Annotated in this window: 52 protein-coding genes (1 of these 52 only partly in view); 20 read left to right on the top strand and 32 right to left on the bottom strand. The window is 68.1% G+C overall.

Annotated elements, in window-relative coordinates; translation table 11 throughout:
- The first annotated feature begins 64 nt into the window (after positions 1-64).
- Positions 65-469, top strand: a complete 405-nt coding sequence (locus tag AC1MBE_RS01250; protein ID WP_479780273.1) for a nuclear transport factor 2 family protein — start codon at positions 65-67, stop codon at positions 467-469.
- Between the two features lie 27 nt (positions 470-496).
- On the opposite strand, the gene AC1MBE_RS01255 is transcribed toward AC1MBE_RS01250, so the two are convergent.
- From AC1MBE_RS01255 to AC1MBE_RS01265, 3 genes are read right to left on the bottom strand one after another with little or no spacing between them, the layout of a single operon-like run.
- Positions 497-1657, bottom strand: a complete 1161-nt coding sequence (locus AC1MBE_RS01255) for an FAD-dependent oxidoreductase (protein WP_479780275.1) — start codon at positions 1655-1657, stop codon at positions 497-499.
- Complete coding sequence (locus AC1MBE_RS01260; protein ID WP_479780277.1) at positions 1654-2370, bottom strand: class I SAM-dependent methyltransferase; 717 nt, start codon at positions 2368-2370, stop codon at positions 1654-1656. The genes AC1MBE_RS01255 and AC1MBE_RS01260 overlap by 4 nt, the downstream gene beginning before the upstream one ends.
- A gap of 12 nt (positions 2371-2382) precedes the next feature.
- Positions 2383-3612, bottom strand: a complete 1230-nt coding sequence (locus AC1MBE_RS01265; protein WP_479780278.1) for a type III polyketide synthase — start codon at positions 3610-3612, stop codon at positions 2383-2385.
- Between the two features lie 171 nt (positions 3613-3783).
- Here AC1MBE_RS01265 and AC1MBE_RS01270 point away from each other — a divergent pair, with 171 nt between their 5' ends.
- Positions 3784-6189, top strand: a complete 2406-nt coding sequence (locus AC1MBE_RS01270) for an ATP-binding cassette domain-containing protein (protein WP_479780280.1) — start codon at positions 3784-3786, stop codon at positions 6187-6189.
- Positions 6190-7085: 896 nt separating this feature from the next.
- Here AC1MBE_RS01270 and AC1MBE_RS01275 read toward each other — a convergent pair.
- A complete protein-coding gene (locus AC1MBE_RS01275; protein ID WP_479780282.1) occupies positions 7086-7268 on the bottom strand; it encodes a hypothetical protein in 183 nt (60 codons plus the stop codon).
- 535 nt (positions 7269-7803) lie between these two features.
- Between AC1MBE_RS01275 and AC1MBE_RS01280 the strand changes: the two genes are divergently transcribed.
- Complete coding sequence (locus AC1MBE_RS01280) at positions 7804-8385, top strand: hypothetical protein (protein ID WP_479780283.1); 582 nt, start codon at positions 7804-7806, stop codon at positions 8383-8385.
- A 148-nt stretch (positions 8386-8533) separates the two neighbouring features.
- Here AC1MBE_RS01280 and AC1MBE_RS01285 read toward each other — a convergent pair whose 3' ends face one another.
- Together AC1MBE_RS01285 and AC1MBE_RS01290 are read right to left on the bottom strand one after the other, a co-directional pair.
- On the bottom strand, positions 8534-9256 hold the full coding sequence (locus AC1MBE_RS01285) for a hypothetical protein (protein ID WP_479780285.1): 723 nt from the start codon (positions 9254-9256) through the stop codon (positions 8534-8536).
- A 97-nt stretch (positions 9257-9353) separates the two neighbouring features.
- On the bottom strand, positions 9354-9926 hold the full coding sequence (locus tag AC1MBE_RS01290) for a cysteine hydrolase family protein (protein ID WP_479780286.1): 573 nt from the start codon (positions 9924-9926) through the stop codon (positions 9354-9356).
- A gap of 98 nt (positions 9927-10024) precedes the next feature.
- Between AC1MBE_RS01290 and AC1MBE_RS01295 the strand changes: the two genes are divergently transcribed.
- Positions 10025-10441 carry a DUF3054 domain-containing protein gene (locus AC1MBE_RS01295; RefSeq protein ID WP_479780288.1) on the top strand — a complete coding sequence of 139 codons (417 nt, stop codon included), beginning with the start codon at positions 10025-10027 and terminating at the stop codon, positions 10439-10441.
- A gap of 87 nt (positions 10442-10528) precedes the next feature.
- Complete coding sequence (locus AC1MBE_RS01300; RefSeq protein ID WP_138769293.1) at positions 10529-10810, top strand: Lrp/AsnC family transcriptional regulator; 282 nt, start codon at positions 10529-10531, stop codon at positions 10808-10810.
- A gap of 24 nt (positions 10811-10834) precedes the next feature.
- On the opposite strand, the gene trpD is transcribed toward AC1MBE_RS01300, so the two are convergent.
- Positions 10835-11893 carry an anthranilate phosphoribosyltransferase gene (gene trpD / locus AC1MBE_RS01305; protein ID WP_479780290.1) on the bottom strand — a complete coding sequence of 353 codons (1059 nt, stop codon included), beginning with the start codon at positions 11891-11893 and terminating at the stop codon, positions 10835-10837.
- Between the two features lie 112 nt (positions 11894-12005).
- Here trpD and ctaE point away from each other — a divergent pair, with 112 nt between their 5' ends.
- From ctaE to qcrB, 4 genes are all read left to right on the top strand, one after another.
- Positions 12006-12680 carry an aa3-type cytochrome oxidase subunit III gene (ctaE, locus tag AC1MBE_RS01310; RefSeq protein WP_479780292.1) on the top strand — a complete coding sequence of 225 codons (675 nt, stop codon included), beginning with the start codon at positions 12006-12008 and terminating at the stop codon, positions 12678-12680.
- 87 nt (positions 12681-12767) lie between these two features.
- Positions 12768-13556: a cytochrome bc1 complex diheme cytochrome c subunit gene (gene qcrC / locus AC1MBE_RS01315; protein WP_138769290.1), complete on the top strand. Its 789-nt coding sequence runs from the start codon at positions 12768-12770 to the stop codon at positions 13554-13556.
- 101 nt (positions 13557-13657) lie between these two features.
- Positions 13658-14728, top strand: coding sequence for a cytochrome bc1 complex Rieske iron-sulfur subunit (gene qcrA / locus AC1MBE_RS01320; RefSeq protein ID WP_479780294.1), 1071 nt, complete (start codon positions 13658-13660; stop codon positions 14726-14728).
- On the top strand, positions 14706-16385 hold the full coding sequence (gene qcrB, locus AC1MBE_RS01325) for a cytochrome bc1 complex cytochrome b subunit (RefSeq protein ID WP_479780296.1): 1680 nt from the start codon (positions 14706-14708) through the stop codon (positions 16383-16385). The genes qcrA and qcrB overlap by 23 nt, the downstream gene beginning before the upstream one ends.
- Before the next feature lie 138 nt (positions 16386-16523).
- Here the strand turns inward: qcrB and AC1MBE_RS01330 are convergent, their stop codons facing one another.
- Positions 16524-17291, bottom strand: coding sequence for a GntR family transcriptional regulator (locus tag AC1MBE_RS01330; protein ID WP_479782720.1), 768 nt, complete (start codon positions 17289-17291; stop codon positions 16524-16526).
- 219 nt (positions 17292-17510) lie between these two features.
- Between AC1MBE_RS01330 and AC1MBE_RS01335 the strand changes: the two genes are divergently transcribed.
- Complete coding sequence (locus AC1MBE_RS01335) at positions 17511-17801, top strand: HPr family phosphocarrier protein (protein ID WP_479780297.1); 291 nt, start codon at positions 17511-17513, stop codon at positions 17799-17801.
- A 111-nt stretch (positions 17802-17912) separates the two neighbouring features.
- On the opposite strand, the gene AC1MBE_RS01340 is transcribed toward AC1MBE_RS01335, so the two are convergent.
- From AC1MBE_RS01340 to AC1MBE_RS01360, 5 genes are all read right to left on the bottom strand, one after another.
- Entirely contained in the window at positions 17913-18314 is a 402-nt protein-coding gene (locus AC1MBE_RS01340; protein ID WP_479780299.1) for a cytochrome c oxidase subunit 4, read from the bottom strand.
- Complete coding sequence (gene ctaD, locus AC1MBE_RS01345) at positions 18311-20035, bottom strand: aa3-type cytochrome oxidase subunit I (protein ID WP_479780301.1); 1725 nt, start codon at positions 20033-20035, stop codon at positions 18311-18313. The genes AC1MBE_RS01340 and ctaD overlap by 4 nt, the downstream gene beginning before the upstream one ends.
- A gap of 12 nt (positions 20036-20047) precedes the next feature.
- Entirely contained in the window at positions 20048-20920 is an 873-nt protein-coding gene (gene ctaC, locus AC1MBE_RS01350; protein WP_479780303.1) for an aa3-type cytochrome oxidase subunit II, read from the bottom strand.
- 205 nt (positions 20921-21125) lie between these two features.
- Positions 21126-21515 carry a HesB/IscA family protein gene (locus AC1MBE_RS01355; protein WP_138769282.1) on the bottom strand — a complete coding sequence of 130 codons (390 nt, stop codon included), beginning with the start codon at positions 21513-21515 and terminating at the stop codon, positions 21126-21128.
- Between the two features lie 171 nt (positions 21516-21686).
- Complete coding sequence (locus AC1MBE_RS01360) at positions 21687-23111, bottom strand: M20/M25/M40 family metallo-hydrolase (protein ID WP_479780304.1); 1425 nt, start codon at positions 23109-23111, stop codon at positions 21687-21689.
- 109 nt (positions 23112-23220) lie between these two features.
- Between AC1MBE_RS01360 and AC1MBE_RS01365 the strand changes: the two genes are divergently transcribed.
- A complete protein-coding gene (locus tag AC1MBE_RS01365; RefSeq protein ID WP_479780306.1) occupies positions 23221-23820 on the top strand; it encodes a DUF3043 domain-containing protein in 600 nt (199 codons plus the stop codon).
- A 112-nt stretch (positions 23821-23932) separates the two neighbouring features.
- On the opposite strand, the gene AC1MBE_RS01370 is transcribed toward AC1MBE_RS01365, so the two are convergent.
- On the bottom strand, positions 23933-25006 hold the full coding sequence (locus tag AC1MBE_RS01370) for a quinone-dependent dihydroorotate dehydrogenase (RefSeq protein ID WP_479780308.1): 1074 nt from the start codon (positions 25004-25006) through the stop codon (positions 23933-23935).
- A gap of 90 nt (positions 25007-25096) precedes the next feature.
- On the opposite strand from AC1MBE_RS01370, the gene AC1MBE_RS01375 reads away from it, so the two are divergent.
- The 3 genes from AC1MBE_RS01375 to AC1MBE_RS01385 all read left to right on the top strand — a co-directional run bounded on the left by AC1MBE_RS01375 (position 25097) and on the right by AC1MBE_RS01385 (position 28909).
- Complete coding sequence (locus AC1MBE_RS01375) at positions 25097-26806, top strand: FAD-binding dehydrogenase (RefSeq protein ID WP_479780309.1); 1710 nt, start codon at positions 25097-25099, stop codon at positions 26804-26806.
- A gap of 70 nt (positions 26807-26876) precedes the next feature.
- The gene (locus AC1MBE_RS01380; RefSeq protein ID WP_479782722.1) at positions 26877-27863 is read left to right on the top strand and encodes an alpha/beta hydrolase; all 987 of its coding nucleotides are present in this window, start codon (positions 26877-26879) and stop codon (positions 27861-27863) included.
- Positions 27860-28909, top strand: a complete 1050-nt coding sequence (locus AC1MBE_RS01385) for an alpha/beta hydrolase (RefSeq protein WP_479780311.1) — start codon at positions 27860-27862, stop codon at positions 28907-28909. The genes AC1MBE_RS01380 and AC1MBE_RS01385 overlap by 4 nt, the downstream gene beginning before the upstream one ends.
- 37 nt (positions 28910-28946) lie before the next feature.
- On the opposite strand, the gene AC1MBE_RS01390 is transcribed toward AC1MBE_RS01385, so the two are convergent.
- From AC1MBE_RS01390 to leuA, 3 genes are all read right to left on the bottom strand, one after another.
- A complete protein-coding gene (locus AC1MBE_RS01390; RefSeq protein ID WP_479780313.1) occupies positions 28947-29786 on the bottom strand; it encodes an isoprenyl transferase in 840 nt (279 codons plus the stop codon).
- A gap of 2 nt (positions 29787-29788) precedes the next feature.
- Complete coding sequence (gene recO / locus AC1MBE_RS01395; RefSeq protein WP_479780315.1) at positions 29789-30544, bottom strand: DNA repair protein RecO; 756 nt, start codon at positions 30542-30544, stop codon at positions 29789-29791.
- Positions 30545-30661: 117 nt separating this feature from the next.
- The gene (leuA, locus tag AC1MBE_RS01400) at positions 30662-32401 is read right to left on the bottom strand and encodes a 2-isopropylmalate synthase (protein WP_479780317.1); all 1740 of its coding nucleotides are present in this window, start codon (positions 32399-32401) and stop codon (positions 30662-30664) included.
- Between the two features lie 253 nt (positions 32402-32654).
- Here leuA and AC1MBE_RS01405 point away from each other — a divergent pair, with 253 nt between their 5' ends.
- On the top strand, positions 32655-34607 hold the full coding sequence (locus tag AC1MBE_RS01405) for a M13 family metallopeptidase (RefSeq protein ID WP_479780319.1): 1953 nt from the start codon (positions 32655-32657) through the stop codon (positions 34605-34607).
- Between the two features lie 111 nt (positions 34608-34718).
- Here the strand turns inward: AC1MBE_RS01405 and AC1MBE_RS01410 are convergent, their stop codons facing one another.
- From AC1MBE_RS01410 to AC1MBE_RS01435, 6 genes are all read right to left on the bottom strand, one after another.
- Positions 34719-36131 carry an MBL fold metallo-hydrolase gene (locus AC1MBE_RS01410; RefSeq protein WP_479780320.1) on the bottom strand — a complete coding sequence of 471 codons (1413 nt, stop codon included), beginning with the start codon at positions 36129-36131 and terminating at the stop codon, positions 34719-34721.
- Between the two features lie 166 nt (positions 36132-36297).
- On the bottom strand, positions 36298-37884 hold the full coding sequence (locus AC1MBE_RS01415; protein WP_479780321.1) for an LCP family protein: 1587 nt from the start codon (positions 37882-37884) through the stop codon (positions 36298-36300).
- A 140-nt stretch (positions 37885-38024) separates the two neighbouring features.
- The gene (era, locus tag AC1MBE_RS01420; protein WP_479780323.1) at positions 38025-38984 is read right to left on the bottom strand and encodes a GTPase Era; all 960 of its coding nucleotides are present in this window, start codon (positions 38982-38984) and stop codon (positions 38025-38027) included.
- Entirely contained in the window at positions 38968-40299 is a 1332-nt protein-coding gene (locus AC1MBE_RS01425; protein ID WP_479780324.1) for a hemolysin family protein, read from the bottom strand. The genes era and AC1MBE_RS01425 overlap by 17 nt, the downstream gene beginning before the upstream one ends.
- Complete coding sequence (gene ybeY / locus AC1MBE_RS01430; RefSeq protein WP_175321062.1) at positions 40296-40769, bottom strand: rRNA maturation RNase YbeY; 474 nt, start codon at positions 40767-40769, stop codon at positions 40296-40298. The genes AC1MBE_RS01425 and ybeY overlap by 4 nt, the downstream gene beginning before the upstream one ends.
- Entirely contained in the window at positions 40766-41854 is a 1089-nt protein-coding gene (locus tag AC1MBE_RS01435; protein ID WP_479780326.1) for a PhoH family protein, read from the bottom strand. The genes ybeY and AC1MBE_RS01435 overlap by 4 nt, the downstream gene beginning before the upstream one ends.
- Positions 41855-42213: 359 nt before the next feature.
- On the opposite strand from AC1MBE_RS01435, the gene AC1MBE_RS01440 reads away from it, so the two are divergent.
- Positions 42214-43122 carry a GerMN domain-containing protein gene (locus AC1MBE_RS01440; protein WP_479782723.1) on the top strand — a complete coding sequence of 303 codons (909 nt, stop codon included), beginning with the start codon at positions 42214-42216 and terminating at the stop codon, positions 43120-43122.
- A 79-nt stretch (positions 43123-43201) separates the two neighbouring features.
- Here AC1MBE_RS01440 and AC1MBE_RS01445 read toward each other — a convergent pair whose 3' ends face one another.
- The 3 genes from AC1MBE_RS01445 to hrcA all read right to left on the bottom strand — a co-directional run bounded on the left by AC1MBE_RS01445 (position 43202) and on the right by hrcA (position 46196).
- Positions 43202-43972 carry a 16S rRNA (uracil(1498)-N(3))-methyltransferase gene (locus AC1MBE_RS01445; protein ID WP_479780328.1) on the bottom strand — a complete coding sequence of 257 codons (771 nt, stop codon included), beginning with the start codon at positions 43970-43972 and terminating at the stop codon, positions 43202-43204.
- A 2-nt stretch (positions 43973-43974) separates the two neighbouring features.
- Entirely contained in the window at positions 43975-45102 is a 1128-nt protein-coding gene (gene dnaJ, locus AC1MBE_RS01450) for a molecular chaperone DnaJ (protein ID WP_346960200.1), read from the bottom strand.
- 80 nt (positions 45103-45182) lie between these two features.
- Positions 45183-46196, bottom strand: coding sequence for a heat-inducible transcriptional repressor HrcA (gene hrcA, locus AC1MBE_RS01455; RefSeq protein WP_479780330.1), 1014 nt, complete (start codon positions 46194-46196; stop codon positions 45183-45185).
- A 241-nt stretch (positions 46197-46437) separates the two neighbouring features.
- Here hrcA and AC1MBE_RS01460 point away from each other — a divergent pair, with 241 nt between their 5' ends.
- Together AC1MBE_RS01460 and AC1MBE_RS01465 are read left to right on the top strand one after the other, a co-directional pair.
- Entirely contained in the window at positions 46438-47292 is an 855-nt protein-coding gene (locus AC1MBE_RS01460; RefSeq protein WP_479780331.1) for a DUF3097 domain-containing protein, read from the top strand.
- Between the two features lie 121 nt (positions 47293-47413).
- Positions 47414-47833 (top strand): DUF4870 domain-containing protein, encoded by a 420-nt coding sequence (locus AC1MBE_RS01465; RefSeq protein WP_479780332.1) that lies wholly within the window; start codon positions 47414-47416, stop codon positions 47831-47833.
- A gap of 28 nt (positions 47834-47861) precedes the next feature.
- Here AC1MBE_RS01465 and hemW read toward each other — a convergent pair whose 3' ends face one another.
- Together hemW and lepA are read right to left on the bottom strand one after the other, a co-directional pair.
- The gene (gene hemW, locus AC1MBE_RS01470; protein WP_479780334.1) at positions 47862-49100 is read right to left on the bottom strand and encodes a radical SAM family heme chaperone HemW; all 1239 of its coding nucleotides are present in this window, start codon (positions 49098-49100) and stop codon (positions 47862-47864) included.
- A 2-nt stretch (positions 49101-49102) separates the two neighbouring features.
- Positions 49103-50956, bottom strand: a complete 1854-nt coding sequence (gene lepA, locus AC1MBE_RS01475; protein WP_346960195.1) for a translation elongation factor 4 — start codon at positions 50954-50956, stop codon at positions 49103-49105.
- 279 nt (positions 50957-51235) lie between these two features.
- Between lepA and AC1MBE_RS01480 the strand changes: the two genes are divergently transcribed.
- Both AC1MBE_RS01480 and rpsT read left to right on the top strand, forming a co-directional pair.
- The gene (locus AC1MBE_RS01480) at positions 51236-51823 is read left to right on the top strand and encodes a type II toxin-antitoxin system PemK/MazF family toxin (RefSeq protein WP_479780337.1); all 588 of its coding nucleotides are present in this window, start codon (positions 51236-51238) and stop codon (positions 51821-51823) included.
- Positions 51824-51996: 173 nt separating this feature from the next.
- Positions 51997-52257: a 30S ribosomal protein S20 gene (rpsT, locus tag AC1MBE_RS01485; protein ID WP_056739236.1), complete on the top strand. Its 261-nt coding sequence runs from the start codon at positions 51997-51999 to the stop codon at positions 52255-52257.
- 185 nt (positions 52258-52442) lie between these two features.
- Here the strand turns inward: rpsT and holA are convergent, their stop codons facing one another.
- The 4 genes in view from holA to AC1MBE_RS01505 are tightly spaced (at most 49 nt apart) and all read right to left on the bottom strand, a layout consistent with a single transcriptional unit that may run on beyond the window.
- Complete coding sequence (holA, locus tag AC1MBE_RS01490) at positions 52443-53456, bottom strand: DNA polymerase III subunit delta (protein WP_479780338.1); 1014 nt, start codon at positions 53454-53456, stop codon at positions 52443-52445.
- Complete coding sequence (locus AC1MBE_RS01495) at positions 53390-55348, bottom strand: ComEC/Rec2 family competence protein (RefSeq protein WP_479780340.1); 1959 nt, start codon at positions 55346-55348, stop codon at positions 53390-53392. Before AC1MBE_RS01495 ends, holA begins: the two co-directional genes overlap by 67 nt.
- Before the next feature lies 1 nt (position 55349).
- Positions 55350-56249 (bottom strand): ComEA family DNA-binding protein, encoded by a 900-nt coding sequence (locus AC1MBE_RS01500; protein ID WP_479780341.1) that lies wholly within the window; start codon positions 56247-56249, stop codon positions 55350-55352.
- Between the two features lie 49 nt (positions 56250-56298).
- A protein-coding gene (locus AC1MBE_RS01505; protein ID WP_479780343.1) for a DegV family protein crosses the window boundary here: on the bottom strand, positions 56299-57228 show its 3' portion. 105 nt of this gene lie beyond the right edge of the window; the window shows 930 of its 1035 coding nt (coding positions 106-1035); its start codon lies off the right edge, out of view — the gene reads right to left on this strand; the stop codon is at positions 56299-56301.

Below are 57228 nucleotides of genomic sequence, written 5' to 3' on the forward strand. Positions count from 1 at the left end.
ATGCGACGCCGTACATCACGGCGGGGGTGGGGGGCTGCCGGAAACTTCGGCTAGCCTGAGGTCCATGACTCCTGCGACACCCCTTGACAGCGTGCTGGGCCTGCTCCGGGCCCTCGAAGCCGGCGGCGGAGCCCAGGCGCTGCGCCCGTTCCTGGCCGAGGACTACGTCCTGACCGAGGCGCCGCATCTGCTCGGACCGGAGGGCTCCACCCGCACCCGGGACCAGGTCCTGGCCGGTGCAGAGCACAGCGGCGAGATCGTTTCCGGCCAGCGCTTCGAGGTGCAGCGCACCACCAGCGAGGGCGGCCGGGTGGTCGTGGAGGCCGAATGGTCCGCGACCGTGCAGATGGACCTGCCGTTCTGGGACAAGAGCGACACGATCCGGGCCCGGACCGCCTCGGTGTTTGAGGTTCGTGACGGCCGGATCGTCAGCCAGCACAGCTACGACTGCTACTACCCGCCGCGCTGACGGGTTTGGCGCCTCCGCCTGGTGCGGCTACTGCATGGTGAAGCGGCGGGCCACGAGCCTGTTTGCGGCGGGAACCGCGGCCACGGCGGCAATGGCCCCGTTGCGGACGGACAGCAGCCCTCTGCGCAGGGGCCGGCCCAGCGCCATGTTGATCTCGGACTGCCGAGCCGCGCGCACCGCCTCGCGCATCCGGTTCTGTTCGAATTCCGCCAGTCCGGCGCGGCTGCCCGCCAGGAGTGCCGGCACCAGCGGTGCCAGCGCCAGTGCGTCGAGCCAGCCCAGGCTCATGCCCTGGCCTCCGATCGGACTGATCTCGTGGGCGGCGTCGCCGATCAGGAGGCCCCGGCCGGCGGCCATCCGGTGGGCCAGGCGGTAGCGCACGCCGAAGCCGCTGAGCATACTGTTGCTGCCGGCGTCGACGTCGATGCCGGTCCGCCGCCGGACCTCCCGGGCCAGCCAGCCGGCGTCGGGGCTGTTGCCCGGGCTGGTGTCCGGCGCCCCGGCAGCGGCCCCGTCCGGGCCCAGGCGGACCACCCAGCGGCGCAGTTTCCCCGGCAGCGGGAACGACTCGACGATGCCGTCGCCGGCAAGGAACAGGGCCGCATCCGCGCCGAAGCGGGTGCCGTCGGCAAAGTCGCCCATCAGGTAGCGGTCGGGGTAATCCCGGTGCCGCACCGGCACGCCGAGGGCGGCCCGGGCGGCGGACCGGACCCCGTCCGCGGCGATCAGGAGCGGCGCCGCGAAGCTGGCCGGACGCCCGCCGTCGCACGCCTGCACCTGGACCTGCCGGCCCTCGTCCCGCAGCCCGGTCACCCGCACGCCGCGGTGCAGTGCCGCCGGGTCGAGTTCCCGCAGCCGCTGCTCCAGCACGGCTTCGGTGCAACCCTGCGGCAGGGACAGCACGAACGGGAACCGTGCGGACACCCGGGCGAAGGACATTTCGGCCAGCGTCCTGCCTCCGTTGAGGGCCAGGCCGCGCCGGATCGGGACACCGCGGCGGAGGAGTTCCTGGTCCACGCCGATCTGCCCGAGCGCGTCGAGCGCCGGCGGATGGATGCCGATGGCCCGGGAGTGCGGTTCCGGCGCTGTCCGTTGTTCGAGGACCGTCACCCTGAGCCCCTGCTGCAGCAGCAGGGCGGCCATGAACAGCCCCACCGGGCCGCCGCCGACGATGATGACGTCGGTCATGGGCCGCCGCCGGCGCTGAGGGCTGGTGCCTGATCCAGGATCAGCAGGTTGCGGAAGGGGGAGCGGGGCAGCACGGTCCAGCCCGGGGGAGCGGCGCCGCGCAGCTCCGCCGTGGTATAGCTGCGCCGGATCGAGGTCAGACCGTCCTGCCGGATGTAGGAGCCCGGGAAGACCAGGGCCCCGGCGGAGAACAGCGCGTACGCGGCCGGGCTGCGGCGGAGGTCGTTGTGGATGACCAGGCCGGTGCTCAGCGCGGCCGATTCCGCGAGGAACCCGGCCAGCTCGCCGGCGTCCAGGTGGTGCAGCACGTGGTTGGACACGACGACGTCGAAGCGCGCACCTTCGTCGAGCAGTTCCGCGGCGGCCTGCCGCCGGAACGTGACGCCGGTGCGGGTCCTGTGGCGCGCGGCGAACTCGGCCGCCCGCCGGTCGGGGTCGATTGCGGTGATCTCCAGGCGCAGCCCGTCGTGCGCCGCCCAGCGGGACAGCAGGACCGGTACGTCGCCGCCGCCGCAGCCGATGTCCAGCAACGTGGTGGCGGGCGCTGCGGAGAGCAACGGCCGCAGCTGCTGCCGGTATATGCCCCTCCAGCCGGACACGGCGCGGTTGACGAGGGCGAACTGGGCATAGGTCCGGTCCAGCCGGGACGGGTCGCAGTCAGGCCGGTCCATTTCCTCGACGGCGTCCAGGGCGCGGGTGCGCAGCGGTGCCATGGTGCCCGGCGCTCAGGCCAGCGCGGCTGCCGGCCGGGGTGCACCGCGCTGTTCCGGGTCGGCGGCGGCGGTCCCGTCGGCCTGTGGCGCGGTGATTTTGGTGAAGAGCGCGGTTTCCACTGTCAGGCCCGGGCCGAATGCCATCGAGCAGATCCGTTCGCCGTCGCCGGCCGCCGCGGCACCCGTGTCTTCCCTGCCTGCGGGGAGGTCGAGGATGTGCCGGATCACGAACAACACCGTGGCGCTGCTCATGTTGCCGTAGTTGCGCAATGTCTCTCGGGCCGGAACCAGCTGCTCGTCGCTGAGCTCCAGCCTGGACTGCACCTTGTCCAGGATGCTGCGGCCGCCGGGGTGGATGGCCCAGTGCCTGATGTCCCGGTACGGGCGGCCCAGGAGCGACCCGTCCCCGGACAGGAGCGGTTCGAGCGCGCCGATGATGTGGTCGTCGATGATGTGCGGGACATAGCTGCCGAGGACCATCTCAAAGCCCTCGTCGCCGATGTTCCAGGCCATGGCTTCCTCGCCCACCGGGGTCAGGACCGTTTCAAAACTGTCCAGGGTCAGCAGCGCCGGCTGGTCCGGGATGTCGCGGGCGCTGATGACGGCGGCCGCCGCGCCGTCGGCGAACAAGGCCGATCCCATGATGGTGTCCGGGTCGTTGGAGGTCCGGACGTGCAGGGAGCAGAGTTCTGCGCAGACCACCAGCACCACGGCTTCCGGGTCCGCGTCGCAAAACGATTTTGCGGCCCGTAGGGCCGGGAAGGCGGCATAGCAGCCCATAAAACCGAGATGGTAGCGCTGGACCGCGGGATTCAGCCCGAGCGCCCGGACGATCTTGTAGTCGGGACCGGGGTTGAAGAAGCCGGTGCAGGAGACCGTGACGAGGTGGGTGATGTCACTGCGGCCGACGCCGGCCGCGGCGGCCACGGCCTTTTCGGCCGCCTCGATGAACAGTTTGGTGGCTTCGGTGGCGAAGATGTCGTTCCTGACTTTGGTGCTGGGGCTGAGCAGCAGGCCGGTGGCGGGGTCGAAAAATTGCGGGTTCTCCGCCCGGCTGCGCGTGGTCAGCTCGGCCAGGGCGGTGTAGCGGGTGTCGATGGCGGCGGAGTCAAAGCAGGTGCTCACAAGCCGGGAGCCAAGCCGGCTAAGTCCCGGCTGCGCGGCGAACACGTCACGGGCTTCGGATTGGATCAACACGGTGGGGGGGACAGCAGTTTCCAGGGACCTCAGGTAGACCGTCATGGTTCATTCTCAGTGAGGCCCGCGGATATGACAATGGATTGTCGACGCCGGTCCGCCTGCCGGGCAGCCCGGCAGAGGACAAGACCACCGACTGTTCTAAGCTGGTCCCATGGGGCCCCGGCGACGCCGTTGGACACCGCCGGGGCGGCCCGCCTGGCAGAGGGAGACACGATGAACGCACCCACCGGGACGCGGACGCAGACGGACACCCAGCACGCCTCGCCGCACGTTGCCGACACCCACGACCTGATCCGCGTGCAGGGCGCGCGGGAGAACAACCTCAAGGACATCAGCGTTGAGATCCCGAAGCGCCGGTTGACGGTGTTTACCGGCGTCTCCGGCTCGGGCAAGAGCTCGCTGGTGTTCGCCACGATCGCCGCCGAGTCGCAGCGGATGATCAACGAAACCTACAGCGCCTTTGTGCAGGGCTTCATGCCCAACCTGGCGCGGCCCGACGTCGACCTCCTGGAGGGGCTCACGACGGCGATCATCGTGGACCAGGAACGGATGGGTGCGAACCCGCGGTCCACCGTCGGCACCGCCACCGACGCCAACGCCATGCTCCGCATCCTCTTCAGCCGGCTCGGGACACCGCATGTGGGGCCGCCCACGGCGTTCTCCTTCAACGTCCCGACCCGGAAGGCCAGCGGGGTGATGAGCACCGAAAAAGCCGGGGGCCGGGTTGAGAAGAGTGTGGTGCACGGCGCCGTCTATCTGGGCGGCATGTGCCCGCGGTGCGAGGGGATGGGCTCGGTCTCCGACTTTGACCTCACGGCGCTTTATGACGACAGCAAGTCCCTCGCCGAAGGCGCCCTGACGGTCCCCGGTTACAGCATGGACGGCTGGTACGGCCGCATCTTCAGCGGCGCCGGCTTCGACATGGACAAGCCGATCGCAGACTACAGCAAAAAGGAAATGAACGACCTGCTCTACAAGGAGCCGACGAAGATCAAAGTCGAGGGCATCAACCTCACCTATGAGGGCGTGATCCCGAAGATCCAGAAATCGATGCTTTCCAAGGATGTTGAGGCGATGCAGCCCCACATCCGGGCCTTCGTCGACCGGGCCATTACCTTCCAGGCCTGCCCCGAGTGCAACGGCACCCGGCTCAGCAAGAAGGCGCTGTCCGCGAAGATCCGGGGGAAGAACATCGCCGAACTGTGCGGGATGCAGATCAGTGACCTGGCCCTTTGGATCCGTGAACTCGACGAACCCTCGGTCGAGCCGCTCCTGAAAGGCCTGCGGCACCTGCTCGATTCGTTTGCCGACATCGGGCTGGGCTACCTTTCGCTGGACCGGCCGGCGGGGACGCTGTCCGGGGGAGAGGCGCAGCGGACCAAGATGATCCGGCATCTCGGGTCGTCCCTGACCGACATCACCTACGTCTTCGACGAGCCGACGATCGGCCTGCACCCGCATGACATCGAGCGGATGAACCAGCTGCTGCTGCAGCTCCGGGACAAGGGCAACACCGTGCTCGTCGTCGAGCACAAACCCGAGACCATCGCGATCGCTGACCACGTTGTTGACCTTGGCCCCGGCGCGGGCACCGGGGGCGGCAGTGTCTGCTTCGAGGGAAGTGTGGAGGGGCTGCGGGGCAGTAACACCATCACCGGCCACCACCTCGACGACCGGGCGGCAGTCAAGGAAACGGCGCGTACGCCGTCGGGCTCGCTTCAGGTGCGCGGCGCGTCGACAAACAACCTCTGGGACATCGACGTCGATATCCCGCTCGGGGTGCTTTGTGTACTCACCGGCGTCGCCGGGTCCGGAAAGAGTTCGCTGGTCCAGGGCTCGGTGGCCGGCCGGGACGGCGTGGTGCTGATCGACCAGGGCGCCATCAAGGGTTCCCGGCGCAGCAACCCTGCGACGTACACGGGCCTGCTTGAGCCGATCCGTAAGGCGTTCGCGAAGGCCAACGGCGTCAAACCGGCGCTGTTCAGCTCCAACTCCGAGGGCGCTTGCCCCACCTGCAACGGCGCCGGTGTCATCTTCACCGAGCTCGGCGTGATGGCCACGGTCGAGTCCACCTGCGAGGACTGCGAGGGCCGCAGGTTCCTGGCGTCAGTGCTGGAATACAAGCTGGCCGGCCGCAACATCGCCGAAGTCCTGGCGATGTCAATGACCGAGGCCAAGCTGTTCTTCGGCGACGGGGAGGGCCGCACGCCGGCGGCGCACAAGATTCTCGACCGGCTCGTGGATGTCGGCCTCGGCTACCTCAGCCTGGGGCAGCCGCTCACCACACTCTCCGGCGGCGAACGGCAGCGGCTCAAACTAGCCACCCAGATGGCGGAGAAGGGGAACGTCTACGTCCTCGACGAACCGACCACGGGCCTGCACCTGGCCGACGTCCGGAACCTGCTCGGACTGCTGGACCGGCTGGTCGATTCAGGCAAGTCCGTGATCGTCATCGAGCACCACCAGGCCGTCATGGCGCACGCCGACTGGCTCATCGACTTAGGTCCCGGCGCCGGCCACGACGGCGGCCGCATTGTTTTTGAGGGCACGCCCGCCGAGCTGGTTGCTGGACGGTCCACGCTGACCGGGCAGCATCTGGCTGCGTACGTCGGTCATTGAGACCAGGGGCTGCTCGGGCCATCAAGTGAGCGGGGGACTGAAGCAGGTTTCCTGGTTGGTTTTTAGCATGATTTATGGGAAGCCCGCAGTATGGTGGCTTTTAGTGGGGCTAAAAGCGATATATTGTATTCGTTGACAAGCAGTATTGATTTAATGTATTGAATTCGAATTTTCGAAAGATTACGCAGGGGAGTGGTCGCAGCAGGCCGGGCTCTGCTGATTGCCGGCAGCTTGACCGGCCCGCGTGGGCATGCCCGCGGCCCAGGCGAGCCCGGCAGCTGAAGGCAAAGGAAAGGCAGGATCCGGGCCAGGCCGCAGGCGCAGGCTCCGGAGGAATCGTCTGCACACGGCTGAAATCCAACGATTGCTCTCCGGGCCGCAATATTAGCCTGGAATCCACCCAAAGCCCCATGCCGCATAAACTGACACGATTTAGCCAATTCCTGGCTGGCGACTTCAAGAATTGTGCCATTTGTAGCCGGCACACCCCAAAGCCATCCAGAGCAGATTTCCGTGGCGCGCGCTGGCTCAACTCCAGACCGAGTACCGACCGCGACGCCCCGGCTGCCGCCAAGCGACAGATGTGCGCCAGCGCCTCGCGCTTGAGTTGAACAAACCGACGGCGCCTGAAGCAGCAGCAACCCGGCGCCCGGGCAGCCCCTTCCAGCACGTCAACGTAACGCCGATAATCTACATTATGTAAAGTAGAGCGAAAAGGCACTACGAGAGAGGCTCCTGATAATCCCTCCCCGGGTTCACGATCGGCGGGCCAGCAATCCACCCGGCAATTGCCGCAGGAACCGCAATGAGACCGCCAAGGTGTGGCAGCAGGCTGTCCGGCACCGCGAGGTCGGGCCAACCAACCAGCAGCGCCGGCGCGCCGACTGCCAGAGTTGTCAGCCAGCAAAGACCGCGCCCAGGAAAATCAAGGTCTGGCCGGATACCTCCCGTTCGAACGCTTCCGGGTATCCGAACAGGAAGGCCATCAGCCAGAGTCCCCACACAGTGAGTCCAATCGAGGCAAGGATCACCACGGCCCACAGGCCTGCCTCCAGGCGGCGCCGGAGCATGGGATTCATGGGCTCAGCCTACGCCGGGCGTTCCCGGAGCCCTCTCCCCCGGGCTCGGACCCCGCTTCGGCTGTAATGCTGGCATATACCCCCAGCACGACGGCGATAACGCCGGTCCAGCCGGCACTCACGACTGCTGCGGCCCGGACACCAAGGCCGCCAAGGCCGCCAAGGCCGCCAAGGCCGAGGCTACGACGAAGAAGCGAATGTCGAAGACACCGACGGCGACAGGGGGCTAGATTGCCGAGGGTCGCCTCACACGCCGTCGGCGATGCGAAAACCGCGGCCCACCAGCACGCACCGGCAAAAGCCTGGAAGGCGAAATATGCCCGTCCCCACCGAACTAAGCGCGTCACCGACTCACCCCACGCAATAGTCGTCCTTATCCTCACCTGGTTAGCATTCTTTGAGCGTCATCGGCCGGCCGCACGGACGTGCCTTGGTTCTGTCGACGACGAAGTTGGCACCAGCCTGCCTATCGATTGCCGTCGCCTCTGGCCCCGGGCCGGTGTTATTCCTGGCCCGCGCGTGTGAGGATGAGCCAGTGCCCAAGAAATCCCAGCCACAGCAACAAGTCCGCTCTCTGCTCATCGATTCCTTGAATGCTGCCCATCCCGTCCGCATCCGCCGCAAGGTGGAACGACACGAAGTCATGGACGGCGTCGTACTGGATCTAAATGACGATTGGGTCCTGATTGCTTCGATCCGCGACCGCGGGTTCCTTGACGGCTATCGGGTCTTCAAGCTGGCGGATCTGCGAAGGGTAGAGCCGGCAACAGCATTCGAAGAGTTTCTCCGTCACGGAGCCGAGTGGCCGCCGGCGTCTCCCATGCCCTCGCTGAACCTGGCAAGTCCGCGCTCCATCATCGAAACGGCAGCAAAGACGGGCACAATCGTCACCCTGTTCCGAGAAGCCAAGCGGCCGGGCACATGCCTGATCGGCGCCCCGACAGATTGGGGCAAGAAATCCGTGTGGCTGCTCACGATTGACCCTGAAGCGAATTGGGAGAGCTTCGTGACCAAGATCCCGTTGAAGGACATAACCCAGATTTCCTTTGCCGGGGACTACGAGAAGGCCCTGTTGTACGCCGCCGGCGACAGGCCGGCACGCATGGAGTCGCGATAGAAACCGCCGCCGGTCCTGCCACAGCGTGTGCAATTAGGAATGCCGGCCGGTCCTCCTCCGGCGGGCTTTCCTGCGCAATTATCGGCGTCCCCGTAAGCCGATGTCGACGCCGTCCGTCCTGCTGATTAGCTGTCAAGCACCAGTGGTATCAGCTGTAGTCCAGGCTTACCAGTAGCGCTTTGAGCTGGGCGTATTGGTCGGTTGCCATCCAGGCTCTGGCTGCTCCCCTATTCGGGAACGCGGGGTCGAAAATGACACGCGTGAACAGCCCGCCGTTGGCGGTCGACACGAGATTGCACCATGACGGGACGCCATCGCCTGGCTTCAGGGACCGGGGATCGACCAGGCCCGCGTAGTAGGCATCGCCAGCTCCGTAGGATTCCACCGCGAACCCGAAGACGGGCTCCGTGCCGTCCGGAGCGGTCATTCCCGGGACGGCCGCCTGATCGAACACTCGGCGCGACACGGGACCGCCGGCACAGCCCGCGGTGACCCCATTGGACAGAGACACCAGGTCATTGCCCGCAGCGTCCGCGACAATCGCTTCGATTCCGGGAAGTCCGGCGGGCGGAGCCACGGTCCGCACCGTCCACGTCGCCGGGTAGGCGAAGGAAATATGCCCGTCCGGGAAGGTGAAGGTCTTCAGCCCGCGTGACGCCGGCTTCCGCGACGGTGCGGGAGCAGCCGGCGCGGGAGTGGATGCCGGCGGGACGGTTAGTGTTGCCGTGCGGTCGGCCGTGGTGCTCACGGGGATGTTCGAGCCGGCGGCGGGAGCGGTCTGGGGCTGTGGGCCGCAGCCGGCAAGTAAAAGGCTGGCGGCAAGTCCGGCCGTTGTGACGGTCGTGAGAAATCCGGTGCGGTTCGAAATCATGGTGTGTAACCCCCAATATGTGTGAAGGCGGGTTGAACGTCCCGCTACACATAAGGTTTCCCGGACACCGTCAGGTCTTACAGCCCGGCCAAGAATCTTAGTGCGGCGCCGCGCCCTTCACCTCAAAAGTCACGTCGGCAGTCTGCGCGACACCCGCAGCGCGGCCCGGAGCCGATTGGTTCTGCCAGTAGAGGTTCGTGTGCGCAATCACCAGCTCCGGCGGGGGTGCTCCCCAGGCAGTGAGGTCCTCGGTACTGTGGGCGTCGGCCACGAGGGTGACGTCGTAACCGCGGACAAACGCGCCGTGGATGGTGGACCTGATGCATTCGTCCGTCTGCGCCCCGGCTACCAGCAGCTGCCCCACGCTGGCGGCGGCGAGGATCTCTTCCAGATCAGTTCCCTCGAACGAGTCGCCGTAGGACTTATGCACCAGCGGTTCCTCATCCCGCCGCGAGAGCTCGGGGACGGACTGCCAGGCCTCACTCCCCCGCTCCAGCTGGGCGTCGGAATGCTGAACCCAGACGATCGGGACCGCCGCGCCGCGGGCCTTATCCACGAGTGCTGCGATATTCGCGATTACGGCGTCGCGCTGATAGATGCCCTCGACCACGCCCTTTTGCACGTCGATCACCATCAGCGCGGCGTGGGGCCTACCGGACAGCGTTGTCATAACCATCTCCCCTGCTCGAATCTCCGGCCTCCTCTGCACCATGCTAGGCCGCGCCGCCGACATGCAATACAGCGTTCCGGCGCGGCTAGGCTGGAAGCATGCCAGCCAACACTCCCCCGCTGCCCCACCCGCCGTCGACCGCGCGCACCGCAGTACTGGCGGCCGCCGCCGACGCGGTCCTGATCCTGCTCTTCGCGGCGATCGGACGGGACGCCCACCAGCGCGGCGAGATCATCACCGGGGTGCTGGCGACGGCCTGGCCCTTCCTCGCCGGTGCGGCCGTGGCATGGCTCGCCCTGCGTCTGTGGCGGGCTCCCCTGGCGGTCTGGCCGGCCGGCGTCGCCGTCTGGCTCGGCACGGTGGCGGTCGGCATGCTGCTCCGGGCCCTCACCGGGCAAGTTGTGGTGTTGCCGTTCGTGATCGTGGCGTTGCTCAGCCTGGCCGTTTTCCTGCTCGGCTACCGCCTCCTGGCCGCGGGTGCACGGCGTTTGAAGGCACGGCGCCGGCGGGCCTGATGCACTAGGCTTGCAAGCAGATGGCACGGCCTCCTTGGGGCCATTCAACGAGCCAGCAACGGCGCACCAGATCCGAAAGGTCCCCACGTGATCACCGCTTTCGTCCTGATCAAGACAGACGCTTCCGCCATCCCGGAGACGGCTGAAAAAATCTCCGCGATTCCCGGCATCAGCGAGGTCTACTCGGTGACCGGTGAATGGGACCTGATCGCGATCGCACGCGTCGCCAAGCACGAGGATCTCGCGGATGTCATTGCGGACAAGCTCTCCAAGGTGCCCGCCGTGGTGCACACCACCACCCACATCGCGTTCCGTGCCTACTCCCAGCACGACCTGGATGCAGCGTTCGCGTTGGGGTTCGAACAGTAATCCGACCTACCTATAGGGGCGGCCTCAGCCGCGGGACAGGGCGACCCAGCGGTCCAGCACCGCGGCGGCCGCGCCGGACTCGACGGATTCCTCGGCCCGCTTCATCGCGGCGGACATCCGTTCGGCCAGCGGGCCCGAAGCATCCAGGTCGAAGGACACCAGGCCGGCCGCGGCATTAAGCAGTGTGGCGTCCCGTGCCGGGCCAGGCTTTCCGGCCAGCACGGAACGGACGACGGCGGCATTGGCGGCGGCGTCGCCCCCGCGCAGCTCCTCAACAGTTGCCTGGCGGATACCCAGGTCGCGCGGGTCGAAGACTTCCTCAGCCACTGCGCCGTCGCGGATTTCCCAGATCCGGGACGGACCCGTGGTGGTCAGTTCGTCCAGCCCGTCGTCGCCCCGGAACACCAGGCCGCGGCTGCCGCGCTTGGCGAGCACGCCCGCCACCAGGGGCGCCATCCGCTCATTCGCGACGCCGACGGCGGACGCCTGCACGTGCGCGGGGTTGGTCATCGGCCCGAGGAAATTGAAAGCTGTGGGGACGCCCAGTTCGCGGCGCGCGACGGCGGCATGCCGCATCGAGGGGTGGAAAACCTGGGCGAAGCAGAAGGTGATGCCGGCTTCCTCGGCGTTCCGGGCCACCCGCGGGATGGGCAGGTCCAGCCGGACCCCCAGGGCCTCAAGCACGTCGGCCGAACCCGACGTCGACGAGGAAGCCCGCCCGCCGTGCTTGACCACCTTGGCGCCCGCCCCTGCCGAAACAAGGGCGGCCATGGTGGAGATGTTGACAGTGTTCAGCTGGTCTCCGCCGGTACCGACGATGTCCAGCTTTTCACCCGCGATCTCGATCGGGTTGGCGGAGTCGATCATCGCCTCGACGAGGCCGGTGAGTTCTTCCACCGTCTCGCCCTTGGCGCGCAGCGCCACCAGGAAGCCGGCCACCTGGGCCGGTGTCGCCTCGCCGGACATGATGGAAGTCATAGCCCACTCAGTGTCGCCGGCGGTGAGGTGGGTGCCGTTGATGAGGGCGCCAATGAGGCGCGGCCAAGTCTTGCCTACCGCCTGTGCAGATGCCTGAGAAGTCACGATCTGATGCTATCGAGCCGGGGGGTGCAATGCCCAATGCGAAGGGGCCCCGGAACTTTTCCGCGCGATTTCGCGTCTTTGTAGAAAAAGTCCTCCCGAAACGCGGTTTGCGTTGGGCAGGACGGACTTTTACAGACATAATGTCTATGTGACATCTGCGACCCATGCCCCCAGTACCCCGGCGCACCCGACGCTGAATCGCCCGAACATGGTTTCCGTTGGAACCGTCGTCTGGCTGTCCAGTGAGTTGATGTTCTTCGCCGGTCTCTTTGCCATGTACTTCACACTCCGTTCGACGTCCGGACAGATGTGGGCCGAAGAGACAGCCAAGCTCAACTTCCCCTTTGCGCTCGTAAACACCATCGTCCTCGTGGCCAGTTCCTTCACTTGCCAGATGGGCGTCTTCGCCGCCGAACGGCTCCAGCCGCGCAGGCTCGGCGGGCCCCTGAGCTTCACCCGCTGGGGAATGAATGAGTGGTTCACGCTCACGTTCATCATGGGTGCGTTCTTCGTGGCCGGCCAGGCGACCGAGTACGCCATGCTCGTCTCCGAGCACGTCTCGCTCTCTTCCAACGCCTACGGTTCAGCGTTCTATATGACCACCGGGTTCCACGGCCTGCACGTTATCGGCGGCCTGGTTGCCTTCCTGCTCATCATCGGACGCTCGTTCGCGGCGAAGAAGTTCGGACACTTCGAGGCAACGTCCGCGATCGTCACCTCGTACTACTGGCACTTCGTTGACGTCGTGTGGATCGGCCTCTTCCTGGTCATCTACGTCCTCAAGTAGCCACGACTTGACTCTTTTTCTACAAGAGGCAGAATTTCAAGAAGCGGCTCACGGAGCCAACGCAGCATCGAATAAAGGAACCACCACGTGAAGGCACTCTCGCAGAAGCGACGTCACCCACTGGCAGCAGTTGCACTGTTGCTGATGGGCCTCCTCATCACTGGTGGGCTGTACGCCGTTGCCACCACCGTCAACCAGGCCAAGGCCGACACCACGAGCTTCAGTGCAAGCGACGCAGAAGAAGGCGGCAAGCTGTTCGCCGCCAACTGCGCCACCTGCCACGGCATGGGTGCCAGCGGCTCGCAGGCCGGACCGTCGCTTGTTGGCGTCGGCGCCGCCGCCGTTGACTTCCAGGTTGGCACCGGCCGTATGCCCATGCAGATGAACGGCCCGCAGGCTTACAAGAAGCCCGCCCAGTTCAACGAAGAGCAGACCCACCAGCTTGCGGCTTACGTTGCTTCGCTCGGCCCCGGCCCGTCCATCCCGGAGGCAGGTGTCCTCGACGAAAAGGGCGACGCGGCCAAGGGTGGCGAACTGTTCCGCACCAACTGCGCCATGTGCCACAACGCTGCTGCCGCAGGCGGCGCCCTGACCCGGGGCAAGTTCGCCCCGGCCCTCGCCGACGTCTCCGGCAAGCACATCTACGAAGCCATGGTCACCGGCCCGCAGAACATGCCGGTATTCAGCGACGCCAACGTCTCCCCCGAGGGCAAGCGTGACATCATCACCTTCCTGAAGCAGATCGAGGCCAACGGCTCCCCCGGCGGCAACGACCTGGGCGCGCTGGGTCCGGTATCCGAGGGCCTGTTTGTCTGGATTGCCGGCCTGGGCGTCATCATCGCCTTTACCATCTGGCTGACTTCGCGGACGTCCTAGGCGCCCCGCGGCACCTGTAAGAATTTTCTGCTGATCCGTCAGCAGTTTGAATTGAAAACTAACTCGACATAGGTCGAGACGAGAGAAGGATGAGGCGAATTATGGGCAACCATAGTGACGGCAGTCCGAACCACTCGGGCACCGTAGCTACGGCTGGTCAGAATGAGGTGGAGAAGTTCCAGGATCCTGGAATTCCCCCGCATCGTTTGCGCCTGGCTGACACGGACCCGAGGGCCGCCAAGCGAGCGGAACGGCAGGTGGCCATTCTGTTCGGCGCCTCGGTCGTGGGCACCCTGATATTCCTGGTGGCGTACTTCGCCATCGATCTTGGAGCTGACTCCTCGATCGCCACCATCCGGTTGCAGAACACCCTGCTGGGCATCGGCACCGCCTTTGCCATGCTGGGCATCGGCACCGGTATCGTGCACTGGGCCAAGGCCCTGATGCCGGACCACGAAGTGTCGGAAGAGCGCCACGCCATCCGCACCGAGGAGGACCGGCAGGCCGCCGTCCGGATCGTCGACGACATCGTCGAGGAAACCGGCATCAAGCGCCGCCCGCTGATCCGCAACACCCTGCTCGGCGCCGTCGCGCTCGCTCCGCTGCCGGCCCTGGCCATCTTCGGCGACCTGGGTCCGCGTCCGGACAACAAGCTGGCCCACACCATGTGGGCCCCGGTTGACGGCAAGACCAAGCGCCTCACCCGCGACCCCGATGGCACCCCCATCAAGGCTGCGGACGTCACCATCGGCTCCGCCTTCCACGTCATCCCGGAAGGCTTGAACGAGCTCCACGAAGGCAAGCTGAACGAAAAGGCCAAGGCCGTCGTCCTGCTCATGCGCCTGAACCCGGAATCCCTCAAGCCCTCCCCGGGCCGCGAGGACTGGAGCTACAACGGCATCGTTGCATACTCCAAGATCTGCACCCACGTTGGTTGCCCTGTTGCACTGTACGAGCAGCAGACCCACCACCTGCTGTGCCCGTGCCACCAGTCCACCTTCGACCTGACCCAGGAATGCAAGGTTATCTTTGGCCCGGCCAGCCGGCCGCTCCCGCAGCTGCCCATCGCCGTAGACGACGAGGGTTACCTCTACGCTACGAGCGACTTCAAAGAACCTGTTGGACCTAGCTACTGGGAGCGTGATGAGCATGAGCGCAACATCAACAGCTGACACCCCCACCTTCGTCGCCAAGACCAAGGGCGGCCGCATTACCGATTTTGTCGACCAGCGCGTGGGCGGTTCCGGAATGCTCCGGGAATTCGGCCGCAAGGTCTTCCCGGACCACTGGTCCTTTATGTTCGGCGAAGTGGCCCTGTACTCCTTCGTTATCCTGCTGCTTTCTGGCACCTTCCTGACCTTCTTCTTCGACCCGTCGATGGCGGAAACCCACTACCAGGGTTCCTACCTGCCGCTGAAGAACGTTGAAATGTCCGTGGCCTACAACTCCTCGCTGAACATCTCCTTCGATGTCCGTGGCGGTCTGTTCATGCGCCAGGTCCACCACTGGTCCGCACTGCTGTTCGTAGCCTCGGTCTCCGTGCACATGCTCCGCGTCTTCTTCACCGGCGCCTTCCGCAAGCCGCGCGAAATGAACTGGGTGGTGGGCAGCGTCCTGCTCATCCTGGCCATGGCCGCAGGCTTCACCGGCTACTCCCTCCCCGATGACCTGCTTTCCGGCAACGGCCTGCGCATCATCGACGGCGTAATCAAGTCCATCCCGGTGATCGGCACCTACATCTCGTTCTTCCTCTTCGGCGGAGAATTCCCCGGCACCGCCATCATCGGCCGCCTGTACATGCTCCACATCCTGCTGGTGCCCGCCCTCATCCTCCTGATGATCGCCGTGCACCTCTTTATGGTGGTCGTGCACAAGCACACCCAGTACCCTGGCCCGGGACGCAACGACGGCAACGTCGTCGGCTACCCCCTCGGCCCGGTCTACGCGGCGAAGGCCGGCGGCTTCTTCTTCATCGTGTTCGGCGTCGTCGCCCTGATGGCAGGGTTCTTCACCATCAACCCGATCTGGAACTACGGCCCGTACGACCCCTCCCCCGTGTCCGCCGGAACACAGCCTGACTGGTACATCGGTTTTGTTGACGGCGCACTGCGCCTGATGCCGGGCACCTTCGGCGACTGGCACGTCGAGCAGGTCTGGTTCGGCCACGTCTTCACGTTCAACGTGCTGCTGCCGGCACTGGTCCCCGCGGGCATCCTGTTCACCGTGATGTTCGCCTACCCGTGGATCGAACGGTGGATCACCAAGGACGACCGCGAGCACCACGTCCTGGACCGTCCCCGCAATGCCCCGACCCGTACGGCCATCGGCATGGCCGGCTTCGTCTGGTACTGCGTGATGTGGGCAGCCGCCGGCTCCGACCTCATCGCCACGCACTTCCACGTGGCCCTGAACGACGTCACCTACTGGCTGCGGGCCCTGTTCTTCATCGGCCCGGTCCTCGCCTTCATCGTCACGAAGCGCGTCGCCCTGGCCCTGCAGCGCAAGGACCGCGAAATCGCCCTCCACGGCCGTGAGACCGGCCGTATCGTGCGGCTGCCGCACGGTGAGTTCATCGAGGTCCACGCCCCGCTGGATGAGTACAAGCGCTACAAGCTGGTCGGCTTCGAGTCCCCGTCGCCGCTCCCGGCACAGCCGAACAGCCACGGCGTCGTGGACCGGAAGGAAAAGCGGCGTGCGCTGCTCTCCAAGTGGTTCTTCGAGGACCGGGTAGCCCCGGCCACCCCGGCAGAGCTCGCTGCGGCCCACGGCCACCACGGTGCCCACGAGTCGGTCGAAACGGCTGCTGAGCAGAAGAGCCTCAGCCACTAAGGCACGGCACCAGCTAACAGAAAGGCCCGGTCCACTTGGACCGGGCCTTTCTGCATCCCTGGAACCGACAGCAACGCGGGGTCACGTCGCGCCCATAAACGTACTCCGGATGGGCGCTGAGTGACCCCGCGTTGCAGGTCAGGGGCGGTAGCCGGAGGCATAGTTGCGGGTGGGCCGGACGCCGGGCCGCTGCAGCGGCACCCAGAGCTTGTACCGGTCCGCCCGGTAGTAGGAGACGGAGTAGTCGACCATGGCCCGCGCAACGAAGGCGTGCCGCTGGATTTTCAGCAGCGGCGTACCGACCTCCACATTGAGCAGGCGCGCCGTGGACGGAGACGCGGCGGTCGCCTCGATCATGTCCTCGCCCCACTCCATCACCAGGCCGTAGCGCTCGCTCAGCACGTTGTAGAGCGACGTCGGCGGCTCGCCGTCGAGCAGTCCCGGCACACGGTGCGCCGGGATGAAGTTCTCGTCCACGCTCATGGGCTCACTGTCGGCCAGCAGGAGCCGCCGGAACCGGACCAGCGGCGTCCCCTCCTCCAGCTGGAGCTCCCGGGCCAGGAAGGCGCTGGCGTTGATCTGCTCGAAGCTGAGCACCTTCGCCGCCGGAACCATACCGCGGCGCTGCATCTCCTCGCTGTACGAGGTTAGTTTCACCTGGAGGTCCAGCTTGGGCTTGCGGACGAAGGTGCCGAGCCCAACGACGCGTTCGATCACCTCTTCACCCACCAGCGCGTCGATGGCCTGGCGTACGGTCATCCTGGCCAGGCCGAACCGTTCCGATAGGTCCCGTTCGGAGGGTAGCGCCGATCCCGGCGGGCAGGAACTGATGATGTGGGCGCGGAGGATCTCGCGGAGCTGGACGTAGATGGGGGTGCCGCTGTTCCGGTCAATCTCGCCGGCCATCCGGGCCGCGTTAGAGCCCACGGCGGGGCCTGCTGGAATCGTTCATACTTCAAGGGTAGGGCACGTCGCCGGCAGGTCTAGACCACTGCCGGTCCCGGTTCGCCCGGGGCTTCTCCCCCGGCTACGCTGGATATGCCCGGCGGCAGTGCCTGATCCGCTGTGCCGGGCTCCCGCAGCCCGGCAGGTGCCGCCGGGCACCAGCACGTTGAAGGAGCTCCATTGCCAGCACGCAAGGCGGTCGTCCACGCCTCCATAGGGCTACATGCCCGCCCGGCGGCAACGTTCGTCCGCGCCGTAACGCAGACCGGGTTCGCCGTCACGATCAGCCGGGACGGCAGGCCCGGGGTGGATGCCCGTTCGCTCCTGGAAGTCATGACCGAGGACTTCCCCTGCGGCTGTGAGGTGGAGCTGGAGGTCCGGGCCGACGCGGTCCCGGCGGAGTCAAGCCTCACCGACGCCGAAGACGCCCTCGCCGAGCTGTGCGCCCTGCTGGAGTCGCAGGCCGGCTGACGGCGCGGCAAGCGAGGCCGGTCACCCGCCTACGACACCAGCCATAAGCAGACGACGGCGGGCCCCACCATTATGGTGGGGCCCGCCGTCGTTGTTGATCAGTGCCAGGCGCTAGTGCGCGTGGTCACCGCGGCTGTACTCGTAGACCCAGCCCACGAGCGCCACCACGGCAAGGCCGCCGGCGATGAACGTGATCCAGAAGCCCACGGCCAAGCCGAGGAAACCGCCGGCGCAGGACAGGCCGAGGACCAGCGGCCACCAGCTCCAGGGGCTGAAGTGGCCCTGCTCACCGGCACCTTCGTGGATCTCAGCATCGCTGCGGTCCTCGGGACGCATCCCGACCCGCTTGCCGGTGAAGCCCAGGTAGGCGCCGATCATGCCGGCCAGCCCGCCAAGCAGCAGGATACCGAGGATGCCGACCCACTCCGACCAGCCGGTCAGGAAGCCGTAAATCATCGAGACCGGGACGAAGAAGAAGACTCCGAGTCCAAAAATCCTTGATTCGATCTTCACTGGGCGGTGTCCTTCTGGTCGGCGTTACCGAGCGCCGCTGCTGCCGGGGCAGGAGAGTCGACGGTGTAGTTCTGGGAAAGCTCGGGGTGGTGCAGGTCCAGGGCAGGACGCTCCGAGCGGATCCGCGGCAGCGAGGTGAAGTTGTGACGCGGCGGCGGGCAGGACGTCGCCCATTCGAGCGAGGCGCCGAAGCCCCAGGGGTCATCGACCGTGACCTTCTCGTTGCTGCGCCACGTGATGTAGACGTTCCAGAAGAACGGGATCAGCGAGGCGCCGAGGAGGAAGGACGAGTACGTGGAGAACTGGTTCATCCAGGTGAAGTTGTCCTGCGGCATGTAGTCCGCGTAGCGGCGCGGCATACCCTCGACGCCGAGCCAGTGCTGGATGAGGAAGGTGCCGTGGAAGCCCAGGAAGAGCATCCAGAAGTGGATCTTGCCGAGACGCTCGTTGAGCATCTTGCCGGTCCACTTCGGCCACCAGAAGTAGAAGCCTGCGAACATCGCGAACACCACGGTGCCGAACACCACGTAGTGGAAGTGCGCCACCACGAAGTAGGAGTCGGAGACGTGGAAGTCCAGCGGCGGGGAGGCCAGGATAATGCCGGTCAGGCCCCCGAAGAGGAACGTGGCCAGGAAGCCGATGCTCCAGAGCATGGGGGTTTCGAAGGTGATGGAGCCCCGCCACATGGTGCCGATCCAGTTGAAGAACTTCACGCCGGTGGGAACCGCGATCAGCATCGTCATGAAGGAGAAGAACGGCAGCAGTACCGAGCCGGTGACGTACATGTGGTGCGCCCACACGGTCACGGACAGTGCGGCGATCGAGATCGTGGCGTAGACCAGGCCCTTGTAGCCGAAGATCGGCTTGCGGCTGAAGACCGGGAAGATCTCCGAGACAATGCCGAAGAACGGCAGCGCGATGATGTAAACCTCGGGGTGGCCAAAGAACCAGAACAGGTGCTGCCAGAGAACGGCGCCGCCGTTTTCCGGATCGAAGATGTGGGCACCGAAGCGGCGGTCCGCGCCGAGGGCGAACAGGGCGGCGGCCAGCGGCGGGAACGCCATGAGCACCAGGATCGCGGTCACCAGGGTGTTCCAGGTGAAGATCGGCATCCGCCACATGGTCATGCCCGGGGCGCGCATGCAGATGATCGTGGTGATGAAGTTGACCGCGCCGAGGATGGTGCCGAAGCCGGAGAGTGCCAGGCCGAAGACCCAGAGGTCACCGCCCACGCCGGGGCTGAAGGTCGTGTTGGACAGCGGCGCGTACGCGAACCAGCCAAAGGAGGCGGCACCCTGCGGGGTGATGAAGCCGGAGACGGCGATCGTGGAACCGAACAGGAAGAACCAGAAGGCCAGCGCGTTCAGCCGCGGGAAGGCGACGTCGGGGGCGCCGATTTGCAGCGGCATGATGACGTTGGCGAAGCCGGCGAACAGCGGGGTCGCGAACATCAGCAGCATCACGGTGCCGTGCATGGTGAAGAGCTGGTTGTACTGCTCTTTGGTCTGCAGGATCTGCATGCCCGGTTCGAACAGTTCGGCGCGGATCAGCAGCGCCATTACGCCGCCGAAGCAGAAGAACACAAAGGACGCGATCAGGTACATGTACCCGATGGTCTTGTGGTCGGTGGAGGTGATCCAGTTGACGACGATGCGTCCCTTGGATTTGGGTACTACGGGAGCCTCAAGGATCCCGGAGGGCTGAGAGTAGGTCGTTGCCACTTCGCGCTCCCCTTACTTGTTCTCGGTCTTGGCCGGGAGGCGGTCGTACTCTTCGCCGAGCAGCCCGGTGTTGCCGTCCTGGCGGAGCTGGTCCAGGTGGGACTTGAACTCCGACTCGGAGACAACCTTTACGCGGAACAGCATTTCGGAGTGGTACTCGCCACAGAGTTCGGCGCACTTGCCGTCGTAGGTTCCCTCTTTAGTGGGGGTGAACCGGATGTAGTTGGTCTTGCCCGGGATCATGTCGCGCTTCTGCAGGAAGGCGGGAACCCAGAAGGAGTGGATGACGTCGCGGGCGTTGAGCTCGAGGTCAACCGACTTGTTGACCGGCAGGTACAGGGTGGGCAGCTTTTCCTTGTCCACGTTGTTGCCGGTGAGGTGCGCCTGGACGCCTGCCTCGTGGACGTCGTCGGTGATGACGTCGCCCTTCTTGTAGTTGAAGTCCCAGGCCCACTGCTTGCCGCGGACATCGACGACGACATCGGCCGGCTGGGAGCGGTTGTCAATCGCCTGCTGGTCGCGGTCGGTGAAGTAGAAGAACACCAGGACCATAAACAGCGGGATCGTAAGGTAGAAGACCTCGAGGGGCAGGTTAAAGCTGTTCTGGCGCGGGAAACCGACGGTGCCCTTCCGCCGCCGGTACGCGACGATGACCCAGATCATCAAGCCCCAGGTAATGATGCCGACGACCAGCGCGGCAATCCATGAGTTGACCCAGAGGTCCATGATGCGGTCAGTGTGGTTGGTGGTGCCACGCTCAGTGGGCAGCCACCCTTTCTGTACCTCTGGTGAACATCCAGTCAAAGCCAACGCGCCGGCTAGTGCCAAGCCAGTGATCGTAGTGATCTGTTTGCGTCGGCTGCCGGTTCGGTTCTGCGAACTCACAGACGGCCCTTCCTACTTGTTGCTGTCGCCCGGCCGCCGATGGCGTTCCGGGCACACTAAAAGTTTTACTACTCGATGTAGAGCTTACCGCTCCCCGCGAGTTTTCGCCCACATGTCCGCGCCGTGCGTCGGTGGAGTTTTCGACGCTTCCGGCAACCGCCCCCAGGACGGCACTAAGGCCGGGCTGGTTGCCCGGCCTCAGGCCTTAGTGGAAGGAGTCTCCGCAGGCGCAGGATCCGCCCGCATTCGGGTTATCAATGGTGAAGCCCTGCTTCGAGATGGTGTCTTCGAAGTCGATGCTGGCCCCGCTCAGGTAGGGGACGCTCATCTTGTCGACGACGACTTCGACGCCGTCGTAATCGCGGACGGCGTCGCCCTCAAGGAGGCGCTCGTCGAAGTAGAGCTGGTAGATCAGTCCGGAACAACCGCCCGGCTGCACGGCAACGCGGAGCCGAAGATCAGTGCGGCCTTCCTGTTCCAGCAGGCTGCGGACCTTGCCGGCAGCGACGTCGGTCAGCTGGACCTCGTGGCTGGCCAGCTCCTGGTCCGCCTGGACGGTGGTGTCGGCGCTGTTTTCATTGGTTGTAGTGCTCATGGCCTACCTTCTTACGACGGTGGTGGCGGCTCCGCCTGCGCGGTGCCCGCCCCTACTTAAACGGTATGGGCTATAGCTACATGCTACGTCGATCAGCCCTCTAGCTCTAACTCCTGGCGTAACCGTCAGCACCGGCTGGATGTTCCCCGGGAACGCCGAAAAGTCAGGGCCTCAGGCGAGACCGTCGGCGTTCAGCCGGGCCAGCAGCAACGCCTCTGCCACGATCGCGTTCCTGAAGTCCTCCAGGTGCAGCGACTCGTTGGCGCTGTGGGCGCGGGAATCGGGATCCTCCACGCCCGTGACCAGGATCTGCACGTCCGGGTACAGCTCGGTGAGGTCGGCGATGAACGGGATGGAACCGCCGATGCCGGTTTCGACGGCCGGCACGCCCCAGGCCTCGCCGAGCGCCCACATCGCCAGGCGGGCGGCCGGCGAGGAGGTGTCCGTCAGGAAGGCGTTGCCGCTCTCCCCCGGGGTGAAGACCACCTCGGCGCCGAAGGGCGCGTGCGATTCGACGTGCCGGCGGACTGCCTCCATGGCGTCGGCCGGGTCCTGGCCGGGGGCGAGCCGCAGGCTGAACTTGGCACGGGCCCGCGGCAGCAGGGTGTTGGAGGCGACGTCCACGGCGGGCGCGTCGAAGCCGATGATGGACAGGGCGGGCTTCGTCCACATACGCGAGGCGATGGACCCGTTGCCGGCGAGCTTCACGCCGTCGAGCACCGAGGCGTCGTTGCGGTATTCCTCTTCGGTGAGGTCGACGGCGGCGTCGTCGCGGCTGACGAGGCCCTCAATCGCGACGCTGCCCTCGTCGTCGTGCAGGGTGGCGATCAGCCGCGCCAGCAGGGTCGGGGCGTCCAGCACAGGACCGCCGAACATGCCGGAGTGGACGGCGTGGTCCAGGACCTTGACCTCGATGGTGCCGTCCACGAGCCCGCGCAGGCTGGTGGTGAGGGCCGGGATGCCGACCTTCCAGTTGGAGGAGTCGGCGACGACGATCACGTCCGAGCGCAGCAGTTCCTGGTGGGTCTCCAGGAAGGACCGGAAGGTGGGTGAACCGGCTTCCTCCTCACCTTCGAAGAAGAAGGTCACGCCCAGGCCCAGCTCCTCCCCCAGCACGCGGGACACGGCGGAGTAGGCGGCGATGTGGGCCAGGATCCCGGCCTTGTCGTCTGCGGCGCCGCGGCCGTAGAGGCGGCCGTCGCGTTCGACGGCGGTGAACGGCTCGGTCTCCCAGAGCGCGAGGTCGCCGGTCGGCTGGACGTCGTGGTGGGCGTAGAGCAGGATGGTGGGCTTGCCGGCTGCGGCGGGGCGGCGCGCGACGACGGCCGGGCCGCCGGGGGTGCCGTCTTCCTTGTCGCAGCGCAGGATCCGGACGTCGTCGAAGCCGCTGGCGCGGACCAGTTCGGCGACGGCGTCGGCGCTGGCGTTCAGCGGAGCCGGATCGAAGCTGGGCCAGGCGATGCCCGGGATCGCCACGAGCTCCTTCAACTGCTGGACGGTGGCGTCGAAGGAGTCGGTAACGGCCTGGCGGAGGGCGTCGGCATCGATGGAGCCGACGGCGGAGGGCTGCGGGATCCCCGCGGGTGATGAAGTCATGGCCAAAACACTACCCGTGTCCGGCATCACTACAAACAGCGCCACAGCTGCCTGTGGGTCCCGGTGTGGGCTGGGTCTCGGGCCACCTGCCGCAAGGTATTCTGTAGGGGTGTTTGGACGTAAAAAGGAAGCGCCCTCGGCGCAGGACGTAGTTGACCAGCAGGTGGCCGAGGCAGCAGCCCGGGACGCCGCAACCGGCAAGGGCGCGCCCACGCCCAAGCGCAGCGCGCAGGTGGCGGCCCGCAAGCGGCCCCTGGTGCCGGAGGACCGCAAGGCCTCCAAGGCAGCCGAGCGCACCGCGATCGCGGACCAGCGCCTCAAGATGCGCCAGGCCATGGATACCGGTGACGAGAAGTTCCTGCCGCTGCGGGACAAGGGACCGCAGAAGCGCTTCGCCCGCGACTATGTTGACGCCCGCTTCAGCCTCGGCGAATACCTGATGTTCGGCGCCCTTGTCTTCGTCGTCATCTCCCTGCTGGTCCCGGCCAGCAGCGAACAGATGATCTATGTCCTGGGTGGTTTTTGGGTGATGTTCCTGGCCGTCTTCGTGGACGTCTTTATCCTGTCCCGGAAGCTCAAGAAGCGCCTGGCGGAGAAGTTCGGCGAGGTCGAGCGTGGCACGGTCTGGTATGGCTCGATGCGCTCCCTGCAATTCCGCCGCCTCCGCCTGCCTAAGCCGCAGGTCAAGCGCGGCGAGTTCCCCGCCTGAATCCGGCCAGCAAAAAGCCCCCGGCAGTTCATGGACTGGCGGGGGCTTTTGCGCGTCCGGGACCTGTGCGCGCCGTCCGGACCTGCCGGTCCGCCCCGCGCGGAGATCCCGGTCAGGGGCGGACGGGCCGCTTCGCCAGCTCGCGGTTGATCCGAGCCGCCCAGAAGGGGCCCTCGTAGAGGAACGCGGTGTAGCCCTGCACCAGGGTGGCGCCGGCTTGGAGCCGGTCCCGGACGTCCTGGCCGGATTCGACGCCGCCCACCGAGACCAGCGTGATCGCCCCGCCCGTGGCGGCCTTGAGCCGGGCCAGCACTTCCAGCGACCGTTGCTTCAGCGGTGCGCCGGAGAGTCCGCCGGCGCCGCACGCTTCGACCTGTTCCGGACTGGAGACCAGGCCGGTGCGGGCAATGGTGGTGTTGGTGGCGATGATGCCGTCCAGCTTGAGGTCCAGGGCCAGCCGGGCGACGTCGTCGATGTCCTCGTCGCTGAGGTCCGGGGCGATCTTGACCAGCAGCGGCACGTGCCGCCCGGCGGCGCTGTCCGCCGCCTCCCCCACCGCGGCCAGCAGCGGCCGCAGCGTGTCAACGTCCTGCAGCAGGCGCAGCCCCGGCGTGTTCGGGGAACTCACGTTCACCACCAGATAGTCCGCGGCGGGGGCCAGGCTCCGGGCGCTGACCAGGTAGTCCGCCACCGCGTCCTCGAGCTCCACGACCTTGCTCTTGCCGATATTGACGCCGATCACCGGGCGGACCCCGGGGTAGCGGCGCTGCAGCGCCGCCCGCGCGGAGCGGAGCCGCGGCGCCACCGCGGCGGCGCCGTCGTTGTTGAAGCCCATCCGGTTGATCACGGCGCGGTCCTCGATCAGGCGGAACAGCCGCGGTGCCGGGTTGCCGGGCTGGGCCCGGCCGGTGATGGTGCCCACCTCCACGTGGCCGAAGCCGAGGTCGGTCAGCGCTTCGATGCCGTGGCCTTCCTTGTCAAAGCCCGCGGCGAGCCCGAACGGTGAGGGGAAGGTCAGGCCGAAGGCCTCGGTCCGCAGCGACGCAGCCGGGGCGGTGAAGCGCTGCAGGACCCGCCCGGCGCCGCAGCGGTTGGCCAGCCGGATGCCCAGGAAACCGATCTTGTGGGCGCGCTCGGCGTCCATCCAGGAGAAGGCGAGCCGGAAGAAGGTGGGATATACGCGCATGACCCTAGTTTTCCGGTTCCGGCCGCGCAAACCAAAACAGGGGAACCGCACCGGACAAAACCGCACCCCGGCGGGCGCTAGCATGAAGCCATGACCAGCGAGGATGCAGTCCACAGCAGCGTGCCCGGCGCGGGCTCCAGCGCGGCGCCCGGCTCCCGGATCGAGGCCGACGTCGTTGTGGTCGGCGCCGGACTCGCCGGGCTCGTGGCCGCGGCGGAGGCCTACGCGGCGGGCCGGCGGGTGGCATTGCTGGACCAGGAGCCGGAGGCTTCGGCCGGCGGCCAGGCGCACTGGTCCTTCGGAGGCCTGTTCCTGGTCAACACCCCGGAGCAGCGCCGGCTGGGCGTCCGCGACAGCGCGGACCTGGCCCTCGCCGACTGGCTGTCCTCCGCCGCCTTCGACCGCCCGGAGGACGCCCTCGCCCGCCGGTGGGCCGAGGCCTACGTGGACTTCGCGGCCGGCGAGAAACGCGCCTGGCTCGCCTCGCTCGGCGTCGGCCTCTTTCCGCTCGTGCAATGGGCCGAGCGAGGCGGCTACGGCCCGGACGGCCACGGCAACACGGTGCCGCGCTTCCACGTCGCCTGGGGCACCGGCCCGGCACTCGTCGCTCCGTTCCTCGCGAAGCTGCGCGAGGGTGTGGCCGCCGGGCGGGTTTCCTTCCACTTCCGGCACCGCGCGACCGAACTGGCGACGACGGCGGGCCGGCTCAGCGGCGTGCACGGAGAGATCCTGCAACCCAGTGGCGCCGGCCGCGGCGAGCAGTCATCCCGGACGGTCACCGGCTCCTTTGAAGCGGTCGCGGGGTCCGTGGTGGTCACCAGCGGCGGGATCGGCGGCAACCACGGCGCCGTCCGGCGGCAGTGGCCCGGCGGCGGCGCCCCCGCGGCCATGCTGAGCGGCGTGCCTGCCTCCGTGGACGGGGAATTCCTGGCCGCGGTGGACCGCGCCGGCGGCCGGCTGATCAACGGCGACCGGATGTGGGATTACCCGGAAGGCATCCACAACTACGACCCGGTCTGGCCGCAGCACGGGATCCGGATCCTGCCCGGGCCCTCGGCGCTTTGGCTCGACGCCACCGGCAGGATGCTCCCGGCACCGTTGTTCCCCGGCTTCGACTCGCTCGGCGCGCTGCGGCACATCCTCGGGACCGGCCACACCCACTCCTGGTTTGTGCTGAACAAGGCCATCGCGCTCAAGGAGTTCGCGCTCTCCGGCTCCGAGCAGAACCCCGACCTGACCGGCAAGGACGTCCGCCTGCTCGCCGGCCGCCTAAAACCGTCCGGGGACAGCCCGCTGCAGCGCTTCCTGGACCGGGGCGTGGACTTCCTGCAGGCCGGCAGCCCCACGGAGCTGGCCGCGAAGATGAACGCCCTCGCCGGCGCGCCGCTGATCGACGCCGCCGAACTGGACCGGCTGATCCGGTCCCGGGACCGCCAGTTCGCGAGCGGGCTGGGCAAGGATCCGCAGCTCGCGGCGATCCGCGCCGCCCGCCGCTTCACCACGGACAAGATCATGCGGGTGGCCCCGCCGCACCGGATGCTGGACCCCCGGCACGGGCCGCTGCTGGCGGTGCGGCTCTCCGTGCTGACCCGCAAGAGCCTCGGCGGGATCCAGACCGACCTGCACTCCCGGGTGCTGGACGGCTCCGGCGCTCCGGTGTCCGGGCTGTACGCCGCCGGCGAGGCAGCCGGATTCGGCGGCGGCGGCATCCACGGGTACCGCGCCCTTGAAGGCACCTTTCTGGGCGGGTGCCTGTTCTCGGGCCGCACGGCCGGCCGCGCCGCGGCCTCGGCCCTCTAACCGGCAGGCCGACCAGCAAATGAACCGGCAGGCCAACCGGCAGATGAACCGGCAGAACGAGAGGGACCAGATGGACTGGCAGACCGACATCCTGGGCGAGGACTTCGCGGCCTGCGCATTCCAGGCCGCCGGCCCGGACGGAGTGGAGCGGACCGCCACCCTGGTCCGGCATCTCCCCTCGGCCGGCGCCGGCCGGGCTCCGCGGCGGTCGGTGCTATTCCTGCACGGCTGGAGCGACTACTTCTTCAACGAGGAGCTCGCGGAGTTCTGGACCGGCCAGGGCTTCGGGTTCTTCGCCCTGGACATGCACAACCACGGCAGGAGCCTGCGGTCCGGCACGCACGGCGGCTACGTGGCGGACCTGGCCGACTACGACGCCGAGATCACCGCTGCGATCGGCATCATCGAGTCCCTGGGCCCCCAGGGGTCCCCTCCCCCGCCGGTGACGCTGATGGGACATTCCACCGGCGGGCTCATCGCGGCCCTGTGGGCAAGCCGGCACCCGGGGGCCGCCGCCTCGCTGGTCCTCGACAGCCCCTGGCTGGAGATGCACGGCAGCCCGGCGGTCCGCCGGGCCGCGCGGACCATGGTGGAGCCCCTGGCCCGCTTCCGGCCCGAGTCCGTGATCCGGCTGCCGGAACGTGCCTTCTACTGGCGCAGCATCAGCAGCGCCGCCGAGGGCGAATGGGTCCTGGACGACAACTACCGGCCGCCGCGGGCCTTCCCGGTGCGGGCGGGCTGGCTCAGCGCCGTGCTCGCCGGCCAGTCCCGGGTGGCCCGGGGGCTCAACATCGACGCGCCCATCCTGGTGATGATTTCCGGTGCCAGCGCCAACGGCATGTTCTGGAAGGAGTCCATGCGGCGCACCGACGCGGTCCTGGATGTGAACACGATTGCGTTGCGAGCCCTGAGCCTGGGCCGCACGGTGACCCTGGAACGGATCGACGGCGCCCTGCACGACGTTTTCCTCTCCGCGCCGCGGGTCCGCGCGGACGCCTATGCCCGGCTGGCCCGCTGGATCCGGGCCTACGTCCTGGACGACGGCGGCTCCGCGTGAGGGTTCCGGCGGAGCCGCCGCGGTGGCGCCGGGATGTGCTGGGACGCCGCTTCGAGTCCCTGGAGCTGCCGCTGCAGCCGGATGATGAAGGACCCGTCGTCGCCACCCTGGTCCGGCACGCCGCGGCGGCCGGTCCGGTGGCCGGTCCGGTGGCCGGTGCCGCTGCCGACGTCCCGGACACCTCCGGGCCCCGGGCAGCGGAGAAAGCGGTCCTCTACCTGCATGGCTGGGCCGATTATTTCCTGCAGGCCGAACTCGCCGAGCAGATTGTGGCCGCCGGCTTCCATTTCTACGCCCTGGACCTGCGGAAATTCGGGCGCAGCCTGCGCAGTTGGCAGACCCCCGGCTACACCACCGACCTGGCGGTCTATGACGAAGACCTCGCCGCCGCGCTTGCCGCCATCACCGCCGATGTCGCGTTCCGGACGGGCAGCCCAACGATGCCCACGGTCCACCTGCTCGCGCACTCGCTCGGCGGCCTCGTCGCTGCCCTGTGGGCGGACCGGAATCCGGGAGCTCTGGGCACGCTGGTCCTGAACGCCCCGTGGCTGGAACTGCAGGGCAGCAGCCTGATCCGGAACATCGCCATGCAGTTGGTGGAACCGCTGGCCCGCACCGACCCGCGGCGGCCGTTGCTGCTGCCCAGCATGCCCGGCTACTGGGACAGTGTGAGCGGCTCGGCGCACGGCGAATGGGACATGGATCCCGAATGGCGGCCCCGGGCGTCGTTCCCGATCCGGCCGGGCTGGACGAAGGCGGTGCTGGCCGGCCACGCGGCCGTGCAGCGTCGGCTGGACATTACCTCGCCGGTGCTGGTGATGCTGTCCGGCCGCACCCACATCCAGGCCGAATTCTCGGAGGCGCTGATGGACGTCGACGCCGTGATCGACGTCGAGGAAACTGCGCGGCGGGCACTGGGGCTGGGCCGCCGGGCTGCCGTCTTCCGCTACCCGGGGGCCATCCACGACGTTTTCCTCTCCCGGCGCGCGGTGCGGCAGGAGGCCTACCGCGACCTCCTGCTCTGGTTGAGCCTTTACCCCGGCTGACTTCGCTGGCGCCGGCCGCCGTGCCGGGCGTGCGGTGTCAGGCGCCGCCGGCGGGGGCCGCGGCGTCCACCGCACCACCGTAGCGGCGGTCCCGCTGCGCGTAGATCTCAACGGCGTCCCACAGGGTGCGCCGGTCCACGTCGGGCCACAGCGTGTCGAGGAAGACAAACTCGGCGTAGGCGGACTGCCAGAGCATGAAGTTGGACAACCGCTGTTCCCCGGAGCTGCGCAGGAACAGGTCGACGTCGGGCAGGTCCGGCTCGTCCAGGTACTTCTGGATGGTGCGTTCGGTGATGGCACCGGGCTTGAGCCGGCCCGCGGCCACTTCCTCGGCGATGGCCGAGACGGCGTCGGTGATTTCCGCCCGGCCGCCGTAGTTAACACACATGTTCAAAGTGCAGGTGCTGTTGCCGCGGGTGAATTCCTCGGCCTCTTCGAGTTCCCGGATCACCGAGCCCCAGAGTTTGGGCCGCCGCCCGGACCAGCGGATCCTGACGCCCCACTCGTCCAGCTGGTTCCGCTGCCGGCGCAGCACATCCTTGTTAAATCCCATCAGGAAGCGGACTTCCTCGGGCGAGCGGCGCCAGTTCTCGGTGGAGAAGGCGTAGACGCTCACGTGCTCGATACCGAGTTCAATGGCCCCGGCCATGACATCCAGCAGCGCCGGCTCCCCCGCCTTGTGGCCCTCGATCCGCGGCAGGCCCCGCTGGTTGGCCCAGCGGCCGTTGCCGTCCATCACGATCGCGACGTGCCGGGGAATGAACTCCGCCGGGATCGCAGGCGGCACCGCCCCGGAGGGGTGCGGGTAGGGCGCCACAACGTCGGCGCTGCGCCGCCGCACCGGATTCTTGGCTGGGGTCTTTTTGCCTAGGGCCACGGTCAGGTTCGCTCCACATGTTTGAGGGATTTCAGGACACGTTCCAGATGCCACTGCAGGTAGCTGGCCACCAGGCCCGCGGCCTCCCGGCGGTGGACCGGGGCGGAGGCGTCCGCCGCCCCCCAGTCCCCGGTCAGCAGCGCCCCCAACAGCAACACGGTCTCCCCGGCCGGGGCCGGCGAACCCGGCGGCCGGCACTGCCCGCAGACCATGCCGCCCAGCGGGGCGGAAAACGCGGTGTGCGGACCGGGCGCGCCGCAGCGGGCGCAGTCGGTGAAGCTGGGAGCCCAGCCGCCGGTGGACAGCGCACGGAGCAGGTAGGAATCCAGGATGAGTTCGGGGGCGTGGTCGCCGCGGCTCAGTGAGGCCAGCGCCCCGACCAGCAGGTTGTACTGGGCGGTTCCCGCCTCGCCGTCGACGTCGGTGAGCTTCTCGGCGGTTTCGGTCATCGCGGCGGCGACGGTGTAGCGGCCGTAGTCGGCGGCGATGCTGGAGCCGTAGGCGCCCTTCGCGACAGCCTGGGTCACCACGTCCAGGGTGCGTCCCGAGATGAGCTGCAGGTCCGCGACCATAAACGGCTCGAGCCGCGCACCGAACCGGCTGGACGTGCGGCGGACGCCCTTGGCGACGGCCCGGACCTGGCCGTGGTGCTTGGTCAGCAAGGTGATGATGCGGTCCGCTTCGCCCAGCTTATGGGTGCGCAGGACCACGGCGTCGTCGCGGTACGCACGCGCAGCAAAGGAGGAGGGTTGGGCCACAGTTAATCTTCGCACTGACTTCGGGCAATAGCCGCCATTGGGAAAACCGGCACCGGCGGTGGACAGCGCCGCGCCGCCGGAAACTCCCGGCGGCGCGGCGTCTGTCGTGGGCGCCGCTTAGGCGCGGGCATCCCGGATGGCGCGGTTGACGGCGGAAATGACGGCCTTCAGCGACGCCATGGACGTGTTGGCATCGATCCCGACGCCCCACAGCACCCGCTCCCCCACGGCGCATTCGACGTAGGCCGCGGCCTGGGCGCTGCCGCCCTCGGACAGGGCGTGCTCGCTGTAGTCCAGCACGCGGACGTCGACGCCGTCCTCCCGCAGGATGCTCAGCAGGGCCGCGATGGGGCCGTTGCCGGTACCGGTGCGGCGCAGCGGCTTGCCGTCCACCTTGAGCGCCGCGGTCAGCGTCATGGTCCCGTCCTCGTCCGATTCGGTGCTGACCGCCCCGAGGGCGTAGCGTCCCCACTGCGCTTCGGCGGCGGCGGAGGGCAGGTACTCGTCCTGGAACAGCTGCCACAGCTGGGCGCCGCTGACTTCGCCGCCCACCATGTCCGTGCGGCGCTGGATGACGCCGGAGAACTCGATCTGCGCGCGGCGCGGCAGGTCCAGGTTGTGCTCGTTCTTGAGCAGGTACGCAACGCCGCCCTTGCCGGACTGCGAGTTGACCCGGATGACGGCTTCGTAGCTGCGGCCGAGGTCCTTGGGATCGACCGGCAGGTAGGGGACCTGCCAGGCGTAGTCGGCCACGTCCTTGCCGGCGGCCGCGGCGTCCTTTTCCAGGGCTTCCAGGCCCTTCTTGATGGCGTCCTGGTGCGAGCCGGAGAAGGCCGTGAAGACGAGGTCGCCGCCGTAGGGTGAGCGTTCGGCGACGGGCAACTGGTTGCAATACTCGACCGTGCGGCGGACGTCGTCGATGTCGGAAAAGTCGATCATCGGATCGATGCCCTGCACGAACATGTTCAGGCCAAGGGTGACCAGGTCGACGTTGCCGGTCCGCTCGCCGTTGCCGAACAGGCAGCCTTCGATCCGGTCCGCCCCGGCCAGGTAACCCAATTCGGCGGCCGCCACGCCGGTGCCGCGGTCGTTGTGCGGGTGCAGCGAGAGGATGATGCCCTCCCGCGGGTGCAGGTGCCGGCTCATCCACTCGATGGAATCGGCGTACACATTGGGGGTGGCCATCTCGACCGTGGCCGGCAGGTTGATGATCACCTGGCGGTCGGCGGAGGCCTCGAAGACGTCGGCGACGGCGTTGCAGACGCGCACGGCGTAGGCGAGTTCGGTGCCGGTGAAGGACTCCGGCGAGTACTCATACGTGATGTGCGTGTCCTCGAGGGTTTCCTCGTACTTCTTGCACAGCCGGGCGCCCTGCAGGGCGATGTCGAGGATTCCGTCCTCGTCCTGGTTGAACACTACGCGGCGCTGCAGGACCGACGTCGAGTTGTACAGGTGCACGATGGCCTGCCTGGCGCCGACCAGGGACTCGTAGGTCCGCTCGATCAGGTGCTCCCGGGCCTGGGTCAGGACCTGGATCGTGACGTCGTCCGGAATGTGGTTGCCCTCGATCAGCTGGCGGACGAAATCGAAGTCGGTCTGCGAGGCGGAGGGGAAGCCGACCTCGATCTCCTTGTAGCCCATCCGGACCAGCAGATCGAACATCTTCATCTTGCGGGCCGGGCTCATCGGGTCGATCAGGGCCTGGTTGCCGTCACGCAGGTCAACCGCGCACCAGCGCGGCGCCTTGGTGATGACCTTGTCCGGCCAGGTGCGGTCCGGCAGTTCGACCGTGATCAGGTCCTGGAACGGGACGTAGCGGTGGACGGGCATTCCTGAGGGCTGCTGTGCGTTTCGCATTACTATCGGGGCCTTTTCTGTGATTCCTGGTGAAAGGGTGGCCGGGCAACACAAACTCCGCAGCGAGGTTTGGCCTTGCGCTAGATCGCGTCTGAGGCCCCGCCGCGGCAGCTAAGAAGAAGCAGTTCTGCGCGCACATTTTCACAGTAACACGGGTGCGTAAGATGAAGGAGCCATACCTCCGTAACGTCCACCATGCAGACGCTGGACCGGCAACAGGCCCGGTTCAGTCTCCCCACTCGAAGGAGCATCAGTGCCGCTTTCCGGGATCGACAAGTCCACCATCGACGACGGCGTCCGCCCCCAGGACGACCTGTACCGGCACTTCAACGGCAGCTGGCTCAAGAGCACCGCCATCCCGGACGACCGGCCGCTGGAGGGCACGTTCACGGCGCTGCGCGACGGTTCGGAACTCGCGGTCCAGGAGATCATTCTGGAGGCGGCCGGCCGCGGCGAGGCCGCCACCGGCATCGAACGCAAGATCGGCGACCTGTACAACAGCTTCATGGACGAGGCGGCCGTGGAGGCCGAGGGCGCGGAGCCGATCCGGGAGCGGCTGGCCGAGGTGTTCGCCACCGGGTCCGTGGCCGAGCTGGTCCGGCTGGCCGGGCGGCTGTTCCGCGCCGACGTCTCCGGACTGTTCTATATTTACCCGGCCCCGGATGCGGGCAACCCGGACCGGGTCCTGCTCTATACCGGCCAGGGCGGCCTGGGCCTGCCGGATGAGTCCTACTACCGCGACGGGAAGTTCGCGCCGATGGTCCAGGCCTACCGGGAGCACGTCCGCACCATGTTCGGCCTGGCCGGCGTCGCCGATGCGGAAGCAGCGGCGGGCCGCGTGGTGGAGCTGGAGACGTCGCTTGCCTCCCACCACTGGGACAAGGTCACGCTGCGCAATCCGCAGAAAACGTACAACCTGAAATCGGCCGAGGAAGTCTCGGAGCTGTTCCCGCTGCTGTCCGCCTGGTTCGATGCCGCCGCCATCGCGCCGGAGAAGCGCGCCGAACTGGTCGTCAGCACGCCGGACTTCTTCGCCGGAGCCGCGGCGCTGCTGGAGACAGTGCCGCTGGCCACCTGGCAGGAATGGCTCGCCATGCGGGTGGTCAGCGCGGCCGCCCCGTACCTGTCGGCCGCGTTCGTGGACGCCAATTTCGCCTTCTACGGCACCACCCTGAGCGGCACGCCCCGCAACCGGGACCGCTGGAAGCGCGGCGTCGCCGTCGTCGAGGCCGCCCTCGGCGAGGCGGTGGGGCAGATCTACGTGGCCCGGCACTTCCCGGAAAGCCACAAGGAGCACATGCGTTCGCTGGTCGGCAACCTGATCGAGGCATACCGCGACTCAATCACCGGACTGGCCTGGATGGGTGAAGAGACCAAGCTGGAGGCCTTGAAGAAGCTGGATTCCTTCCGGGCCAAGATCGGCTACCCGGACAAGTGGATCGACTACTCCGCGGTGGTGGTCGACGAGGCGGACCTGCTGGGGAACGTGGAGCGCGCGCACAGCGCCGACGTCGACCGGCACCTGGACGAGGTGGGGAAGCCCGTGGACCGGGAGAAGTGGCTGATGACGCCGCAGACCGTGAACGCCTACTACCACCCGCTGCTGAACGAGATTGTTTTCCCGGCCGCCATCCTGCAGCCGCCGTTCTTCACCGCCGACGCCGACGACGCGGTGAACTACGGCGGCATCGGCGCCGTGATCGGCCACGAGATCGGCCACGGCTTCGACGACCAGGGCTCGCAGTACGACGGAAGCGGCCTGCTGCGGAACTGGTGGACCGAGGCCGACCGGACCGCTTTCGAGGCCCTGACCTCAAAGCTGGTGGCCCAGTTCGATGTCCTCTCCCCGGCCGAAGCCGCCGGCCACCACGTCAACGGCAAGCTGACGCTTGGCGAGAACATCGGCGACCTCGGCGGCCTGACCATTGCCTACAAGGCCTACCTGATCAGCCTCGGCGGGCAGGAGCCGCCGGTCCTGGACGGACTCACCGGCGCCCAGCGCTTCTTCGCCTCCTGGGCCGCGAGCTGGCGGCAGGTCATCCGCAGCGAGGAGGCCATCCGCCGGCTCGCCACGGATCCGCACTCCCCCAACGAGTTCCGGACCAACACCATCGCCAAGAACCTCGACGCCTTCCACGCGGCCTTCGCCACCGGAGAGCAGGACGGGATGTGGCTGGCGCCGGAAGAACGCGTCAGCATCTGGTAGCGGGCGCGCGCCTGCCGCCGACGACACACCGGCGGCAACAGAGACCAAACACAACAGCGGCGGGCCGGGGTTTCCCCCGGCCCGCCGCTGTTGTGTCCGCGGCTAATGGTGTTAGCTGGCCGGGACGGTTTCCTTGGCCTGCTGCTGGCGTGCGTTCCAGGCGGCGTAGCTGCCGTCGAGTTCGACGACGTCGTAGCCGGCGCGGCGCAGGGCGCTGGCCGCGACGGAGTTCCGGACGCCGCTTTGGCAGTAGGACACGATGGTGCCCTCGGCGGGGAGTTCGTCCAGGTGCCACATGACGCGGCCGCCGCTGAGCTGGTAGGAACCGGGGATGTGGCCGGCGGAGTGCTCGGTGCGGTTGCGGACGTCCAGGACCATCGCGGCGTCGAAACCGTCGAGTTCCTCGGGCTGGATCAGCTTCGGCACGGAGACCGGCAGGCCTTCGAGGCCGGTGACGTAGCCGGCGACCTTGTCGATGCCGACGCGGACCAGGTGGTCCCACATTTCCTGCGCGGCGGCCTGGTCCGGGGCCAGGAGCACCAGCGGGTTGGTGTCGGTTTCCGGGTTCACGACCCAGGCGCCGAAGCTCGCGGTGGATTTGCCGGCCGGGACGTTCACCGAGCCGGTGACGGTGCCTTCGTGGACCTCGTTGTTCGGGCGGGTGTCGACGAAGATGACCTTGTCCGCGGCGAGGTCGGCGGCGACGTCGGCGCTGGCGAGTTCGGCCAGCGGGGCGCGTTCGCCCATCACGGCCGGGCCTTCCCGGTTTTCACGCTTCATCCGGGCGAAGTAGGCGTGCGCGTCGGGCTGGCCGTCGAGGAGTTCATCGATGAAGCCCTGCTCGTCGTTCGCGGCCAGGTACGGGCCCCACCAGGCGTAGAGGCGTTCGTAGCCGACCGTGGAGGACGGGATCGCGCCCAGGGCCTTGCCGCAGGCGCTCCCGGCGCCGTGGCCGGGGTGGACCTGAACGTGGTCCGGCAGGGTCAGGAACTTATCGCGCAGGCTCGCGAAGAGCTGCTTCGCGCCGGCGAAACGGGTATCAACCCCGCCGGCGGCCTCGTCCAGCAGGTCCGGCCGGCCCAGATCGCCGGAGAAGACGAAGTCGCCCGAGAGCAGGTACCCGGGGGCGTCGGCGAACGCGCCGTCGGTGATCAAGAAGGACAGGTGCTCCGGGGTGTGCCCGGGGGTGTGGAGGGCCTTGACCGTGATGTTGCCCAGGGTGATCTCATCGTTGTCGTTCAGCCGCCCGGCGTCGAACCCGTACTGCCAGTCCGCCCCGCCCTCGCCCGAAACATACGCGGCAGCGCCGGTCGCGGCGGCCAGTTCCCGGGTCCCGGACAGGAAGTCCGCGTGGATGTGCGTCTCGGTCACCGCGACGATCTTCATCCCGTTCGCGGCAGCAAGATCCCGGTACACGGCAATATCACGCCGGGGATCAACCACCAGGGCCTCACCCTTGGCCTGGCAACCAATGAAATAGCTCGCCTGGGCAAGGTCTTCGTCGTAAATGCGCTCAATAAGCATGGGGCTCTCTTTCGTTGGACGGGCGTGGTGCGCCGGGAGGTCATCCTCCCTCGCCTACCTCCAACAATAATACCCCCGGGGGTATAAGACAACTCCACGCGGCAGGGGCTAAAACGACGCGAGGGGCCCGCCTTCCGGCCGGCCCCTCGTGTCTGCCCCGGTCGTCCTAGGGCACCACCAGCGCCGGGTTCGCCTGCTGGCAGACGGTGTCGCCGGCAGTCTGGTTGACGATGTCCGGCGGCAGCGACACCGGGGCGTCGGCCTGCTGGGTGCCGGACTTATAGTCGCTCCCCACGTACACCTGCACGCCGGTGACGCCCGCGGCCGGGAGGACCTGCTTCGCCGGGATGCCCAGCAGCGCGGCGACGTCCGCCGCGACGTCGGCGGAATCCGCGCCATAGTAGACAGCCGTGGACGCCACCGCCGCGGCATCGAACGCGCTGGTCTCGGTGAAGCCGCCGGCCTTGAGTGCTGTCAGGACTTCCTGGGACCGCGCGGGGTTGCCCGAGCCGTTGGCCACGGCAACGGGCTGCAGCGCCTTGTCGTACGCCGGGGCGGGCGGCGCGGTGCTGGCAGTCGGCGTGGCACTGGCCGACTCGCCGGCGGTCGCAGCCGGGGTGGCCGACGGTTTTGCGGTCGGGTCGGTCAGGTCGATGTCCTTGCGCAGCGCCGCGAACAGCTGGGAGGCTGCGGGTTCGGCCAGCTGCAGGCGGTTCTCGTCGGACACAGCAGGTTCGGTCGGCGCGGCCACGAACGCCACCTTGCCGACGTCGATGTTCTTCAACCGGTTCCCGACCGTCAGCAGCGTCGGCACCGAGGCCAGGCCGTCGTCAATGGTCAGGTTCTTGGTGATGGCGTCCGCGATGGTCAGCATCCGCGCCGGGTTGGAGAGGGTGCCGTCGTCCTTGATTTTGCGGACCAGCGACGAGAGGAACCCCTGCTGGGCCTTGATCCGGCCCAGGTCGCTGCCGTCGCCGAAGGCATGCCGCGTGCGGACAAAGGAGAGTGCCTGCTCGCCCTGGACCTTCGAGGTGCCCTTGGGCAGCCGCAGGCCGGAGTCCGGGTCGAAGACTGCGTCGCTGATGCAGACGTCCACGCCGCCGACGGCGTTGGAGAGTTCCTTGACGGCATTGAAGTCCGCCATCATGAAATGGTCGATCTCCAGGCCGGTGAGCTTGTTGACGGTGTCCACGGCGCAGCCGATGCCCGCCTCGGTCATCGCGGCGTTGATCATCACGCCGTCCTGCGCCGGATACTGCTTGTTGGTTTTCGGATCCTTGCACTTGGGAAGGTCGACCAGCAGGTCGCGCGGGAAGCTGATCACGCTGACGCGTTTGTTGTCCGCGGAGATGTCCATCAGCATCATGACGTCGGAGTGGCCGTAGCCGGACGCGTCATCCTTGCTGCCGTACTGCGAGTTCTTACCGTCGCGGGTGTCGGTGCCCAGGATCAGGATCTGCATCCGCCCGGTGGCGTCGTCCGGGGCGCTCTCGGTCCGGCTGTTGCCCGCGCCGAGGGCCTGCGTGGCGATGTTTCCCTGCAGCCGGAAGACCCAGTAGGCGCCGAAGGCGATAACCCCCACGAGCAGGACCGAGAGAATGATCGTGGTTGCCTTCAGCCACCCGGGGATCCGCCGGGCAGTGCCCAGGTGGCGGGCCGGGCCGACGGACGCGTCGTCCGCGTGCCGGGATGCCGCGTTTGACCGAACCGGGGGGCCGGTCCCGTCTGCACGGTTGTCACGGGGTCGAACCACGGGTGGCGCCTTCCTTTGCGAGCGGGAATTCCCTATTTTAGAGGCCGAAACTGGGAAAACCCCGATGGGCATGCCCGGGCCGGGCCCCGGCTTACTTGCGGGGCCCGGCGCGGCGGTTGCCGCGGCCGGTTATGTCAGGCCTAGAAGCCGAGTTTCACCAGCTGCTTCGGGTCCCGCTGCCAGTCTTTCGCGACCTTGACGTGCAGGTCCAGGTAGATGCGGGCGCCAAGGAGCGCCTCGATGGCCTTCCGCGCCGTGGTGCCGACCTCGCGGAGCCGCGCTCCGCCCTTGCCGATGATGATGGCTTTCTGTGAAGGCCGTTCGACGTAGAGGTTGACCCGGACGTCCAGGAACGGACGGTCCTCGGGCCGGCCCTCGCGCGGGACGATCTCGTCGACCACCACGGCCAGTGAGTGCGGTAGCTCATCGCGGACGCCTTCGAGGGCGGCCTCGCGGATGAGTTCGGCGATCATCACTGCTTCGGGCTCGTCGGTCAGGTGGCCGTCCGGGTACAGCGGAGGCGACGGCGGCATGTGGCTGATCAGCACGTCGGCGACTGTGCCAACCTGAAACCCGTCCGTGGCCGAGACGGGGACGATGTCTTTCCAGCCGTCCTCCCCCAGCACTTCGCGGCCCAGCGCGGCGACGGCGAGCAGCTGCTCGGTCAGTGCCTGCCGGTCCACCGTGTCGGCCTTGGTCACGACCGCGATGACCGGCTTGTTCCCGATGGCGGCGAGCTGGGCGGCAATGAACTTGTCGCCGGGGCCGATCTTTTCGTTGGCGGGCAGGCAGAAGCCGATGGCGTCGACCTCCGCGAGGGTGTCCGCGACGAGTTCGTTGAGGCGCTTGCCCAGCAGGGTCCGCGGCCGGTGCAGCCCCGGGGTGTCGACCATGATCAGCTGCGCGTCGTCACGGTGCACGATGCCCCGGATGGTGTGGCGGGTGGTCTGCGGCTTGGCCGAGGTAATGGCGACCTTCTGGCCGACCAGGGCGTTGGTGAGGGTGGATTTTCCCGCGTTGGGCCGTCCCACCAGCACCGCGAACCCGGCCCGGTACCCGCCGAAAGGCGCTTCGCCGTCGGACTTATTCTGCTTGCTCACGTGGAACTCCCTGTTGCGTTGATTCGGCCTCGTCGAGTAGGTCTTCAAGGTCAGTTTCTTCCTTTGGAACCGCGGCCGCAATGATATGGCTGACGCGGTTCCGGCGGCCTTCCAGCCGGTCGGCCCGGAGGCTGACGCCGTCGACGCTGACCGTGCTGCCAACGATCGGCACCCGGCCGAGGGCTTTGGCGAGCAGGCCGCCCACGGTGTCCACTTCGTCGTCGTCGAGCTCCAGGTCGAAGAGTTCGCCGAGGTCGTCGATGCTCATCCGGGCGCTGACCCGGTAGCTGCCGTCGCCCAGCTCCACGGCTTCGGCGGCCTCGGTGTCGTATTCGTCCACGATTTCGCCGACGATTTCCTCGATCAGGTCTTCGAGCGTGACCAGCCCGGCGGTTCCGCCGTACTCGTCGATCACGATCGCCACGTGCGTGGATTCCTTCTGGAGTTCGCGCAGCAGCTCGCTCACCGGTTTGGAGTCGGGCACGTAGCGGACCTCGCGGGCCAGCTCGTCGACGACGGGCGGCTCCTCGCCGGGGCCCAGGTTGTGGACCACGGCGGCGACGTCCTTGAGGTAGACGATGCCGAGGATCTGGTCGGTGTTCTCGCCGATGACCGGGATCCGGGAGTATCCGGAACGGAGGAACAGCGACATGGCGCGGTGCAGGCTGGAACCGGAGTCGATGCAGAGGATGTCGGTCCGGGGCACCATCACGGAGCGGACCAGCGTGTCGCCGAAGTCGAAGACGGACTGGATCAGCTCGGCTTCGTTGTCCTCGATCACGTCCGATTCGCTGGCACGTTCGACCAGTTCGCGGAACTCCTCTTCGCTGAAGAAGGCCTCGTTGTCGGCGGGGGCACCGGGGGCCACGGCGCTGCCCAGGGTGACCAGCCAGCCCGGAATCGGGCCGAGCACCCAGCAGAGCCAGCGGATCAGCGGGGCGGAGAAGCGGACCATGCCGGCGGAGTGCACGCGGCCCAGCTGGCGCGGGGACACGCCGACGATCACGAAGCCCACCAGGGCCATGATGCCGGTGGCGGCAAGCCCGGCGAGCCAGACGTTGTCGAGCAGGCTGTGCAGCAGCACGGTCACGGCCACCGCGGAGGCCATCTCGAACCAGATCCGCCAGAACCGCAGGGCGCGCATGTGGGCCACGGGCTGGGCCATGATCCGCTTCAGCGCCCCGCCGCGGCTCTGCAGGATCGCATGTTCGGCGTCGTGCCGGGGAAGGTAGTTGAAGGCGGCCTCCGCCGCGGTGAGCACGGCAGCAAAACTGAGGAAGACCAGCGCCATGCCGGCCAGGATCAGTGGGGTCACTGAATCGTCTCTGCCGGGGCGTCCTTGCCGGTGAAGCCGGAGAGCAGCTCGCGCTGCAGCCCGAACATCTCTTCCTTCTCCTCCGGTTCCGCGTGGTCGAACCCCAGCAGGTGCAGAATGCCGTGCGTGGTCAGCAGCAGCATCTCGTCCTGGGTGGAGTGCCCGGCATTCTTAGCCTGGACCTCAGCCACCTGGGGGCAGATCGCGATGTCGCCGAGCATCCCCTGCGGGGTGGGCTTGTCCGGGGTGCCGGGGGTGAGTTCGTCCATCGGCACGGACAGCACGTCGGTGGATCCGGGCTCGTCCATCAGTTCGATGTGCAGCTTCTCCATGGCGGGTTCATCGACCAGCAGGATGGACAGCTCCGCCTGCGGGTGGATGAAGAGCCGTTCGAAGACGAACCGGGCCAGGGCCACCAGTTCCGCTTCGTCCACGGTGACGCCGGACTCGTTGTTGACCTCGATGCTCATGCGTGTTCTCCCCGGTTCTCCCGGGCGACGGAGTGCTTGACCCGGTTCCTTTGTACCTCGTCCCAGACGCTGTAGGCGTTGACGATGTCGCCCACCAGCCGGTGCCGGACGACGTCGGACGCGTCCAGCACGGAAAAGTTAACGTCCTCGATCCCCTGCAGGATGTCCTCGACGATCCGCAGCCCGGAGCGGGTGCCGAACGGCAGGTCCACCTGGGTGACGTCGCCGGTGACGACCATCTTCGAGCCGAAGCCCAGCCGGGTGAGGAACATCTTCATCTGCTCGGGCGTCGTGTTCTGGGCCTCGTCCAGGATGATAAACGCATCGTTCAGCGTGCGGCCGCGCATGTAGGCCAGCGGGGCCACCTCGATGGTGCCGGCGGCCATCAGCCGCGGGATCGACTCCGGGTCCATCATGTCGTGCAGGGCGTCGTAGAGCGGGCGCAGGTACGGATCGATCTTGTCGCTGAGGGTGCCGGGCAGGAACCCGAGCCGCTCCCCCGCCTCGACGGCCGGCCGGGTCAGGATAATCCGGCTGACTTCCTTTTGCTGCAGCGCCTGGACCGCCTTGGCCATGGCCAGGTAGGTCTTGCCGGTGCCGGCCGGTCCGATCCCGAAGATCACCGTGTTCGCGTCGATCGCGTCCACGTAGTTCTTCTGGTTCAGGGTCTTGGGCCTGATGGTCTTGCCTCGGCTGGAAAGGATGTTGTGGGTCAGGACGTCGACCGGGTTCTGCAGCGACTGGCTGCGCAGCAGCGAGACGAGCTGCTGCAGCACCGCGGGGGTGATGACCGTGCCGCGCGCTACCAGGCCACGGACCTCATTGAGCAGCCGCATGATCCTGGGGACGTCCGCGGCCGGACCGTTGATGGAAAGCTCATTGCCGCGGACATGGAAGTCCACGTCGGGGAACTGCGTTTCGATGAAGCGCAAGGCTTCATCATGGCTGCCCAGGGACTGCACCATCTGGTCGGAATTGTCGAACAGGACCACCTCCGTCCGCAGGCCTGGGAGGGAGTGGGGGAAGTCCCCTGCGGTGCGGTCGGCCGCGCTGATCCGGGCCTTGCCGTTGGCTGCTTCAGTCATGGTGTTGGCCCGTGGGCCTCTGGTCCCCTCCAGTTCGGAAATGGTCTCGCCGCTCCCGGCACGGGCCGACGGCGTTCCGGGCCGTCCGCGCCGGGTTGCAGCGGGTCCTTCCATCTTACGCCAGCGCGGCCCGGCGGCGGCGCGGCCTGCGCGTCCGCCGCGACATTAGGTATCAACTTCATATCGTCCTCATATCGTTCCCGTTGCAGTTCGGCGGACAGCCCGGAATCCCGGCCGGAGCGCGGTCGGCCTGTGTAATGCTGGATTCGGCCCTGCCGGGCCCGGCGAGCGGGAAACACAGCGAAGGGACAGGGGCAATCAGCCAGCGTGGAGTGAACAAGACAGCACCGGGCCGGCGCATGCGCCGCAGCGTGCTGTTCCTTGTGCTGCCCGCTGCCCTCGCCTTGTCCGGCTGCGTCGCCACGCCCCAGCCGGGAATCACCAATGCTGATACGCCCTCGCACACGGTCCCCGGTCCGGCCGCCGGGGTGGCCACCACCAGCGCACCGCTGGAATCCACGCAGGCCTCCAACAAGGCCCCGGTCTACTGGATCGGCCGGAGCAACGACAACGTTTTCCTTTACCGCGAGTTCCGTGACGTGCCCGAGGAGGACAACCCGATTACGCGCGCCCTGCGGGTGATGATGTCGCAAAAGCCGCTGGATCCGGACTTCTTCACGCCCTGGCAGAACCCCAAGATGCTCGCCACCTCGATTTCGGGCAAGAACGTCATCACGGTGGATGTGTCGGCGGACGCGTTCAACAGCAACGTCGACGCGGACATGGCCGAACGCGCCATCCAGCAGCTTGTCTACACCGCCACGGCCGCAGGCGCCAGCGCCGGGTTGACCGATACCGGCCAGCAGATCCAGGTGGTGGTCCTCGTCGACGGGCACACCGACTACGTCGCCTTCAACCGGGTCCGGCTCGGTTCGCCAACGTCCCGCAGCGCCGGGATGGTGGCGCCAGTATGGATCATCGATCCGCAGGAAGGCACCGAGGTGGCGGACGGTGCGGTCAAGATTTCGGGCCGCAGCACGGTCCCGGGCGGAAAACTTCATTGGGAGCTCCTGCGAGTCGACGGGACCAGCAAGACGCCGTATTTGAACGGCGACATCACCGCCTCCGCCGACGCCGACAAGTCCGGATTGTTCAACCTCGCCCTCAACCTCGGTCCGGGCAACTACGAGGTGCGGGTCTCCCAGGTGGACCCGGCCGGCAAGGTCAAGGACCTGAACGTCGATACCCGCGGGTTCACCGTCCGCTAAGACCGGCACCGGCTTTACGGCCGTTGACCTTCGGCGCCCGCGGGCGCCTGCCGGGCCTGATCAGCGTCCGGCCAGCGGGTTACCAGCGTCCCAGAATGTCGCTGGCCAGCACCGTGGCGGCGGGCCCGGCGGTGGACGAGCGCAGCACGTGGCGGCCCAGCAGGGCGGTGACGGCGCCGGCATCGCAGAGCCGGGTCACCTCGCGCGGGCTGATCCCGCCTTCGGGTCCCACGATCAACAGCACCTCCCGGGGGACGCCGCCGTCGGCCGCCTGCTGCTGCCAGGCTTCCAGCACCTGCCGCAGCGGCCGCACCGCGTCCTCGTGCAGGATCACGGCAAGGTCCGCGGCGGCCACGGCCGCCTGCAGTCCGTTGCCGTCGACGGCGGGGCGGACTTCCGGAATCCAGGCCCGGCGCGCCTGCTTCGCGGCCGCCGTCACCACAGACTGCCATTTGGCGTGCGCCTTCGCGGCGCGCTCAGGTTTCCAGCGGACAATCGACCGTTCCGCCTGCCAGGGGACGACGGCGTCGATCCCCAGTTCCGTCGCGGTTTCGGCGGCCAGTTCGTCCCGGTCCCCCTTCGCCAGCGCCTGCACCAGCACCAGCCGTACGTCGGGCCGCGGCTCGGTGCTGACCTCAATGCACTCCACGGTCAGCTGCTGGGGCGCGGCGGCGGTCACCGTGCCGGTGATGCGCCTGCCGGCGCCGTCGGTGATGTCGACGGCCTCCCCCACGGCCAGGCGCTTGACCGTCACCGCGTGGCGCGCCTCGGCGCCGTCGAGGACGAACGTCGCGCCGGGGACCTGCTGGTCCAGGGAGCCTGCAGGGGTGAAGAAGACCGGGTTACTCACCGCTACAGGTTACCGAGCCGGTCCCGCAGCTTGGCGAAGACGCCACCGCTGGCGGCAAGCTTCCCCTCAGTGAACTGCTCGCCGCGGAGTTTGGCGAGCTGCCGGAGCAGGTCCTCCTGGGCGGCGTCGAGCTTGGCCGGGGTGTCCACCTGCAGATGGACCTTGAGGTCCCCGCGGCCATAGCCGCGCAGGTGCGTCACGCCCAGGCCGCGGAGCGTGATGACCTCCCCGGACTGGGTGCCGGCCTTGACGTCGATCTCCTGCTGCCCGTCGAAGGTGTCCAGGGTCAGTTCCGTGCCCAGCGCGGCGGCGGTCATCGGAATGTTCAGGCTCGCGTGCAGGTCGTCGCCCTCACGCACATAGGTGGCGTCGTTGTTGACCCGGATCTCGACGTAGAGGTCACCGGAGGGTCCGCCGGCCGGTCCGGCCTCGCCCTGGCCGGACAGCTGGATCCGGGTGCCGGTGGCGACCCCGGCCGGAACCTTCACGGTGAGCGTGCGGCGGCTGCGGATCCGGCCCTGGCCGGCGCACTCGTTGCACGGGTCCTTGATGACGGTGCCGAAGCCCTCGCAGCTTCCGCAGGGGGCCGTGGTCATGACCTGGCCGAGGATGGAACGCACGGCCCGCTGGACCTGCCCGCTGCCGCCGCAGATATCGCAGCGTTCGGGGTGGCTGCCGGGGCGGCAGCAGGAGCCCTCGCAGGTGGGGCAGGTGACGGCGGTGTCCACTTCAAGCTTCTTGTTCACGCCGAAGACGGCGTCGCGGAGGTCGATCCGGACGCTGATCAGCGCGTCCTGGCCGCGGCGTACCCGGGAGGCGGGGCCGCCCTGGCCGCCGGCCCCGCCGAAGAAGGTCTCGAAGATGTCCTGGAAGGCGAAGCCCTGGCCGGCGTAGCCGCCGCCGAAACCGTTGTCGGTCCCGTTCTCGTTGCCCGTGGTGTCGTAGACCCTGCGTTTCTGCGGGTCCGACAGGACCTCGTAGGCGTGCGTGACCGCCTTGAAGCGCTCGGAGGCGTCGTCCCCGGGGTTCACGTCCGGGTGCAGGGTCCGCGCAAGCTTGCGGTAGGCCTTCTTGATCTCTTCCCCCGTCGCTTCACGGGAGACTCCAAGAACGTCATAGTGGCTGCTCAAAGTGTGTATCTCTTCCTTTTTGTACTGCCAGTGGGGCACTGCCTGTAGTGGGCAAGAAGTCCGGTGCCGGATCCGGCCCGTCAGGGCCCAAGGATCCGCGAAAGGTAGCGGGCGACCGCACGGACGGCGGCCATGGTGGTCGGATAGTCCATCCGGGTGGGCCCCAGGACGCCGACCTTGGCCGTGGCGTCCGGGCCGTAGCCGGTGGCCACCACGGAGGCTTCGGAAAGCCCGTCGTAGGGGTTCTCCCGGCCGATGCTGACGGTGACGCCGCGCGGGTCCTGCGCCATGTCGCTGAGCAGGCGCAGCATCACCACCTGCTCTTCGAGCGCCTCCAGCACGGGGCCGATGCTCAGCGGGAAATCGACGTTGGAGCGGGCCAGGTTGGCGGTGCCGGCCATGACCATCCGCTCCTCGCGGCTGCTCGCGGCCAGCGACTCCAGTCCCCGGGACAGGGCCTGGGCGGCGCCGCGCCGCACCGGCGGGCAGTTGTCCACCACGGCCTGCAGCGACTGGGGCAGCAGCCCCAGCGGGGTGCCGGAGAGCCTGGCCAGGAACAGGGTCCGGAGCTCCGCGAGGGCGTCGTCGCCGAGGTCCTGGCCGACGTCGATCACCCGCTGCTCCACCTTGCCGGTGTCCGCAATCAGCACCGTGAGCACCTTGCGGGGCGCCAGGAGCACGAATTCGATGTGCCGGACGCGGGCCCGGCTCAGGAGCGGGTACTGCACGACGGCGACCTGGTTGGTCAGCTGCGACAGCAGCCGGACGGTCCGGTCCAGGACGTCGTCGAGATCCTCGGAACCCTCCAGCAGCGCCTGGATGGCGCGGCGCTCGGCCGGGGACAACGGCTTGACCGCAGAAATCTGGTCCACGAACAGGCGGTAGCCTTTGTCCGTGGGAATCCGGCCGGCACTCGTGTGCGGCGCCGTGATCAGGCCCTCGTCTTCCAGCGCGGCCATGTCATTGCGGATCGTGGCGCTGGACACACCCAGGTGGTGCCGCTCCACGAGCGCCTTGGATCCCACGGGCTCGCGGGAATGGACGTAGTCCTCCACGATGGCGCGCAGCACTTCGAGTTTGCGTGGCTCGCTCACGCTCCACCTCCAATCGACCCGTATCGGATTGCCGGCGCCGGCCGCGCGGAAAGACCCGCCCGGGGAACCCGCGGTTAGCACTCGACATGCCTAAGTGCTAACCAGTCTAATATGAGTCGCGCCGTTGTTAGCATTGGATTCGCTGCGGGCGTGACCCCCGGGACGGGTGTTTCCGGGCACACCACGGGCCGCACCGCCGTTCTTTCGCCCAAATTCCCGAGTGCAAAGCAGTGTGTAGCAGATGTCGTACCAGAATTGGGGCCCGCAGGATCTCTCCGCCCCCGCCAAGGCCCAGCTGCCCGAAATCGCGGTGGAACGGGGCATGGTGCTCGAGGATGTGCAGTCCGGCTGGGTCGGCGCCGTGACCCGGGTGGAGAAGTCCGGCGGCATGCACGTCGTGGCCCTCGAGGACCGGCGCGGCAAGTCACGCTCCTTCCGCCTCGGCTTCGGGTTCCTGCTCGAAGGCCGGCCGATCAAGCTCATGCCGCCCGCCCCGCGGGCAGCCGCCGCGGGCAGCGCAGCCGGCACCCGTACCGCGTCCGGTTCGGTCCGGGTCGCCGGACAGCGGGCCCAGGTAGCTAAAGCCAGCCGGATCTGGGTGGAAGGCAAGCACGACGCCGAGCTCGTCGAGAAGGTCTGGGGTGACGACCTCCGTGTGGTGGGCATCGTCGTCGAACCCCTGCACGGCATCGACGACCTCGCCGGCGCCGTCAGGGACTTCCGTCCCGGCCCCGGCCGCCGGCTCGGCTTGCTGGTGGACCACCTGGTTCCCGACTCGAAGGAATCCCGGATCGCCGACGCCGTGATGGCCTCTCCCGGCGCGGCCGGCAACGTGCTGATCGTCGGTCACCCCTACGTCGACGTCTGGCAGGCGATCCGACCGGCCGTACTGGGCATTGAGCGGTGGCCGGTGATTCCGCGCGGCGTGGACTGGAAAACCGGCATCCTGACGGCCTTCGGCTGGCCGCACAGCACCAAGGAGGACATCGGCCTGGGCTGGCAGAAACTCCTCGGTGCGGTCCGCAGCTACGCGGACCTGGAGCCCTCCCTGCTGGGCCGGGTCGAAGAAGTCATCGACTTCCTCACGGCGCCGTAGCCGTTCTCCCTGCCACGTTTCGCGGTCCGAGCAAGTATTCTTGAAACGGCGGCCGCTGCTTATTGTTGCGGCCGCGGCTCGTACAGGTACCAACGCTCCACCGCAATCCAAAGGACGAAACGTGGCAGAAGACGCACGCGAACACACGGACCACCAGGCCGGCCATAACCAGCCCCAGTACCATGGCGTTCCGGCAAATGCTCTGCCGCTGACGGCGAGCGAGGACCGGCAGTGGGCCACGTTGGCCCATTTCGGCGGCATCCTGGGCTGCATTCCGTCCCTGCTGATCTACCTGATTTTCAAGGACCGCGGCCCGTTCACCGCGCAGGAATCGAAGGAAGCCCTGAACTTCACGCTGCCGCCCACCATTGCCGCCGTCGTGGCGAACCTGCTGGTCTTTGTCCCGGTGGTAGGCAACCTGTTCGCCGTGCTGGCCACCGCCATCTGGATTGCCCTCGCGTGCTTCTCGGTGGCCGCCGGCATCCACGTCAACCGCGGCCAGCCGCACCGCTACGAGTACAACCTCCGCTGGATCAAGTAGCGCGAACCGACACCTAAGGCCCGCGCGCTTAGTCCGGCAGGATCCGTCGGACGACCGCGTCGGCAAGCAGCCGGCCCTTGAGCGTGAGCACCAGCTGGCCCTTGAATGCTGCCGCCGGGTCCACGAGCCCGTCCGCAATCAGCCCGGCCACCGCATGGCGGCCGGTGTCACCGAGGCCGCCCAGGCTGGCAATCGACAGGCCGGTGGCAAGCCGGGCCTCCAGCATGACGCGCTCGACGTTGCGGGTATCGGCGTCGAGCGTCTCCCGGCCGGCGGCGGGCGAGGCGCCCGATCCCAAGCGCCCCGCATAGGCGGTCGGATGCTTGACGTTCCACCACCGGACCCCGCCGACGTGTGAATGCGCGCCGGGGCCTATCCCCCACCAGTCGTCCCCGCGCCAGTAGGCGAGGTTGTGCCGGCAGGCCTGCTCCGGCGTCCGGGCCCAGTTGCTGACCTCGTACCAGCCCAGGCCCGCCGCGGAGATCAGTTCGTCGGCCAGTTCGTACTTGGCGGCATGGTCGTCGTCGTCGATCCCCGGGACTTCGCCGCGCCGGATCTGGGCGGCGAGCTTGGTGCCGTCCTCGACGATCAGCGCGTAGGCGCTGATGTGGTCCGGGCCGTAGGACAAGGCGGTCTCCAGCGAGAACCGCCAGTCCTCCATCGATTCCCCCGGGGTGCCGTAGATCAGGTCGAGGCTGACGGCCAGGCCTGCCTCGCGCGCCCATTGCACCGCCTGCGGCACCCGGCTGGGCGTGTGGGTGCGGTCCAGGACCTTGAGCACGTGCGGGACGGCCGACTGCATACCGAAAGAGACGCGGGTGAACCCGGCGTCGGCCAGCAGCTGCAGGGATTCGGGCGTGACCGAGTCCGGGTTGGCTTCCGTGGTGACCTCGGCGCCGGGCTCCAGGCCCCAGGTCCCGATCGCGGCGCTCAGGATGCTGGCCAGGTCGCCGGCCGGGAGGAGCGTGGGCGTCCCGCCGCCGAAGAACACCGTGCTCAGACGGCGCTCCGGCAGGCCCGAGGCCCTCAGCACCTGCCCGGCGAAATGGACTTCCGCGACGGCGGTGCCGGCGTACGCGTCCTGCGAGGCGCCGCCGCCGAGTTCCGTGGCCGTATAGGTGTTGAAGTCGCAGTAACCGCACCGCACGGCGCAGAACGGGATGTGGACGTAGAGCCCGAAGGCCCGGTCCGCGGCGCCCTCCCGCGCCTGGCCGGGCAGGAGCCCGTCCGACGGCGCCGGGTCACCGAGGGGAAGCACGCTGGGCATGGTTACTTCTTGGCCTTGTCCTTGGACTCTTCCGTGGTGAGGGCGGCGATGAAGGCTTCCTGCGGGACCTCGACCCGGCCCACCATCTTCATGCGCTTCTTGCCTTCTTTCTGCTTTTCCAGCAGCTTGCGCTTACGGGTGATGTCACCGCCGTAGCACTTGGCGAGGACGTCCTTGCGGATCGCGCGGATGCTTTCGCGTGCGATGATCCGGGATCCGATGGCGGCCTGGATCGGCACCTCGAACTGCTGGCGCGGGATGAGTTCGCGCAACTTGCCGGTCATCATCACGCCGTAGGCGTAGGCCTTGTCGCGGTGGGTGATGGCGCTGAACGCGTCCACCTGTTCGCCCTGGAGCATGATGTCGACCTTGACGAGGTCGGCGACCTGGTCGCCGTCGGCCTTCCAGTCCAGCGAACCGTAGCCGCGGGTCCTGGACTTGAGGATGTCGAAGAAGTCGAAGACGATTTCCGCCAGCGGCAGCCGGTACCGGATTTCCACCCGGTCCTCGGAGAGGTAGTCCATGCCGCCCATGACGCCGCGGCGGCTCTGGCACAGCTCCATGATGGCGCCGACGAACTCGTTGGGGGCCAGGATGGTGGCGGAGACCATCGGTTCGCGCACCTCCGCGACCTTGCCGGTGGGGTATTCGCTGGGGTTGGTGACGTGGACGACCTTCTTGTCCTCGAGGGTCACCTCGTACTCAACGTTCGGGGCGGTGGAGATCAGGTCCAGGTTGTACTCACGTTCGAGCCGCTCACGGGTGATTTCCAGGTGCAGCAGGCCCAGGAAACCGACGCGGAAGCCGAAGCCCAGCGCGGCCGACGTTTCCGGCTCGTAGACCAGCGCGGCGTCGTTGAGCATCAGCTTCTCCAGCGCATCGCGCAACACCGGGTAATCGGTGCCGTCCAGCGGATACAGGCCGGAGAAGACCATCGGCTTGGCGTCGGCGTAGCCGGGCAGGGAGTCGGTGGCGGGCTTGGCCAGATTGGTGACGGTGTCGCCGACCTTGGACTGGCGGACGTCTTTCACGCCGGTGATCAGGTAGCCGACCTCGCCGACGCCCAGGCCCTTGGACGGGGTGGGTTCCGGGGAGCTGACACCGATTTCGAGCAGTTCGTGGGTGGCGCGGGTGGACATCATCTGGATGCGTTCGCGCGGGTGCAGCATGCCGTCGACGACGCGGACGTAGGTGACGACGCCGCGGTAGGTGTCGTAGACCGAGTCGAAGATCATGGCCCGGGCGGGGGCGTCCGCGTCGCCGACCGGGGCGGGGAGGTCACGGACGATCTTGTCCAGCAGGACTTCGACCCCGGCGCCGGTCTTGCCGGAGACGCGCAGCACCTCGTCCGGGTCGCCGCCGATCAGGTTGGCCAGTTCCTCGGCGTACTTCTCCGGCTGGGCCGCCGGGAGGTCGATCTTGTTCAGGACCGGGATGATGGTGAGGTTGTTCTCCATCGCCAGGTAGAGGTTGGCGAGGGTCTGGGCCTCGATGCCCTGGGCCGCATCCACCAGCAGCACGGCGCCTTCACAGGCGGCGAGGGACCGGGAGACCTCATAGGTGAAGTCAACGTGGCCGGGGGTGTCGATCATGTTCAGCGCGTAGCTGGTGCCGTCGAGCTCCCACGGCATCCGGACCGCCTGGGACTTGATGGTGATGCCGCGTTCGCGCTCAATGTCCATCCGGTCCAGGTACTGGGCCTTCATATCGCGGGACTGGACGACTCCGGTGTACTGGAGCATCCGGTCGGCCAGCGTGGACTTGCCGTGGTCAATATGCGCAATGATGCAGAAGTTCCGGATGAGGGCCGGATCTGTTGCGGCAGGCACCGGGGCGGTGCGGGCCATGGGAGACACGCAGGGTCCTTACTCTTGGCAATACTTGGGGACTGTACTGGCGGGCCGTACAGCTGGGCTGTTCTACGGCCGGGCACAGCCGGCGTTCAGCCTCGCTGCGGCACGCCGCTTTTCTCGTTCCTTATAGTCTCCCACGTCCCGGCGCGTGGCACTGCATCAGCGCAGGAACGGCCGCGGCCTCCGCCCGGGACACTGCCCTTCGCTGTCACCGGCACGCCACCGGCCCGGGACACTGCCCGGCAGCGTTCGACGGCGCCGGGCGGCCGGTAGGGTTTCCCCATGGCCCTGAATCTTCGTTCCCTCGGCAACGCCCTCCGCGGCACCCTGCGCTTCCTGGACCGGCTTGGCGGCGGCGCACCGCCCGCTGCCCGCCGCCCTGCCGGCAAGGCTCCGGGCCAGGCGCCCGGCAAAGCCCGCGGCAAGGCTCCTGCCCGGCAGCCGGCCCGCGTCCCCGGCGGCCTTACCGGCACGTACCCGGGCGACTTCCGGGGAACCGCCAAAGTGCAGTACAGCCCCAGCCCCAACGGCCGGCCGGAACCGGGTGAGATCGTCTGGACCTGGGTGCCGTTCGAAGAAGACAACACCCGGGGCAAGGACCGCCCGGTGCTGTTGGTGGGGAGCCACGGCCGCTACCTGCTGGGCCTGATGCTCACCAGCAAGGACCACGACGGCGACGAACGCCGCTCGGACGATTACGTCGACATCGGCACCGGGCCCTGGGACCGGCAGTGGCGCCCCAGCGAGGCCCGGCTGGACCGGATCCTGCAGATCAAGCCCGGGGACGTCCGGCGCGAGGGCGCGATTCTCGACGCGGGCCGCTTCGGGGACATCTCCTCGGCGCTGCGCGCCCGCCACGGCTGGTCCTGAACTGAAGGAAATCACCACCGGCTGCGCGTCTCTGCTACTATTGACAGCTGTGTGTCCGTGCAGGTCGACGGCCACAGATGGTTGGTCGCCATAGGTATCCCCACGCCGCTCAGTCAATGGCCAATCTGAAAGCCCTCTAGACCATTTTCCGCATTGAAAAAGAGAGTTCACACGTGGCTAATATCAAGTCCCAGAAGAAGCGCATCCTGACCAACGAAAAGGCTCGCCTGCGCAACAACGCAGTCAAGTCCGAGCTGAAGACGGCCATCCGCGCCGTCAACACCGCCGTTGAGTCCACCGACAAGGATGCCGCTGCTGCTGCACTGGTTACTGCCAGCCGGAAGCTCGACAAGGCTGTCAGCAAGGGTGTTCTTCACAAGAACAACGCTGCAAACCGCAAGTCCGCGATCTCCAAGAAGGTCAACGCACTCTAAGGTTTTCCAGTTCAACTGAACTGATGATTGTGGCCGGCACCCCCTGGGTGCCGGCCACAGCCAGTTAAGATGCCGGTCCGGACGCCGGTAACCACGACGCCGGTTCGGATGCCGGCAACGTGCCCGGGCGGCGCGGCAAGCCGCGGCCCGGCCCGCGTGGTCGGGCACCGGCCGCGCGCGGGCCGTCAGCGGCGGACCGCGCCCGCAATCACAGTGACGGCGTGCTCGACGGCGTAGACCGGGTCGCGGGAAAGCCCCTTGACCTGGGCGTCGGCCTCGGCCGTGACCTGGATGGACCGGACCAAGCCTTCCGGTGTCCAGCGCCGGACGTCACGCTGGGCCTGTTCCACGAGCCACGGCTGCATGCCCAGTTGCTTGGCGATCTGCGCGGACGAGCCCTGCGCCCCCGCCACCTTGGCCAGGGAGCGCAGCTTCGCGGCGAGGGCCGCCACGATGGGTACCGGGTCGGCGCCGGTATCCAGGGCGTGACGGAGGGTGGAGAGGGCCAGCGGCGCGTTGCCGGCCATGGCCGCATCGGCGACCTTGAAGGCCGTGGCCTCCACCCTTCCGCCGTAGTAGCGGTCGACCATTTCCGAATCCACACCCGTGGTGGCGTCGGCGATCAACTGGCTGCAGGCGGCCGCCAGTTCGGCCAGGTTGGCACCGACCGCGTTGACCAGGGCGTGAACGGCGTCGGGCTCAATCCGCCGGGAAGCGGCCTTGAATTCCGTCGTGACAAAGGCCACCTTGTCCGCGTCCTTCTTCAGCGGCTGGCAGTCGACGACTGGCCAACCGCCGGCCTTGATGGCATCGAGGAGCTTCTTGCCTCGCACTCCCCCGCCATGGCGCAGCACGAGCACCGCGTCCGGCTCGGGTTGGGCCAGGTATTTCAGGGCGTCGGCGAGGAAAGCGTCATTCATCGCTTCAAGGCCCTCCACCTCGATCAGCTTCTGCTCGCCGAAGAGGGATGGGCTCACGTTCATGGCCAGCGTGCCGGGTTCGTAGCCACCGGCGTTGAGCCGGGTGACTTCGACGTCGGGAGCCGCGGTGCGGACCTGTGAGCGGATCCGGTCCATGGCCCGGGACCCAAGGTAGTCCTCCGGCCCGCCGACCAACACCACCGGCGCCGGCGTCACGTCGCGCCAGGTGGCGGTCTTCGTCGCCGTGGTCCTGGTGCGTTGGGTCTGGGCAGCAGCCACTCGTGGTTCCTCCGGGAAGTTGGTTTGCAGACTCTAAGACTGCCACGGCGGGGTCGGTCCACCAAGCCACGGCGACCGGGCCGGTTCCCGGCACGGCCGCCGCCGGGCGCGAGGGCTTTACGGTCGAGGATTTCTGTGAGGAACAGCATGGTCCGTTCCTGCATTTTCCGCACCAGCCAGCCGGCCGCGGCGGGGTGGGTAGCGAGCCAGACGCCCGCCAGGGACAGTGCAGACAGCAGGGCCATGGTGCCCGAGCCGAAGGCGCCCTCCGGCCAGGGCAGCGCCGCCCCCGGGAGCCCCGCGAAGTAGCGGGCGACTCCAGCCACGCCGGCGGCGAAGATACCGGCAATGGTCATGGGCAGTGCCGCGAGGTCAGGGACCACGGGCACGAGCGGGACGGCTGCCGTGCCGGCCAGGGTCACCGGGGGCACCAGCGCGGCGGCAGCCAGGTTGGCGGGCAGCGCGTAGCTGGAGAACTGCGGCTGGAGCAGCACGATCACGGGACCGCAGAACAGTTGGGCGGACAGCGGAACAGCGACGCCGGCCGCCGCCCAGCGGGGCACAAGCGCGGGCAGCCAGCCCATCACCGGCCTGCCTGCCACAACGATACCGAGCGTGGCGAGGACGGAGAGCACAAACCCGAAGTCGGTGGCCAGCGCGGGGTCAGCCAGCAACAGCCCGGTCGAGGCCACGCACAGCAGGCTGAGTCCGCGGCCCGCACGGCCAAAGGCAAGCGCCCATAACCCCACCGTTCCCATCAGCGCGGCCCGAAGCACGCTGGCATCGGGTCCGACCATCAGCACGAACAGGCCCAGCCCGGCGAAGGCGAACGAAGCAGCCACCGGGCGGGGGAACCTCAGGCCGCGGGCCGCCAGCAACAGGGCCCCGAGGACCAGGCTGCAGTTGGCTCCGCTCACGGCCGTCAGGTGGGTCATCCCGACGGTCTTCATGGCAACGGCAAGCTCGGGGTCCAGCGCCCCGGTGTCGCCGGTCACCATTCCGGGCAGGAGGCCGCGCGCGTCACCGGACAGGCCGGCTGCGGCCGTCCGAAACCCTTGGCGCAGGCCTGCCGGACCGCGTTCCCAGCCGCCGGCGGATCCCAGCCGGAGCATGGCGGAGGAAGCCGAGAGTATGCCGGCTTCTGCTTCGCCTGCTTTGGCCGGTTGCAGCCGGCCCGTGATGCGCATCCGCTGGCGCGGCTCGGCGTGCTCCAGGTCGTCCCCGCCCAGCACGAGTATCTTGGAGCCGGCGTCCACCCGGATGCCGTCAAAGACGAGAACGCGCAGGGTCGCGGGCACCGCCCAACGGTCGGAAAGCCCCGAGCGGCCCGGGGCGGCGAGCCGCCGCGGGTCCCCGGCCACCTCCAGCTCCGCCACCACGGAGGCACGGTTGGCGACGGCCCGCGCCACCGCGCCGTCGTTCCGCTGTGCGGACGCGACCGCGGAGTGTGCTCCGGCGGCGCACGACAGCAGCAGCGCGAGGGCTGCGGTGGCCCGGAAACTTCGGGGCGCAGGTGTCCGGCGCCGGCCACGCGGCCCCAGCAACAGGGCGGCCGCCGCCGCCGTAAGTCCGGCGCACAGGACGCCAAGCGCGGCAGGGGCCAGCCAGGCGCCGGCCACCGCAGTCGCCCACACCAGCAACGCGGCAGGCACGAGCCGGACGTCGTACCGGCGACGCCGCCCCTGCGGGCCGGACGAGTCGAAGTCCAGCCGCCCACCGGCCCTGTGGCGGTGCAGAGCCTCCCGGACACGGTGGTCCAGGGCGGTCCGTGCCGGTCCACCCATCCGGGGGGCCGAAGCTGCGCGCGGAGCGGGCGGATCGTGGCTCCGGTCGATGGCGGCGGCTGCGGCGTCCCGGAATGCCTGCCAGCGCGGCTGCCGCCCGGTACTCACGTCAGACCTTCACCAGCGGCCGCAGGGCTTCGAGCAGCTTGGGGCCGATTCCGTCAACAGCATCGAGTTCCTGCACGCTACCGAAGCTGCCGTGCTGCTTCCGCCAGTCCACGATGCGCTGGGCCAGGACCGGCCCGACATGCGGCAGCGTGGCCAGCTCCTCGAGCCCAGCGGAGTTCAGGTTGATTTTCCCGGCCGGGGGTGGCGTCCCGCCGGGCGTTGCCGTGCCACTGGTGGAAGGGCCGCCGCTGCCGGCGGGGCCGGGGACAGGCTCGGCCGGGTCCGGGCTGCCGCGCTCCGGGACGAGGATCTTTTGGCCGTCCTCGATGACGGCGGCCAGGTTAAGCCGGTCGAGGTCTGCCGCGGGGGTGCTCCCGCCGGCTGCTTGGATGGCTTCGTGGACCCGGCTTCCGCGCGGCAGTTCCACCACACCGGCTCTGGCGACGGCGCCGGCGACGTGGACAACTATGGTGGCCGACGCCGTCGGGCCGGGGACGTCTCCGTCGGCGGGGGCGCCAGCGTCAGCTGCCCCGGCGGAACTCGCCTCCTCGGCCGGAGCACCCGCAGAACCGGAGCCGCCCGCGGCGTCCCACCCCTGGGCTTCGCCCAGAGGTTGCACCCGTGGCGCGCCGTCGGCCGGCTGCCACCAGAACCAGCCGCCCAGCAACACGGAGACCACCGCGATCAGCGCCGCGGCGCGCCGCCCGGTGCGCCACCGGAATACCGGGACCGCCGGAGCGCCGGGACCCGGTGTTTCGGCGCTGGGAGGGTCGGCCGCCGGCAGGTCGAGCAGCGCCTCTTCCGGCACCGGGCCAAGGCTGGCGGCCCACCGGTGCCGGGCCAGGCCCGGCCCCTCGCGGGGTCCGCTACGGGCACCGGCTCCCGGATATCGGCGCGACATGCAGCCAGCCTAGGCACCGGACCGTGCCGGCCGGCAGGCGGCGGAACCGCTATGTGGAAAGTGCGCCGGGTGCCCCGGCAGTCCCCGAAGCTCCGGCAGTCCCTGGCATCGGGGTGCTGCTCTCCCCCACAATCACCGCCAGCACCCCCAGCCCCGCGTGGGCAGCCAGCACGGCCGGCAGCGAACTAATCTGCGCCGGCGGGCACTCGGGCAGCAGCCCGGCCAGCCGGGACGCCAGTTGCTCCGCCTCGGCCCGGTTGCCGAAGTGGTGCACGGCGATCCGCGCCTCGCCGGGCGGCCGGGACAGCGCATCAGCGGCGGCGATTTCCTCCAGCCGGGCGATGGCGCGCGGCGCAGACCGGACTTTCTCCAGCGGCACCACCTTGCCGCCGTCGACCGCCAGGATCGGTTTGATCGAGAACATGGTGCCCCAGAGCGAGGCGGCCGCGCCGATCCGGCCTCCGCGGCGCAACTGCTCCAGGCTTGGCACATAAAAGAAAACTTTGGTGCGGGCCAGCCGTTTTTCGGCGAAGGCCCTGACCTCGTCCGCGCCCCGGCCATCGGCGGCCGCCACAACGGCGCTTTGCACGCCCATGCCCTGCGCCATCCCGACCGTGCGGGAATCCATGACCACCACCGGGATTCCCACTCTGGCCGCGGCGAGCCGGGCGGAGTCCGCGGTGCCGGAGAGCTCCCCCGAAATGTGCAGGGAGACCACGGATTCGAAGCCGCGTGCCGCCGCCGCGAGGTAGGCCTGTTCGAACTGGCCGGGTGAGGGCCTGGATGTCCGGACCGGGAGGCCGCTGGCCAGCGCCACGGCAATGGTGTCCGCGATGTCGTCCTCGCCCTCGCCGTAGATTTCGTCGCCCACCATCACGGGCATCGGAACCACGGTCACGCGGCCGTCGGCGCTGAAGTCGCGCACCCACGCCGCCGGCAGCGCCGCAGCGGAGTCCGTGACCACCGCTGTGCGGACGGC

The sequence above is a fragment of the Arthrobacter sp. BG5 genome (assembly GCF_056680155.1).

Bases quoted from the DNA above. Each gene is read 5' to 3' on its own strand.
- AC1MBE_RS01250 (WP_479780273.1), top strand. From the start codon at position 65: ATGACTCCTGCGACACCCCTTGACAGCGTGCTGGGCCTGCTCCGGGCC.
- AC1MBE_RS01255 (WP_479780275.1), bottom strand. From the start codon at position 1,657: ATGACCGACGTCATCATCGTCGGCGGCGGCCCGGTGGGGCTGTTCATG.
- AC1MBE_RS01260 (WP_479780277.1), bottom strand. From the start codon at position 2,370: ATGGCACCGCTGCGCACCCGCGCCCTGGACGCCGTCGAGGAAATGGAC.
- AC1MBE_RS01265 (WP_479780278.1), bottom strand. From the start codon at position 3,612: ATGACGGTCTACCTGAGGTCCCTGGAAACTGCTGTCCCCCCCACCGTG.
- AC1MBE_RS01270 (WP_479780280.1), top strand. From the start codon at position 3,784: ATGAACGCACCCACCGGGACGCGGACGCAGACGGACACCCAGCACGCC.
- AC1MBE_RS01275 (WP_479780282.1), bottom strand. From the start codon at position 7,268: ATGAATCCCATGCTCCGGCGCCGCCTGGAGGCAGGCCTGTGGGCCGTG.
- AC1MBE_RS01285 (WP_479780285.1), bottom strand. From the start codon at position 9,256: ATGATTTCGAACCGCACCGGATTTCTCACGACCGTCACAACGGCCGGA.
- AC1MBE_RS01290 (WP_479780286.1), bottom strand. From the start codon at position 9,926: ATGACAACGCTGTCCGGTAGGCCCCACGCCGCGCTGATGGTGATCGAC.
- AC1MBE_RS01295 (WP_479780288.1), top strand. From the start codon at position 10,025: ATGCCAGCCAACACTCCCCCGCTGCCCCACCCGCCGTCGACCGCGCGC.
- qcrA (WP_479780294.1), top strand. From the start codon at position 13,658: ATGGGCAACCATAGTGACGGCAGTCCGAACCACTCGGGCACCGTAGCT.
- qcrB (WP_479780296.1), top strand. From the start codon at position 14,706: ATGAGCGCAACATCAACAGCTGACACCCCCACCTTCGTCGCCAAGACC.
- AC1MBE_RS01330 (WP_479782720.1), bottom strand. From the start codon at position 17,291: ATGGCCGGCGAGATTGACCGGAACAGCGGCACCCCCATCTACGTCCAG.
- AC1MBE_RS01355 (WP_138769282.1), bottom strand. From the start codon at position 21,515: ATGAGCACTACAACCAATGAAAACAGCGCCGACACCACCGTCCAGGCG.
- AC1MBE_RS01360 (WP_479780304.1), bottom strand. From the start codon at position 23,111: ATGACTTCATCACCCGCGGGGATCCCGCAGCCCTCCGCCGTCGGCTCC.
- AC1MBE_RS01370 (WP_479780308.1), bottom strand. From the start codon at position 25,006: ATGCGCGTATATCCCACCTTCTTCCGGCTCGCCTTCTCCTGGATGGAC.
- AC1MBE_RS01375 (WP_479780309.1), top strand. From the start codon at position 25,097: ATGACCAGCGAGGATGCAGTCCACAGCAGCGTGCCCGGCGCGGGCTCC.
- AC1MBE_RS01380 (WP_479782722.1), top strand. From the start codon at position 26,877: ATGGACTGGCAGACCGACATCCTGGGCGAGGACTTCGCGGCCTGCGCA.
- leuA (WP_479780317.1), bottom strand. From the start codon at position 32,401: ATGCGAAACGCACAGCAGCCCTCAGGAATGCCCGTCCACCGCTACGTC.
- AC1MBE_RS01410 (WP_479780320.1), bottom strand. From the start codon at position 36,131: ATGCTTATTGAGCGCATTTACGACGAAGACCTTGCCCAGGCGAGCTAT.
- ybeY (WP_175321062.1), bottom strand. From the start codon at position 40,769: ATGAGCATCGAGGTCAACAACGAGTCCGGCGTCACCGTGGACGAAGCG.
- AC1MBE_RS01435 (WP_479780326.1), bottom strand. From the start codon at position 41,854: ATGACTGAAGCAGCCAACGGCAAGGCCCGGATCAGCGCGGCCGACCGC.
- AC1MBE_RS01440 (WP_479782723.1), top strand. From the start codon at position 42,214: ATGCGCCGCAGCGTGCTGTTCCTTGTGCTGCCCGCTGCCCTCGCCTTG.
- AC1MBE_RS01460 (WP_479780331.1), top strand. From the start codon at position 46,438: ATGTCGTACCAGAATTGGGGCCCGCAGGATCTCTCCGCCCCCGCCAAG.
- hemW (WP_479780334.1), bottom strand. From the start codon at position 49,100: ATGCCCAGCGTGCTTCCCCTCGGTGACCCGGCGCCGTCGGACGGGCTC.
- AC1MBE_RS01480 (WP_479780337.1), top strand. From the start codon at position 51,236: ATGGCCCTGAATCTTCGTTCCCTCGGCAACGCCCTCCGCGGCACCCTG.
- AC1MBE_RS01500 (WP_479780341.1), bottom strand. From the start codon at position 56,249: ATGTCGCGCCGATATCCGGGAGCCGGTGCCCGTAGCGGACCCCGCGAG.